41 protein-coding genes and 1 pseudogene (1 of these 42 cut by a window edge) are annotated in these 46,323 nt (G+C 69.4%); 19 read left to right on the forward strand and 23 right to left on the reverse strand.

Features of this window, described 5'->3' with window-relative positions; genetic code table 11:
- A protein-coding gene (locus NR810_RS45875) for a hypothetical protein (protein ID WP_257462008.1) crosses the window boundary here: on the reverse strand, positions 1–185 show its beginning. 331 nt of this gene lie to the left of the window's left edge; only the first 185 of its 516 coding nucleotides appear in the window; the start codon lies at positions 183–185; its stop codon lies beyond the left edge, outside the window.
- A gap of 434 nt (positions 186–619) precedes the next feature.
- Here NR810_RS45875 and NR810_RS45880 point away from each other — a divergent pair, with 434 nt between their 5' ends.
- Positions 620–1,729 (forward strand): esterase/lipase family protein, encoded by a 1,110-nt coding sequence (locus tag NR810_RS45880; RefSeq protein WP_257462010.1) that lies wholly within the window; start codon positions 620–622, stop codon positions 1,727–1,729.
- 95 nt (positions 1,730–1,824) lie between these two features.
- Complete coding sequence (locus tag NR810_RS45885) at positions 1,825–2,886, forward strand: hypothetical protein (RefSeq protein ID WP_257462012.1); 1,062 nt, start codon at positions 1,825–1,827, stop codon at positions 2,884–2,886.
- 100 nt (positions 2,887–2,986) lie between these two features.
- Here the strand turns inward: NR810_RS45885 and NR810_RS45890 are convergent, their stop codons facing one another.
- The 4 genes from NR810_RS45890 to mobA form a co-directional block, all read right to left on the reverse strand.
- Positions 2,987–3,769 carry an SDR family NAD(P)-dependent oxidoreductase gene (locus NR810_RS45890; RefSeq protein ID WP_257462014.1) on the reverse strand — a complete coding sequence of 261 codons (783 nt, stop codon included), beginning with the start codon at positions 3,767–3,769 and terminating at the stop codon, positions 2,987–2,989.
- 126 nt (positions 3,770–3,895) lie between these two features.
- Complete coding sequence (locus NR810_RS45895; RefSeq protein ID WP_257462016.1) at positions 3,896–4,435, reverse strand: hypothetical protein; 540 nt, start codon at positions 4,433–4,435, stop codon at positions 3,896–3,898.
- Positions 4,436–4,588: 153 nt separating this feature from the next.
- Entirely contained in the window at positions 4,589–6,982 is a 2,394-nt protein-coding gene (locus NR810_RS45900; RefSeq protein ID WP_257462017.1) for a hypothetical protein, read from the reverse strand.
- 90 nt (positions 6,983–7,072) lie between these two features.
- Positions 7,073–7,699 (reverse strand): molybdenum cofactor guanylyltransferase, encoded by a 627-nt coding sequence (mobA, locus tag NR810_RS45905; RefSeq protein ID WP_257462018.1) that lies wholly within the window; start codon positions 7,697–7,699, stop codon positions 7,073–7,075.
- Between the two features lie 88 nt (positions 7,700–7,787).
- Here mobA and NR810_RS45910 point away from each other — a divergent pair, with 88 nt between their 5' ends.
- The 3 genes from NR810_RS45910 to fdhD all read left to right on the forward strand — a co-directional run bounded on the left by NR810_RS45910 (position 7,788) and on the right by fdhD (position 10,493).
- A complete protein-coding gene (locus NR810_RS45910; RefSeq protein WP_257462019.1) occupies positions 7,788–9,029 on the forward strand; it encodes a molybdopterin molybdotransferase MoeA in 1,242 nt (413 codons plus the stop codon).
- Complete coding sequence (gene mobB, locus NR810_RS45915; protein ID WP_257462020.1) at positions 9,029–9,538, forward strand: molybdopterin-guanine dinucleotide biosynthesis protein B; 510 nt, start codon at positions 9,029–9,031, stop codon at positions 9,536–9,538. Before NR810_RS45910 ends, mobB begins: the two co-directional genes overlap by 1 nt.
- 70 nt (positions 9,539–9,608) lie before the next feature.
- A complete protein-coding gene (fdhD, locus tag NR810_RS45920; protein WP_306819067.1) occupies positions 9,609–10,493 on the forward strand; it encodes a formate dehydrogenase accessory sulfurtransferase FdhD in 885 nt (294 codons plus the stop codon).
- Positions 10,494–10,539: 46 nt separating this feature from the next.
- Here fdhD and NR810_RS45925 read toward each other — a convergent pair whose 3' ends face one another.
- The 6 genes from NR810_RS45925 to NR810_RS45950 form a co-directional block, all read right to left on the reverse strand.
- Positions 10,540–11,556, reverse strand: coding sequence for a DUF2235 domain-containing protein (locus tag NR810_RS45925; RefSeq protein WP_257462023.1), 1,017 nt, complete (start codon positions 11,554–11,556; stop codon positions 10,540–10,542).
- On the reverse strand, positions 11,522–12,214 hold the full coding sequence (locus NR810_RS45930) for a T6SS phospholipase effector Tle1-like catalytic domain-containing protein (RefSeq protein WP_257462025.1): 693 nt from the start codon (positions 12,212–12,214) through the stop codon (positions 11,522–11,524). Before NR810_RS45930 ends, NR810_RS45925 begins: the two co-directional genes overlap by 35 nt.
- The gene (locus NR810_RS45935) at positions 12,204–12,803 is read right to left on the reverse strand and encodes a DUF3304 domain-containing protein (RefSeq protein WP_257462026.1); all 600 of its coding nucleotides are present in this window, start codon (positions 12,801–12,803) and stop codon (positions 12,204–12,206) included. Before NR810_RS45935 ends, NR810_RS45930 begins: the two co-directional genes overlap by 11 nt.
- A gap of 193 nt (positions 12,804–12,996) precedes the next feature.
- Entirely contained in the window at positions 12,997–14,319 is a 1,323-nt protein-coding gene (locus tag NR810_RS45940) for a cytochrome P450 (protein WP_257462027.1), read from the reverse strand.
- 71 nt (positions 14,320–14,390) lie between these two features.
- On the reverse strand, positions 14,391–16,028 hold the full coding sequence (pgm, locus tag NR810_RS45945; RefSeq protein WP_257462028.1) for a phosphoglucomutase (alpha-D-glucose-1,6-bisphosphate-dependent): 1,638 nt from the start codon (positions 16,026–16,028) through the stop codon (positions 14,391–14,393).
- An 81-nt stretch (positions 16,029–16,109) separates the two neighbouring features.
- Positions 16,110–16,718 (reverse strand): hypothetical protein, encoded by a 609-nt coding sequence (locus tag NR810_RS45950; protein ID WP_257462030.1) that lies wholly within the window; start codon positions 16,716–16,718, stop codon positions 16,110–16,112.
- A 269-nt stretch (positions 16,719–16,987) separates the two neighbouring features.
- Here NR810_RS45950 and NR810_RS45955 point away from each other — a divergent pair, with 269 nt between their 5' ends.
- From NR810_RS45955 to glgC, 4 genes and pseudogenes are all read left to right on the forward strand, one after another.
- Positions 16,988–17,452: a hypothetical protein gene (locus NR810_RS45955; RefSeq protein ID WP_257462031.1), complete on the forward strand. Its 465-nt coding sequence runs from the start codon at positions 16,988–16,990 to the stop codon at positions 17,450–17,452.
- A 10-nt stretch (positions 17,453–17,462) separates the two neighbouring features.
- Positions 17,463–18,789, forward strand: a pseudogene (locus tag NR810_RS53085) (AHH domain-containing protein).
- Positions 18,790–18,810: 21 nt separating this feature from the next.
- Positions 18,811–19,377, forward strand: coding sequence for an imm11 family protein (locus NR810_RS45970; RefSeq protein WP_257462034.1), 567 nt, complete (start codon positions 18,811–18,813; stop codon positions 19,375–19,377).
- A gap of 136 nt (positions 19,378–19,513) precedes the next feature.
- On the forward strand, positions 19,514–20,764 hold the full coding sequence (gene glgC, locus NR810_RS45975; RefSeq protein ID WP_257462036.1) for a glucose-1-phosphate adenylyltransferase: 1,251 nt from the start codon (positions 19,514–19,516) through the stop codon (positions 20,762–20,764).
- Between the two features lie 227 nt (positions 20,765–20,991).
- Here glgC and NR810_RS45980 read toward each other — a convergent pair whose 3' ends face one another.
- On the reverse strand, positions 20,992–21,615 hold the full coding sequence (locus tag NR810_RS45980) for a TVP38/TMEM64 family protein (protein ID WP_257462037.1): 624 nt from the start codon (positions 21,613–21,615) through the stop codon (positions 20,992–20,994).
- An 11-nt stretch (positions 21,616–21,626) separates the two neighbouring features.
- On the reverse strand, positions 21,627–22,220 hold the full coding sequence (locus tag NR810_RS45985) for a hypothetical protein (protein ID WP_257462038.1): 594 nt from the start codon (positions 22,218–22,220) through the stop codon (positions 21,627–21,629).
- A 209-nt stretch (positions 22,221–22,429) separates the two neighbouring features.
- Between NR810_RS45985 and NR810_RS45990 the strand changes: the two genes are divergently transcribed.
- Entirely contained in the window at positions 22,430–24,394 is a 1,965-nt protein-coding gene (locus NR810_RS45990; protein ID WP_257462039.1) for a hypothetical protein, read from the forward strand.
- Positions 24,391–26,004, forward strand: coding sequence for a Kelch repeat-containing protein (locus tag NR810_RS45995; protein ID WP_257462040.1), 1,614 nt, complete (start codon positions 24,391–24,393; stop codon positions 26,002–26,004). The genes NR810_RS45990 and NR810_RS45995 overlap by 4 nt, the downstream gene beginning before the upstream one ends.
- Before the next feature lie 47 nt (positions 26,005–26,051).
- On the opposite strand, the gene NR810_RS46000 is transcribed toward NR810_RS45995, so the two are convergent.
- Both NR810_RS46000 and NR810_RS46005 read right to left on the reverse strand, forming a co-directional pair.
- On the reverse strand, positions 26,052–26,693 hold the full coding sequence (locus NR810_RS46000) for a GNAT family N-acetyltransferase (RefSeq protein ID WP_257462041.1): 642 nt from the start codon (positions 26,691–26,693) through the stop codon (positions 26,052–26,054).
- A 10-nt stretch (positions 26,694–26,703) separates the two neighbouring features.
- A complete protein-coding gene (locus NR810_RS46005; protein ID WP_257462042.1) occupies positions 26,704–27,513 on the reverse strand; it encodes an AraC family transcriptional regulator in 810 nt (269 codons plus the stop codon).
- A gap of 102 nt (positions 27,514–27,615) precedes the next feature.
- Here NR810_RS46005 and NR810_RS46010 point away from each other — a divergent pair, with 102 nt between their 5' ends.
- The 4 genes from NR810_RS46010 to NR810_RS46025 all read left to right on the forward strand — a co-directional run bounded on the left by NR810_RS46010 (position 27,616) and on the right by NR810_RS46025 (position 32,028).
- Positions 27,616–29,079: an FAD-dependent oxidoreductase gene (locus tag NR810_RS46010; RefSeq protein ID WP_257462043.1), complete on the forward strand. Its 1,464-nt coding sequence runs from the start codon at positions 27,616–27,618 to the stop codon at positions 29,077–29,079.
- Between the two features lie 91 nt (positions 29,080–29,170).
- Positions 29,171–29,995 carry a hypothetical protein gene (locus tag NR810_RS46015; protein ID WP_257462044.1) on the forward strand — a complete coding sequence of 275 codons (825 nt, stop codon included), beginning with the start codon at positions 29,171–29,173 and terminating at the stop codon, positions 29,993–29,995.
- Positions 29,996–30,103: 108 nt separating this feature from the next.
- Entirely contained in the window at positions 30,104–30,970 is an 867-nt protein-coding gene (locus NR810_RS46020; RefSeq protein WP_257462045.1) for a DUF481 domain-containing protein, read from the forward strand.
- Between the two features lie 110 nt (positions 30,971–31,080).
- A complete protein-coding gene (locus NR810_RS46025; protein ID WP_257462046.1) occupies positions 31,081–32,028 on the forward strand; it encodes a sterol desaturase family protein in 948 nt (315 codons plus the stop codon).
- A 4-nt stretch (positions 32,029–32,032) separates the two neighbouring features.
- Here the strand turns inward: NR810_RS46025 and NR810_RS46030 are convergent, their stop codons facing one another.
- From NR810_RS46030 to NR810_RS46055, 6 genes are all read right to left on the reverse strand, one after another.
- Entirely contained in the window at positions 32,033–33,169 is a 1,137-nt protein-coding gene (locus NR810_RS46030; RefSeq protein ID WP_257462047.1) for an aminotransferase class V-fold PLP-dependent enzyme, read from the reverse strand.
- The gene (locus NR810_RS46035) at positions 33,166–35,796 is read right to left on the reverse strand and encodes a sensor histidine kinase (protein ID WP_257462048.1); all 2,631 of its coding nucleotides are present in this window, start codon (positions 35,794–35,796) and stop codon (positions 33,166–33,168) included. Before NR810_RS46035 ends, NR810_RS46030 begins: the two co-directional genes overlap by 4 nt.
- A gap of 132 nt (positions 35,797–35,928) precedes the next feature.
- Positions 35,929–36,654, reverse strand: coding sequence for a C40 family peptidase (locus NR810_RS46040; protein ID WP_257462050.1), 726 nt, complete (start codon positions 36,652–36,654; stop codon positions 35,929–35,931).
- 374 nt (positions 36,655–37,028) lie between these two features.
- Positions 37,029–37,448: a hypothetical protein gene (locus NR810_RS46045; protein ID WP_257462051.1), complete on the reverse strand. Its 420-nt coding sequence runs from the start codon at positions 37,446–37,448 to the stop codon at positions 37,029–37,031.
- A gap of 11 nt (positions 37,449–37,459) precedes the next feature.
- Positions 37,460–38,608: a zinc-dependent alcohol dehydrogenase gene (locus NR810_RS46050; protein WP_257462052.1), complete on the reverse strand. Its 1,149-nt coding sequence runs from the start codon at positions 38,606–38,608 to the stop codon at positions 37,460–37,462.
- 27 nt (positions 38,609–38,635) lie between these two features.
- Complete coding sequence (locus NR810_RS46055) at positions 38,636–40,420, reverse strand: thiamine pyrophosphate-requiring protein (RefSeq protein ID WP_257462054.1); 1,785 nt, start codon at positions 40,418–40,420, stop codon at positions 38,636–38,638.
- A gap of 295 nt (positions 40,421–40,715) precedes the next feature.
- Here NR810_RS46055 and NR810_RS46060 point away from each other — a divergent pair, with 295 nt between their 5' ends.
- Both NR810_RS46060 and NR810_RS46065 read left to right on the forward strand, forming a co-directional pair.
- Positions 40,716–41,657, forward strand: coding sequence for a heme-dependent oxidative N-demethylase family protein (locus NR810_RS46060; protein WP_257462056.1), 942 nt, complete (start codon positions 40,716–40,718; stop codon positions 41,655–41,657).
- Between the two features lie 166 nt (positions 41,658–41,823).
- Positions 41,824–42,300 carry a DUF4126 family protein gene (locus NR810_RS46065; RefSeq protein WP_257462057.1) on the forward strand — a complete coding sequence of 159 codons (477 nt, stop codon included), beginning with the start codon at positions 41,824–41,826 and terminating at the stop codon, positions 42,298–42,300.
- Positions 42,301–42,314: 14 nt separating this feature from the next.
- Here NR810_RS46065 and NR810_RS46070 read toward each other — a convergent pair whose 3' ends face one another.
- Together NR810_RS46070 and NR810_RS46075 are read right to left on the reverse strand one after the other, a co-directional pair.
- Positions 42,315–42,896 carry a Uma2 family endonuclease gene (locus tag NR810_RS46070; RefSeq protein ID WP_257462059.1) on the reverse strand — a complete coding sequence of 194 codons (582 nt, stop codon included), beginning with the start codon at positions 42,894–42,896 and terminating at the stop codon, positions 42,315–42,317.
- 104 nt (positions 42,897–43,000) lie between these two features.
- Positions 43,001–44,407 carry an aminotransferase-like domain-containing protein gene (locus tag NR810_RS46075; RefSeq protein ID WP_257462060.1) on the reverse strand — a complete coding sequence of 469 codons (1,407 nt, stop codon included), beginning with the start codon at positions 44,405–44,407 and terminating at the stop codon, positions 43,001–43,003.
- 164 nt (positions 44,408–44,571) lie between these two features.
- Between NR810_RS46075 and NR810_RS46080 the strand changes: the two genes are divergently transcribed.
- Both NR810_RS46080 and NR810_RS46085 read left to right on the forward strand, forming a co-directional pair.
- Complete coding sequence (locus tag NR810_RS46080; protein WP_257462061.1) at positions 44,572–45,639, forward strand: branched-chain amino acid aminotransferase; 1,068 nt, start codon at positions 44,572–44,574, stop codon at positions 45,637–45,639.
- A 91-nt stretch (positions 45,640–45,730) separates the two neighbouring features.
- A complete protein-coding gene (locus tag NR810_RS46085; protein ID WP_257462062.1) occupies positions 45,731–46,165 on the forward strand; it encodes a PaaI family thioesterase in 435 nt (144 codons plus the stop codon).
- Positions 46,166–46,323 lie beyond the last annotated feature (158 nt).

Consider the following 46,323-nt stretch of genomic DNA (forward strand, 5'->3'; position numbering starts at 1 on the left):
TCCACCACCTCGTCCTCCTCGGGACGCTCCGGCACCTCGTGCGAGAAGGAGAACGCCATCGCGCCCTCCAGCAGCCGCGCGAGCTCCTCCCCACGCGTCACCAGCGCCAGCCGCGGAGCCTCCTCCTGCCGTGCCGCCCCATCCAGGCGCAGGAATGTCTCCCCCGCCATCGTGTCGAGTCTCATCCTGATCGCCACGTTCCCCTCCGGAACCCGCGCCCCTCACAGTACAGGGGCTCGCGCCCCGACGGCAGGATCATCTCATCCACTCCCCACTCCCGCCCCGGGTCACTGTCCACGAAGGGAGCACCCGCTGTCTCTTTTCAGGACAGTCCTCGGGTGGGCCCATAACCCCTGGGACTCACTGCGCTTTTGACGGTTTCCAGCCTTCTCACCTCCTCACGGCGTGAGATTGACTGGTGCATCAATGCTCCACTTTCGCGGACGTGACGCGACGCGTCGTCCTGGGAATTCCAACGCGTGGGGTCTGGCGCGGGCCTTGCTCGGGTGCACGTGAGTCCGGAGGCGGCCCGACGCCCCCTGACTCCCCGAAACACCCGCTGCACCTCATACCCCCCATGCCCTGACCGGGGCCTCCCGGCAGGGACACAGGAGTCTCCATGAAGAAGCTCCACCCGCTCGTGCTGGCGCTCTGCGCTGGCACCCTCGGACTGGCCCCCGCCGCGCATGCTGGCGCGGCGAAGACCACCTATCCCGTGGTGTTCGCCCACGGCATGGCCGGCTTCGACAACATCCTCGGCTACGACTACTGGGGCGACGACTACGGCATGTTCGTCGGCGACACCTGCAGCCTCTTCGAGACGCCCTGCAACGAGGACATCGACAGCGGCCAGAAGAGCTTCGTGGGCCAGGTGCAGCCCTTCCAGACGTCCGAGGCGCGTGGCCTGGACCTGGCCAACGACATCGAGGGCTACATGGCCAGCACGGGCGCCACGCGCGTGAACCTCATCGGCCACTCGCAGGGCGGCCTGGACGCGCGCAAGGCGGCCAGGGAGCTCTACAACCGCAAGGGCTACACCGTGGTGTCCGTGCTCGTCAGCGTGTCCTCGCCCCACCGCGGCTCGCCGGTGGCCAAGTACATCCTGGACCTCAAGCCCGGCGTCTCCAGCGTCATCGCCGCCCTGGCGGAGATCTACGGTGACATCGTCTACGGCTCCGGCAACGACGGCTACGCCGCCGCCAAGCAGCTCGTCTACAACGACTACAGCTCCACCGACGGGGTGACGACCGGCGCCAAGGCCTTCAACGTCAACAACCCCATCGACTCGCGCTACGCCTCCCGCTACGTGTCCCTCATCACCGCGCAGAACGGCAGCAGCGTGAACCCCGCGCTCTACCTGGTGAGCGAGTTCTTCTACGACATCGACGGCGACGGCTACTGCACGGACGACTGCGACAACGACGGCGCCGCGGGCAAGGGCGACGGCTACGCCAACGAGTCCGATGACGACGGCCTGGTGGGCATCAACTCGCAGCAGATGGGCTACCGGCTGAAGTACTCCGAGTCCACCTTCGGCTTCGACTCCGTCACCAACGACGCCAACATCCCCTACCTGGGCAACATCAACGCGCCCACCTCGGCGCAGATGACCTCCACCTCGAGTGTCATCAACCAGGACCACCTGGACGTGGTGGGCGTGGGCCCGGACACCTTCGACGAGCCGGAGTTCTACGCCGCCATCTTCGACTACATCGCCACCTACGACTGACGCACGACTCCCCCCGGAGGACCCTCGTGCGCGCGAGGGTCTTCCGGGGCCGGCCTCCTCCCCGCTTCCGCCCCCTCCCCCACATGACGTCGCCCATGAACCGACGGAAGGCTCCCCTGCTGCTGGCAGCCGTGCTGCTCCTCGCCGGCTCCGCCCTGCTCGTCTTCAAGACGCATCCCGAGGAAGGCGCGTCACCGGAAACGGACCCGGCGCGCGCCTCCGCGGCGACGGCACCCGGCGCCCAGGCCCTCGCGGCCAGGAACCGGGGCCCCCCCGCCATCGCGGGCGACGCACTGGGGAGCGCCGCGGAGCCGCCGGGCGGGGACCTGGTCTCGTACCTGCGCTCGCGCTACGGCGCCCGCATCCACGACCCGCATACGCAGATGCGGATGCTGGAGCAGCTCATGCGCCACTTCCAGCAGCTCAACCCCACGGGCTGGGAGGCGGACCTGCTGGCCGTCATCAAGCTGGCCTTCCCCGAGCTGTATGACGAGCTGGCCCTGCGGCTGCGCCAGCGGCTCGACTACGAGAAGTGGATGAAGGAGCACCGCTCCGAGTTGCAGGACAAGCCCGCCGCCGAGCGCCGCGCCGCCGTCTGGGAGGAGCGCCACCAGCTCTTCGGCAAGGAGGTGGCGGAGAAGATCTGGGCCGCCGAGCTGCGCAACCAGGCCGTGGCCGACGCGCTCACCACCATCGACGCGCTCCCCAACGCCACCGTCCAGGACCGGATGGCGAAGTACAAGGAGAGCCTCGCCAAGGCCTACGGTGAGGGGACGCAGGCGTACATGCAGGCGCACCAGCAGGAGCTGATGAACCACTTCCTGGACCTGGGCTCGGTGCAGAAGGACCTCGGGGCGATGCCGCCCGACCAGCGCGCGCGGAGCCTGCGCTCCATCCGCGAGGAGATGGGTCTGGACGAGGAAGCGCTGAAGCGCTGGGACGCGCTCGACCAACAGCGCGACGCCCGCTGGGAGGTGGGCTCGCAGTACATGTCCGAGCGCGAGCTGCTGGCCCAGCAGCACTCGGGGCCCGAGCTGGAGTCGAGGCTCCAGGAGCTGCGCGCGCGCTACTTCTCCACCGACGCGGAGACCATCGCCCAGGAGGAGGAGAGCGGCTTCTTCCGCTACACCCGCCCCCGGCAGTGGGGCCGCAACTGAGAGGAGAGACCCTCCGGGCGCGGTTTTCACCAACTGGTCCGATGGTCGGACCAGTTCGCGTGAAGCGCGCCCGGCGAGCCGGGGTCGTGCGAGGCGCGGCTCAGCGCGCGGTGTAGCCGCCGTCCACGACGAGCTCGGCGCCGGTGACGTAGCGCGAGGCGTCCGAGGCCAGATAGAGGATGGCCTCGGCGATGTCCTCGGGCTCGCCCATGCGGCCCAGGGGCGAGGCGGCCTCGAGCTTCTTCCAGGCCTCGTCCTCGCTGCCCACCTGCTGGACGAAGCCATCCCACCAGTCCGCGTTGTGCCAGATGGGCGTGCGCACGCCTCCGGGGAAGACGCAGTTGACGCGGATGCCGTCCGGCGCGCACTCCATGGCCACCGCCTTGCTCAGCATGCGCACCCCACCCTTGCTGGCCGAGTACGCGCTGGTGCCCGGGCTGCCCACGAGCCCCGACACCGAGGCGACGTTGACGATGGAGCCGCCGCGCTGGCCCAGACGCATGGTGCGCACCGCGTACTTGGTGCCCAGGAAGGTGCTGTCCAGGTTCACCGCCATCTGCTCGCGCCACTCGGCCATGCTCATCTCCGCCACCGAGCGGGAGATGGCGATTCCGGCGTTGTTCACCAGCACGTCCAGCCGGCCGTAGATGTCGAGCGTGCGCGCCATCACCATCTGCCAGGTGACCTCGTCCGTCACGTCATGCACGGAGAAGAGGGCCTGGCCACCGGAGGCGCGGATCTCCTGCGCCACCTGCTCGCCCGAGGGAGAGATGTCGGTGACGACCACCCGCGCGCCCTCGTGGGCGAACAGCAGCGCGGTGGCACGACCAATACCCGATGCCGCCCCCGTCACGAGGGCCACCTTGTCCTTCAATCGAGTCATTGAGACGGTATGACCCTCCGCCACCAGCGGGGGAAACTGGGGTGGTGCCACCTTACCCGAGTTGCCGAGCTTTCTTTCCCTCGAAATGGAGCACCGGGCGATTGCACCCGGAGCGGAACGCGTGGGCTACCGGCTCCGAGAGCGGGTCCCCCGGCTCGGGCCGCGCCTTGCGGGGTCCTGCCTCGCGCCACCCCGCTGCGAGCTCCGCCCCTTCGTCTCGAGCACCGTGCGCGCCGCCGCGCTCCGAGGTGCCCGGCGCTCGCCGAGTGCCGGAGGGGTGCTCCGGGTCGTCCGGCGCGGCGTGGCGGCCTTCGTCGCCGCCTGCTCGGCCTGCTTCCGGCGATGGCGTGACGGCCCCACCTTCTCGCCCGTCTCCAGGTCCACCGATTCGCGCGCGATGAGCTTGTTGAAGTTGCTCCGGTGGCCGTGCGCATGCGCCGAGTACACGAGCGCCAGGTTGCTCTCCTCGAACTTCGCGAAGAACTCCTCCCAGGAGATGGGCTCCAGTGTCCCCCGTCCCCCATAGCCCGGGAAGTCGATCCGCAGGATGCCCGCCTGGCCCTCGCCCCCCGTTCCCGTCACCATCGACGGCCGTCCACAGCGAGCCTCCGCCCATTCGCGGATCTCGTCATGGTCGATCGTCACATGTGAGCTCTTCGTCGGCATGGTGCACCCCCTGTGCAGGACCGCCACGCCTGTCAGCGGCCTCTACCAGCAAGGGTGCACCTCGCCACCACCGGTAACCACCTCCGGACTCCGCGAGGAGCCCCCTTTTTCCACCACGTCCGGGACGTTGCCTCGCAGCCCGAGCGGAGGGCCTCACCTCACCGGAGGCTGACCCCCTGGCAGGGGAGGCGGCACGGACGCGGGAGCGGGAGCGGGCACGGGGGGCGTCTCCTGGACGGGCGGGGCCGCCAGACCCGAGGAGACCGCGGGCATGGGCGTGGCCTTGAGGATGCGCTCGAGCACTCCGCCGATGCCGGCGAAGTAGGAGATCTGGTGGACGCCGAAGCCCCACAGCAGGGCGATGAGCCGGTCGTTCATGCCGCCCCACGTCGGATTGTCCTGCCAGAGCACCTTGAGGCCCGCGACGGAGGCCACCGCCAGCATGAGGACCAGGATGATTCCGTCCGCGAAGCGGAGCCACTTCTCCAGCATCGCCAGGCCCTCGGCCGGAGCCCGTCCCTCGAGCTGCGGCAGGCGCAGCGACACGGAGTCCACCAGCCACTCGGGAATCAGACTCGGGCCCTGAAGCGGCTGCGCCTGGGCCGGCGCCGGTGCCGGCTGGGTGCCCCCCATCCTCAAGCCCGTGGACGAGACGGTCGAGGCCACGAAGTCCTTCCGGGCCTCGCCCAGCACGCGCAGGGACTCGGAGAGATTCCGCTCCCCGAGCAGCCTCAGGCTGCTCTCCGCCCCCGTCCGGGCGCGCTCCACCCGCTCCTTCTGCTGCGTCTGCCCCTCGCCCAGGGCCTGGAGCTGCTTGCCCGCCGCGTCGTACAGCGCCCGCCCGACGGTGCGCAGGTAGAACGACAGGCCATTCTCGTAGGCCCCCACCGCCGCCTCCGCCGAGGGCGCCAGCAGCTGCCGCAGCGGCGACAGCAGGAGCTCCACCTGCACCTTGAGCTCGCTCCACTCGGTCGCGGAGAGGAAACCCGGAGCCGGCCCCGCCAGCGACGCGCTCAGCTCGTCCGCGAGGAGCGAGGCCAGGGCGGCCCGCGCCTCATCGAACGCCGTGAAGGCCGCGCGCAGATCCTTCGTCACCAGGGCGCTCGCCTGCTCCAGCGACGGCTTCACCCGCTGCTCCAGCTTCCGGGTCGTCGCGGCGAAGGGGTCCCTCGTCGCCATCGTCGCGTTCAACTCCTTGTGGAACTCCTCGAGCCGCCCGGTGAGGTGCTGGCGCATCGCCGCCTCCATCTCCGAGGGGAGGCCCGCCAGCGTGGCCTCGGCCGTCTCCAGCTGGGCCCCGGTGGTACCCGGGTTGCGCAGCAGCCGCTCCACCTCCCCGAGCTTCGCCAGCGGTGCGCTCCGCAGGCTCTCCGGCTGCATCTCCTCGACGGAGCGCCGCAGCCGCAGCCAGTTGCGGGCACAGGACACCTTGCGCTCGAGCAGCTCCACCTGCTCGGCGGTGACGTTCACCGTGAAGGCCGACAGCCCCTGGGAGGCCACGGAGACGAGCTGCTGGAGGGCCTGGGCCAGCTCACGCCCGTGGGCATCCCCCTCGGTGGACGTCTTCATCGCCTCCAGCGCCTGGGCCAGTCCCAGCACGCGGTGCTGGAGCACCATCCGCGGGCGCTCCTTCGTCAGGTACACGCGGATGACGAAGGAGATGATGACTCCGAGCGCGATGAGCACGAGCGCGACCCAGGAGCTCTCCCGCAGGTAGAGCGTGAAGGTCTTCTCCACGGGCGGAGCATCCGCCGAGGCGATGCGCAGGGTGCCTTCGTACTGGCCCGCCCCGCTCAGCTCGGAGAGCACGAGCCGCAGCGGCTTCGTCTGCCGCCGGTCGAGCAGCAGCGAGGGCCCATCGCCCTGCGTGTCCCCGGCGCCCGCGAGCTCCACCCGGGCCGAGGTCTGGAACACGACGGGAGCCGAGCCACTCTTGAGGGTCAGCTTCGCCAACGTCGGGGGGTAGAGCTTGACGGGCCGGCCCTCCTTCTCACGCAGGACGAGGTCGACCACGGCCGAGCTGCGGTACTCGCGGACATCGGCGTCACCGCGCGCCACCACCTCGTCGAGCTCGACATTGAGCGCCGGCCGCGGGCGGGTGACCACGAGCTGCGTGGTGGCATGAGGGGCTCCGCCATAGACGAGCGTGAGCGTGGCCGTGTAGGTGCCCGGGGTGACGATGTCCGTCACGAGCCGGACGGCCTGGGACTTCATCGGCGCGAGGGAGAACTCCTCGAGCTCCTTGCTGCCATCCGCCGCCATGACCTGCACGGGGTAGGCCGTCACCCCCGACTCGTCCTTGAAGTCGGTGACGAGCAGCTGGGCCCTGTCGACCTGGACGTTGCCCGTCTCGTCGATGATGAGCTTGTGATCGAGCTGGGCGGAGTCGAGCTGCAGCCGGAGCGGCTGCTCGTCTAGCCCGCGGAAGACGAGCGTCCCGCCCTTGCCGGCCCCCTGCGCCCAGGTCTCCACCGAGAACAACAGCACCACCGCGGCGAAGAAGACTCCGAGAACTCGCGGCGCGCGCACCTTCGAACCATCACCCATTTGAAGCTCCACCTGCTGGACACCCGTACCGGGCGGCACGTCGATTCACCGGCAGTGTCCCGTGCCTGACGCGTCCCGGCAAGGCATGGCCTAGGCGGGAGGGAGCCGGGCCAGGTAGCGGGCGAGGTCCTCCGGTGTATTCACGCTCACCACCGAGCGTGCGCCCGCGTCCACGACGCGCAGTGCGGCCTCGGGGAGCGGCTTCGCCCGGCAGCGGGAGAGCAGGTGGCGCAGGGAGGGCTCCTCCGCGCGCAGCACCTCGCCCCAGGGGCCCGCCAGGCCGCGCCGGTACACCGCCAGCAACGGCTCCACCCGGCCCTCCACCGTGAAGCACACCGCGTCCACCTCGGGGCCCCGCTCGCCCAGCAGCACCCGCACCGCCGCATCCGCCACGAAGGGCATGTCACACGCCACCGCCAGCACCCACTCCGTCCTCGCGCCCACCAGCGCCGCCTGCACCCCTCCCGGAGCGCCCCGCCCGCGAACCACGTCCTCCACCGTCCGCACCCCGAAGCGCGCGTAGGGTCCCGGGTCGTTCGCCACCAGCAGCACGTCCCCGAACAGCCGCCCCAGGTCCAACAGCCTCGCCAGCACCGGCCGCCCCTCCACCTCCAGCAGGCCCTTGGCCACCCCGCCCAGCCGCTCGCCCCGTCCGCCAGCGATCACCGCCAGCGTCACGTCCGCGTACTCCGCCCCGCTTCGTTCCCTATCGCTCACGCCAGGACTCCTCGACCCCGGGTCTCCCCGTGCGCTACCCGCCGAGGGAGGCTACCTTCTGCCCCGGCTCCCGACGACGCCTCCTTCTATGTCCCTCATCCCACTCCCCCTGGCCCGGAAGGCCGCCCTCGACGCGCTCCAACCCGCGCCCCCCGAGTCCGTGCCCCTCCTGGAAGCCCTCGGCCGCTTCCTCGCCCGGGAGGTCGTCGCCTCGCGCTCGCTCCCCGGCTGCCCCGTGTCCGCCATGGATGGCTATGCCGTCCGCGCCGAGGAGACCTCCGGCTCCAACCGCGACCGCCCCGCGCGCCTGCGCGTCGTCGACGCCATCTACGCCGGCCACCTGCCCTCGCGCACCGTGCGGCCCGGCGAGGCCTCGCGCATCTTCACCGGCGCGCCGCTGCCCGAAGGCGCCAACGCTGTCGTCCGGCAGGAGGCCACCGTTGTCCCCGGTGAGGGCCTCGTCGACATCTGCGTCGCCGTCCCGCCCGGCAAGGACATCCGCCCCGTGGGCGAGGACCTCCTCGCCGGCACGCCCCTGCTGCGCGCCGGACAGCGCCTCGAGTCCTCCGTGCTCGGCCTGCTCGCCTCGCTGGGTGACACGCACGTCCTCGTGCGTCCGCCGCCGCGCGTCGCCGTGCTCGCCACCGGGGATGAGCTCGTCCCTCCTGGCACTCCCGCCCTCCCCCACCAGGTGTACGAGAGCAACCTCGTGCTCGTCGGCGCCATGGCCCGCGAGGCCGGGGCCCGTGTCGTCGCGCTCGAGCGCGCCCGAGATGAGGACCGGGAGCTGCGCGCGGCCCTGGAGCGGCTGGCCGGCGGCGCCGACGTGCTCGTCACCACAGGAGGCGCCTCGGTGGGAGACAAGGACCGGGTGAAGCGCGTGCTCGCCGGGATGGGCGCCACCTTCCTCGTGGATGGCGTGGCCATCAAACCCGGCAAGCCCGTGGCCGTGGCGAGGCTCGGCACCACCGCCGTCGTCGTGCTCCCTGGCACACCGGGCGCGGCCACCGTGGCCTTCGATCAGCTCGCCCGGCCGCTGCTGCTGCGGCACCAGGGCGTCACCGAGGAGCGCCAGCGCCTGCGCGTCCGACTCGATGACAGGCGGGACAAGCAGGCCGGGCTCACCTACCTCATCAGCGCCACCCTGGAGTTCCGTGAGGATGGACAGGTGTGGACCCGGCTGCGCCAGCAGGGCGGAGGGCACATGCTCCAGAACATCGGCGCCGAGGGCTACGCCGTCCTGCCTCCGGGCCGCGCCGACTTCGGCCCAGGCGACACGGTGGACTTCGAACGCTTCGACCACCCGCGCTACCTGCCCGTGGAGCCGTGATGCATCCACCCGCGCTCGCCATCGTCGGCTGGTCCGGCTCGGGGAAGACGACGCTCCTGGCGAGGCTCGTGCCCGAGCTGCGCCAGCGCGGCCTGCGCGTGGGCGTGGTGAAGCACTCGTCCCACTCGCACCCGCTCCACCCCGAGGGCAGTGACACCGAGCGCCACGCGGCCTCCGGAGCCGCGTTCGTCGCCTTTGCCACCCCCGCGGGAGTGCAGCTCACCTTTCCCGAGCCCGCGGAGCCCGTGCTGTCCCTGCTGGCGCGCTTCGCCGACAAGGTGGATCTGGTGCTCGTGGAGGGGTGGAAGCAGGGGCCGCTGCCCAAGCTCGAGGTGTGGCGAGAGGGGCTCGGGCCGCTGCTCGCGGCGGAGCGCCAGGACGTGCTCGCCGTGGTGGGCGACGCCCCCGTGCCCGAGGGAACGAAACGCTTCTCCCCGGATGCGGTGCAAGACATCGCGACCTTCATCCAGCAGTGCCTCCGAGACGGGAGCCTGCGAACAACGAATTGAACCCGTGCCCATCACCCCTCTCCCTCTGGGAGAGGGACAGGGTGAGGGTCTTCCCCCCCGTACCCGCGCGATGACCGAGGAAAAACGCCATCCCCCGCTCCCCGCTGGAGTCACCCGGCGCCCCGTGCTGCGCCACACTCCGGACGAGCCGCTCGCGGCCGCCGAGCCGGACACGGTGGCCATCGAGGAGCCATTGGACATCCGCATCAGCGGAGACACCGTGGCCGTGACCATGCGCACTCCGGGGGCGGACCGATTCCTCGTGGTGGGCTTCCTCTTCGCCGAGGGCCTCATCCACTGCGCCGAGGACCTCGGAGGCCTCGCCCACTGCGGCAGGCCCGGAGAGGAAGGCTACGGCAACACCGTCGAGGTGACGCCGGCGCCCGGACTGGTCATCGACCTGGAGAAGGTGGGCACGACGAAACGAGGCACGCTCACCACCGCGGCGTGCGGAGTCTGCGGCCGGCGCAGCGTGGACGACCTGATGGTCGCGTGCAGCCCCGTGCCGCCAGGCCCGGAGATTCCCGCTCCGGTGCTCGCCCGCGCCACCGAGCGCCTGCGCACCGTGCAGCCCAACTTCGCGCACACCGGCGGAGTGCATGCCGCGGCGGCGCTCGATGTGGAAGGCCAGGTGCTCGCGGCGTTCGAGGACGTGGGCCGCCACAACGCCGTGGACAAGGTCGTGGGGGCGATGGTGCTCGAACACGGGCTGCGCTCGGCGCGGGCCTCACGGCCGGCGGAAACGAGGCCCACCGTGCTCGTGGTCAGCGGCCGCGTCAGCTTCGAGATCATCCAGAAGGCCGCCATGGCGCGCTGCCCCGTGGTGGCCAGTGTGTCCGCGGCAAGCTCGCTCGCCATCGACCTGGCGGAGCGGGCGGGTATCACGCTGGCGACCTTCGTCCGTGATGGGCGATTCAATGTGTACAGTCACCCCGAGCGCATCCGCGCGGAGTGAGTTTGACGGAGAAGGACGCCAGCAGCCCTGCCCAGACCGGGGGCGCTCAGGCGAGCTCGGAGACCGAGGTCTTCGCGGACTGATTCACGGCGTAACGCATCTTGCTGTCCCCTCCGCGATAGATGACACGAGGGTCGGAAGGCAGCGTCGCGTCACCGGCGAATCCGGCCAGCGAGTCATGAACATAGTCATCGAAGAATCCGATGATCTTCTCGTCGCGCAACCCCTTGCCGTGGTCGAACTCGTCCTCGAAAGCCTCGAGTAGCGCTCGATAATGCGGGCGAAGCTTCCTGACCTTGGACAGGAGCTTGAGCATGCAGGCATCCGCCATGAGCTGGTCATCGTAGAGGCTCAGATTCTTCGCCAACGACCCATCCGAGCTCGGGATGGTGTCGTGGATGGACTTGACCGCGAGATACTCGTCCTTCTTCTGCTCCGCGAGCTTGAGGAACTCCGCCATGCTGTCGGCCTGGCTCTTGAGAAGCATCGCCGGACCCATACCGGGACCCGTGAACATTCCCGCCGCTGCCCGGTGTTTCATCTCCTCGCTCTTCAGCGCCTCCATGCGGGCGGCCTGCTGCTTCTTCTCCGCGGCCCAGCGAGGTTCGGAAGCGCGCAGCCTGCGCTCATCTTGCGTGAGGCGCCCAGCCAGACGCGCCTTCAGGTCACGGGCAATCTTGTAGAACCGCCATCGATAGTAGAGCTTCATGTGGGCCAGGACCTTGCGCCCCAACCCAGCGTCGCTCGCGCAGTCCACCGCCTTCATGTAGTGATTGAACCGAGCCAGGAGCGTCCCGAAGCGCTTCGAGCCGTCCGCGTCCAGCCCGAAGTCTTTCAGTTGTTGCTCCGTGCTGAATTTCTGGACCAGGGGGACTCCCGCCATGCTCGCCGTGTCATGCATCATCCTCAGCGGGATGAGGCTCAGCATCGAGCTTCGCGCTCCTTCGCCCTGGCGGTAGCCTCCGCCCACGTCCGAGTGGACTCCGGGAAGGACGATCTCGAAGCAGTTGTCCGGATAGAAGAATCCCTCAAGGACACTGGAGTGCGCCGATGGCCCCACCATTGTTCGCGCTCATCGCCATGCCGACCGAGGCCACGGTGTCGAACAGCCCCATGAAGTACACGCTGATGGGCTGGCCTCCCGGCATGAAGTGATAGACCCAATCCTTCTTCTTGCAGCGTGCGGCGATCCGCAACGCGAAGGCGCGTGCCAACGTGGCCCCGCGCGAGAAGCCGAACAGCGCAACATGGACGCGAACCTTGCTGTCCGCCTTCTTGACGTGCGTCTCCAGCCGTTTCATCGCCCACTGCAGACGCGCCTCGCCCCGTCCGCCGAAGCCAGGACCGATGATTCCCCCTCCGGGATCGCCGATCTCCTTGAAGAGCGTGCCGATGCCGGGGATGTAGATACGGAATATCCCGTTCGACGGGTCTTCTCGTTGATGCGCCAAGTACAACCGTGCCACATTGCTGTGCTCGTTGTTTCCCTGATCCGCATCCAGGTTGTTGCCGGTACCGTCAAAGAAGAAGGTGAGCCAGAGGTCCTGCGGACCCGTGGAGCGTGTGGCCCTGGAGGGGACATTGGCGTTCTCACCCGACACGACGGGCACAGACGCGGTCCCCTGGGTGGTCACGTCCGCGAGTTCCGCCGAGCGGCGCAGCGCCTCCTGAGACTGTTTCAGGGCTGGATGCTTCCGAGCCGCAAACTTTTTAGTAGCCATCCTGGCACCTCGCCGTCTGCTCATCCGCCACGTTGTTCCCCGACGCCTTGCGCTTACCGTCATCCACGCTTCGCAGTTTGAGCTTCACCTCTGGGTACTCCTCTGTGATTTCGCCCTCGATGCGTCCATCGGGAAAGAAGTGCACCGCGAGGTATTCGGGCGAGGCTGGCACGGGGTCCGTGATCAGCACCTCCTTCTCGCACCAGCGCCGCCGATCGCGCGTCCACCTGACCTTCACTTGCAGTGGCAGCTTGCTGCTCGGTGAGAAGCCGACACAGCACACGCTTCCTCCTCCACCGGAAGTCGGGGAACTGACATAGAGGTTTCCCCCACCCTGTCCGTTCACCGAGAAGCTGTCGATGTACAGATCGGTGTAGTTGAAGCCGATGAGCGTCAACGAGACCCTCTTGTCCAGTCGAGGTGTTTCGTTGATCTGCCCGGGAGTTCCGCCCGGCTTCGCTCCAGCGTTGGGTTCATTGGGTTGCTTACAGCCGCTCAGAACCAGCAGCAGCCCTCCCACCACCAACCCCACATGCGCCGCACGCGGTACCCATCGGGCTTGCTGACAGCCCGCGAACTCACTCCTCATGAACCCTCCGTTGCGGTGCAAAGGCGCTGACGCTGATTGGACCCCATCCCCCGTCCAGGGGCTTTTCACTAGCACTCGGGCTCCGGATGGCGTGTGAACCCGTTCACAGGGATGGGTAGACCCTCACCCCAGCCCTCTCCCAGAGGGAGAGGGGGCATACACGGAGTCAACCCGGGGGACTCGATACCCTCGGTTACGCGGCCTTCTCCATCGGCACCCGGCGGCCCGTTCTCTTCGCGATGACCTTCACCCCATTCTTCGGGCTCGTCATCGCCCCCGAGTTCGCCGCCTCGATTCTCTGCCCCGGCACCAGCTCGAAGGTGAACGTCCTCAACAGGTACGAGAGCACCACCTTGGCCTCGAACAGCGCCAGCTCCTTGCCGATGCACGTGCGGTAGCCGCCCCCGAACTCCACCATCGCATACGGCTGCTTGTGCTCCTCGCGCGGCGGCGCGAACCGGTCCGGGTCGTACCGCTCCGGCTCCTTGAACACGTCCGGTAACTGGTGCGACACCCGCGGCAGGTACATCACCTTCCAGCCCTTGGGCACCGTGTAGCCCCCCAGCTCGAACTCCTCCAGCACCCCGCGCCGCGCCAGGGACACCGGCGGGTAGAGCCGGTTGGCCTCGCGGATGGCCCGCTCCAGCACTGGCAGACTCTTCATCGACTCCGCCGTGATGGCACCGTCTCCCAGCACCTCCTCCTGCTCGGCCAGCACCCGCTTCAGGTACTCCGGATGCTGATGCAGCGTCGCCAGCGTCCACGACAGCGACAGCTTCGTCGTGTCATGCCCGGCGAACATCAGCATCAACACCTGCGCCATCACGTCCTTGTCCTCCAGCCCCGCCTCCAACAGCCGGCTGATGATGTCCTCGCGCGGGTGGGCTCGCCGGTCGGCGATCCAGCTCGCGGACAGCCGCCCCAGCTGGTCGCGGTAGCGCTGCATGTACGGCAGCCCCGCCGCCTGCAACGCCAGCCCCACCGGGCGGAACATCTTCTTGTAGATGTCGCGGAAGCGCGGGTAGTCCTCCCCCACCTGCACCCCGAGCAGGAATGCGCAGGCCACCCGGAACGTCAGCTCGCTCACCTCGCCGACGAAGTCGAACGGCTGGCCCTCCTTCCAAGTCCCCGTCTGCGAGCGCGCCAGCTCCACCATGGTGTCGCAGAAGGCCGCGATGTTCTGGTGCCGGAACGAGGACATCATCGGCGCGCGCCGGCGCCGGTGCTCCTCGCCATCCTGCAGGGCCATCGCCGTGGGGCCCATGACGCGCGAGCCCTCCGCGCCGTAGGCCGCTCCCCACGACAGGTGCGGCGTCTCGCGCTCCAGCACGAAGCGGTTGGCCTCGGGCCCGAGCAGCACCGCGAACGTGTTGAACGTGTCCCGCACCGCGAAGATACGGCCGTGCTGGCGGTACCCATCCAGGAAGAAGCCGAACGAGTCGGCTCCAATGCCATGAATGTAGGGGAAGTGGCCGATGACGGGCAGTTGTCTGCCCATGAGGGGGGGAAGCGGCATGGTTGCCCCGAGGCTACGAAGGGCGAGCCCTCCAGGTCCAGCCGCCCCCCGTGAATCCCCCGCCCGGGGACTCAGCCGCGCGAGAAGGCGTCGCTGACGATCTGCCGCGCCTCGTCCACGATGGCCTCCAGGTGCTTCGCGTCCCGGAAGCTCTCCGCGTAGATTTTGTAGACGTCCTCGGTGCCCGAGGGCCGCGCGGCGAACCAGCCGTTCTCCGCCACCACCTTGAGCCCGCCGATCTCCGCGTTGTTCCCAGGAGCGCGCGTGAGACGTTGGGTGATGGGCTCGCCCGCGAGCGTGGTGGCGCGCACCGCGTCGGGCGACAGCTTCTTGAGCGCCGACTTCTGCGCCGGAGTCGCCGCCTGGTCGATGCGCGTGTACAGCGGCGCGCCGAACTGCTTCGCCAGCTCCTGGTAGTGCACCCCCGGGTCCTTCCCCGTGCGCGCCAGGATTTCGACCGCCAGCAGGTCGAGGATGATGCCGTCCTTGTCGGTGGACCAGACGGTGCCATCACGGCGCAGGAACGAGGCGCCCGCGCTCTCCTCGCCACCGAAGCCGAGCGACCCCTCCAGCAGCCCGTCCACGAACCACTTGAAGCCCACGGGCACCTCGACCACGCGCAGGCCGATCGCCTTCGCCACGCGGTCGATCATGCTGCTGCTCACCAGCGTCTTGCCCACGGCCGTACCGGGCTTCCAGCCGGGGCGGTTCTGGAACAGGTAGTGGATGGCGACGGACAGGTAATGGTTGGGGTTCATCAGACCCACGCTGCGGGTGACGATGCCGTGCCGGTCCGAGTCCGTGTCGTTGCCGAAGGCGATGTCGTAGCGGTCCTTGAGCTCGACCAGGCCGGCCATGGCGTAGGGCGACGAGCAGTCCATGCGAATCTTGCCGTCGTGGTCCACGCGCATGAAGCGGAAGGTCGGGTCCACCGTCTTGTTCACCACCTGGATGGACAGGCCGTAGCGCGCGGCGATGGGCTCCCAGTAGGCGAGGTTCGAGCCGCCCAGGGGGTCGGCGCCGATGGACAGCTTCGCCCCGCGCATGGCCTCCAGGTCCACCACGTTGCCGAGGTCCTCGACGTACGGGGTGATGAAGTCATGGGTCTTCACGTGGGAGGCGGTGCGAGCCTTCTCGTAGGGCATGCGCTGGACGCCCGCGTTGCCCGCGCCGAGCAACTCATTGGCGCGCTTCTCTATCCACGACGTGATGCCCGTGTCGGCGGGGCCGCCGTTGGGCGGGTTGTACTTGATGCCACCGTCCTCGGGCGGGTTGTGCGAGGGCGTGATGACGATGCCATCGGCCAGCCCCTGCGTGCGGCCGCGGTTGTAGATGAGGATGGCGTGCGAGATGACGGGGGTGGGCGTGGCCCCGTCGGTGAAGCGCACCTGCACACCGTTGGCGGCGAGCACCTCGAGCGCCGAGCGCTGGGCGGGCTCGGACAGCGCATGCGTGTCCATGCCGAGGAAGAGCGGGCCGTCGATGCCTTCCTTCTTGCGGTACTCGCACGTGGCCTGCGTCACCGCGAGGATGTGCGCCTCGTTGAAGCTGCGGCGTGCGGCGGAGCCCCGGTGTCCGGAGGTACCGAAGGCCACGCGCTGCTCGGGTTCGCGCACGTCCGGGCGCTCCGAGTAGTACTGCGAGCGCAGCGTGTCGGGGTGGATGAGGATGGAATCGGGAGGGGGCTTGCCAGCAAGAGGATGGGGCACGCGGCGAATCTAACGCCGCGCGCCCCCTCGTGAATGCTCCCGTTTTCGAGGATGTGTCTCCTCGTTTACGCCCCTCGGGTGCTACTGCTTGGGAGCGACATCATCGGAGGGGAACTTGTCGCCCCCGAGCTCCTGGTCCTGCTGGAAGCGGGAGTCGTCCTCCTCGTAGCCGGAGCCACCGGTGCCGCCCGTGGTGCCAGTGCCGCTCTTGCTCTTGTCCTTGGACTTCTGGCCCTGGGTGCCCGTGTCAGGGGTCGTGCCCGTGCCCGTTCCACCGGTTCCGGCGCCACCCGCGCCGCTGTCCGGGACGAGCACGTCCTCGTTGTCATCCTGGGTCATGTCATCGCCCAGACCCGTATCACCGGTGCCACCGGTGCCCTGGTTCTCGGGGTTCAGGGTGCCCGAACCTCCGAGATTGTCATCGGGGGTGATACCCGAGCCACCGAGGTCGTCCCCGGTCGTGCCCCCCATGTCGGAGTCGATGTCACCGGCGCCACCCGTGCCCCCCGGGTTGGTGCTGCCGGGCGTGGTGCCGCCCTGATTGGTGGTGTCGTCGGTGGTGGTGCCGGTGGTGCCCGTCGTCGACTCGGTGGGCTCCGTGCGCTCGGCGGCCTTGTCCGACTTGCACGCGGTGCCGAAGGCCATCGCGCCAGCGATGAGACCCGCCAGAATCAGCTTCGTCCGGTTCATGAGTGTGTCTCCCTTTCTCGAGTGATAAGGACCGTGACTGCTTTGAGGACTGCCGTTGCTGGCCGGGAACGTGTTCAGCAGGGTTCCACTCGGCAGGGAGCGCTGCTCTGGCTGGCTGCTCTTCGAGGTGGCCTCACGAGGGTGGTTGCCTGACCTCGGGTGTCGCTTCGACGTCAAACCATCCGCCCGAACCCGACGCGGCTCCCGAGCACTTTCCTCGAAAATTTCCTACACACCTGTTATTTCGTGTATTCACGCTTTTCACAGGAATGCTTCCTCCGCCCGCCGCCATCACCGTGGATGATTCGCTCTGGCCCCTGGTCGTCATCCGGTGCATGGGCTCGCCGTGCATGGAGGACTTCGAGGCGCACCTGGAGAGGCGGATGGCGTGCCTCGAGAGAGGGGCCCACCTGCTGTTCGTGGATGGGATGAACAGTGGAATGCTGCCGCTGCCACACCGCCAGAGGCAGCTCGAGTGGATGGCGCAGAACGAGGAGCTCCGGCGCGACAGGATGCTCGGAGTGGTCTACGCGCTCGACTCGGCCCTCACGAGGCTGACGCTCAGCATCGTGATGCACCAGAACCGGCCGAGCTACCCGTACATCGTCTTCAACCGCCTGGACCATGCGGCGGCGTGGGTGGCCTGCAAGTTGGAGGACCTGGGCCATCCCGAGGTGGCCAGGCGCGTCCAGCATCGCTTCGGGCTGGCTCACGCACAGGCCGAGGCCGGGTGAGTGCCTGGACATGAGAAGAACCCACCTGGTGTTGCTACGCGTCATCGTGGCATTGAGCCTCGTCCTACCCACCTCATGCGCAACCACCCGAAAGGGAGTGCCCGACGGCACACGCCCGCGAGTGGCACCGAAAAGAGTGGACGTCAGCGAGCTGCCCGGAGGCCAGCTGAAGCTGTTCTTCGGACCGGAGGCACGAGACCCGGCCCTGGAAGTGCTCGAAGTGGCGAAGGCCCGCGCGTTGCTCGCGGCCTTTCATGAGTCCCTCCCACCAGCGGCAGCGGCGAAGCCCCGATTCCAACTCCTCCTGGCATCGACCGCCGAGGGCAAGACGGAGCGCACGCCCGCCGAGTGGGAGCGACAGATGAGGGAGGAGTACCTCTCGCGGTACGGCCCGCCCCGGATTCCCCTACCGGACTCGTTGGAGGAGAGCCCCCTCGTCCTGGCATTGAAGCTCTCCCCTCGCTACATGGGCGCGGGCGCCCGCGAGGCGGCCCGGGAGTTGTTCAGCTCGCCCGCCTTCCTGGCCGGTGTGGCCCTCTCGGTGGCCCTGTATTTCTCGGCATGGCTGCTGCCCGAGCCCATCTTCTCCAAGGCCTTCGCGGCGGCATTGACGGTACGGCTGGCACTGGCGGTGGGAGTGCTGGAGCTCGGCCGGGTGGCATGGACCTGCCTCCAGCTCTACCAGGAAGCCGCTGCGGCGAGGACGGCGGCGGAGTTGGAGGCAGCCGCGGAGCGCTTTGGCAAGGCGATGGGTGGGACGGCGCTGCGCGTGCTGGTGCTGGTAGCGAGCATGGGGCTGGGCAAGGGGCTGCCCCAGGTGCCCAAGGGGGGCATCTGGAGTCTGCTGGGGCTGGAGTCACCCCGGTAACGCCATGGCTGGCGGGCTGACGATGGGGAGCTCGACGACGGTCCACATCGTGGCGGATGGCACCCTGGTCGTGACCGGTGCGGCGGTGGGGACGGCGGCCGCGGCCCTCGGAAGCGCGTGCACCGATGGCACCGAGAAAAAAGAGGGATACCAGTGGCACCACCTCGCCACCGACAAGAACGACACCTCGACCCTCCACGGTGGACCCTGGACGCCCTTGTTCAAGATTCTCTTCGCGCAGGCGGGAATGGACCTGGACGCAGTGGAGAACCTCGTCTACCTCCACGGCCACATCGGCCCCCACCCGGAGGAGTACCACAGGGAGGTCTACCGGAGGCTCAAGGCCGCTCTCGAGGACTGTCAAACCCCGATGCAATGCCGACGCCTGCTGGTGGCGGAGCTCGAGAGGATCGCGCGCGAGATTTGTACTCCCGGGTCCCTGCTGCACCGGCTGGCCACGAAGAACTAGGGTGGAGCCGAGGGTGAGAGCATGAGCAGGTTCTTTGACCTGGTGGACGACAGGAGCACCCGCCCGCGATGGCACCTGGGACTCATCCAGGACGAGCAGGGACGGCAGCTCAACCCCTGGCAATTCGAGAAGGGGAAGAGGCTCGACCTGGGCTGCGTGCCCCACTTTCCCCTCCAGCTCGCGGGCCCGCCCCTGGACTTCACCTGGGCCGGCCTCAGCATCCCCGTGGTTCACGGCCGCTTCGTCCAGGTCTTCGAGCAGTTGGGCCTCCTACAGGAAGTGCAGTTCATCCCCGCCCGGGTGGAGGGACACCCGGGGCCCTACTTCATCCTCAACGCACTGCGCATCATCCCCTGCATCGACGACGCCCGGTGCGAGGAGGTGCAGTACTGGAAGCCCGAGGACGGCCGTCCGGACAAGGTGGGCGAGTACCGGGCCGTCCATGGCCTGAAGGTGGACCCCGCCCGAGTAGGTGGAGCCCAAATCTTCCGTCCCTGGGGATGGCGTGTGGCCCTCATCGTCTCCGAGGAGCTGAAGGCGGCCCTGGAGCGCGAGGGACTCACCGGCGCGCGGTTCATCGAGGCCTGAGAGTTCAGTCCTCAACACGTTCCCCCGGCTTCCACCCCGTCCGGACGCGCCCGCGCCGGATTCCCGGGGGGATTCGTTCAAAACCGCGCCTTTCCCGGAACGCTCCCTATACTGGGTTCATGTGGGGGTTTTCCAAATGAACAGCAAGCGCATCCTCGGAATGATTCTCGCGGGGGGCCAGGGCACGCGCCTGGCTCCGCTGACGTCCAAGCGCTCCAAGCCCGCCGTGCCGTTCGGGTCGAAGTTCCGCATCATCGACTTCGCCCTGAGCAACTTCCTCAACTCGGGCGTCTACTCCATCTACGTCCTGACGCAGTTCAAGGCGCAGTCGCTCACCGAGCACATCCAGCGCGGCTGGCGCTTCGGCTCGGGCCTGCTGGCCGACTACTTCATCACGCTCGTGCCGGCGCAGATGTACCGCTACGAGGAGCTGGGGCCCGTCTGGTACCGCGGCACCGCCGACGCCATCTACCAGAACCTCCACCTGGTGGAGAACCACCGCGCCGACAACGTGGCCATCTTCTCGGGTGACCACATCTACAAGATGAACGTCGCGCACATGCTGGAGCAGCACGAGTCCCAGCGCGCCGACATCACCATCGCGGCCTACCCCACGCCGCTGGCGGAGGCCTCGCGCTTCGGCGTGATGCAGGTGGACGAGCGCGGCCGCATCGTCGAGTTCCAGGAGAAGCCCAAGGACCCCAAGTCGATGCCGGGCAAGCCGGGCATGGCCCTGTGCAGCATGGGCAACTACATCTTCAAGCGCCGCGTGCTCAGCGAGCTGCTGGAGGTGGACGCGCGCACCGAGGGCTCGCAGCACGACTTCGGCAAGGACGTGCTGCCGCGCGCGCTGCGCGATGGCTACCACATCCAGGCGTATGACTTTCAGACCAACCCCATCCCCGGCCAGACGCGGGCCAACACCTACTGGCGGGATGTGGGGACGCTGGACGCGTACCACGAGGCCTCGATGGACCTGGTGTCCGTCAACCCGGAGTTCGACGTCTTCAACCCGGAGTGGCCGCTGCGCAGCGCGGTCGAGTACAGCCCGCCAGCCAAGTTCGTCCACGAGGCGGGCGAGCGCATGGGACGGGCCCTCAACTCCATGGTGGCCGGAGGCTGCATCATCTCGGGCGGCACGGTGCGCGAGAGCATCCTCTTCCGCCGCGTCCGGGTGAACTCGTACTCGCTGGTGGAGCGCTCCGTCATCCTGGACGAGGTGGACATCGGCCGGCACGCCCAGGTGCGCAACGCCATCATCGACAAGGACGTGCGCGTGCCGCCCAACGCGAAGATTGGCTTCGACCTGGCGGCCGACAAGGCGCGCGGCTTCACCGTCACCGACAACGGCATCGTCGTGGTGCCCAAGGGCTACAAGTTCGATTGAGGGTGGAGCGGGGCCCCCCGCACGGAGCGAGCCATGCACGAGCGGTCACGTGGGACGAGGAGGTTCCTGGCCGTGGTGGCGCTCCTGGGGGGGTGCACGCTCGCCCGCGAGGTGGCTCGAGCAGCGGCTGCGCGAGCTCGGCCTCGCGCCCGCTTTCGCCGCGTGGCACTCGCCCCGGGCAACCGGATCGAGGGCGTCGCGGAGGGGGACAGGGCCCGTGACGCGGCTCAGCCTCCCCGTGTCCCGCGCACCAGCGCGAGCGCGAGCGCGGGGAGGAGCACCATGCCGGTGAAGAGCAGGAGGAACGAGCCCGTCTCCATGGCCAAGGCGCCCAGGGCCGCATAGGAGGCGGAGCAGCCCAGGTTGGACAGGGCGCAGACGGAGAGGAAGCGGCGCGGAGGCATGCGGCCGAGGCCCGCGAAGACGACGGAGGCCTCCGCCAGCACCGGCACCCCGCGGAACAGCAGGAGGAACCAGTGGCCGTGGCGCTCGGAGGCCCGAGCCACCCGGGCCAGCTCGGCCTCGCCCGCCACGCGCCGCAGGGTGGTGCCGCCGGCCCGCGCGCCGAGGACGTAGCCCACCTGGCAGCTCACCATCATCCCCACCCAGGAGGTGGCCAGGCCACGCCAGAAGCCCAGCATGGCGCCCGCGGCGGTACTGACGAGGCTGGAGGGCACCGGCAGCACGATGTCGCTCGCGAGCAGCCCGCCCAGCAGGAGCGCGCACCGCCACGGGGACGGGGCGTCCGCCAGGAGCCGCCGGGTGGCCGCCTCCAGCCCGTCACCGAAGAGGGCGAAGGGCACCAGGATGGCGGCCAGCAACAGGCCACAGAACACCCCCCAGCCCCGCACTGCGTCCTGCCTCAAAAGCCAACGCCCAGCGAGAAGCTCGCGCTCGGCTGGAAGGAGGACTGGGGTTTGACGAGCTGGGGCGCATGGCGGAACCAGGCGGCGCTCATCCCCACCTCGCCCACCAGCTCGGTTCCTCCCACCAGGGGCACCAGGAGGCGCAGCGAGGCCCCCACCTCGGGCCCCGCCGTCTCCACGCCGGTGGGCCCCACTCCCGAGAAGGAGAAGCCGGCGCCGTCCTGCCCCACCTGAAGCTCCGCGATACCGGCGCCGATGCGGGGCTGCAACCAGCCCAGCTCCGTCTTCCAGGACGTCAGCTTCAGCCACGAACGGAAGTGGGCGATCTCCGGCTCCGGGTCATGGTGCAGGAAACCCGAGCCCGTTCCACACCCCTCGATGGAGAGCATTTCCAGGGGAGACAACTCGAGACACAGCGAAGGGCGTTGGCTCGAGGTGGACGCACCGATGCGCAGGTTGCCGTAGTTGCGCGGCGGAGCGCCTCGAACAGTGGCATCGACGCCGAGGGTATCCTCGGCCCTGGCCATTCCTCCCATCAGGACGAGCAGGGCCGGGACCGCGGGTCGCATGTATCTGGAAATGGCAATCATCTACACTCCGTCCTGGGGGTTCCGGCCTCATTCCAATGGGAATGGGTGGCCGGCCTCCCGTCAAATACAATCTATTGTCTGAAATGAAACGGCATAGGGCGGAGCGAGGGGTCCCACCGCGCGTCACGAGTGATAGAGATTCCTTCATCTTCACATCGCATCCGTTCACGTCATGCGTTGAGATGCCGATGTTTCAAGGGGGGAAGTCGATGAGCTATTTCGATCCGCCGCGCATCCACTTCGGAGGCGCCTTCTTCGCCGGGCCCAGCACCATCAACAACTACACCCCGAGCTACACGCCTTCCGTTCCCCTCACGAACCCCAACGGCGTCTACATCTCGGAGCCGCCGACCAATGGTCCCTCGGGTTGGAATCCGACGGGGCTCGCCCAGCTCTACTTCCAGGGCTGTCGCATCAACTCCGTGGTCGCCTCCGATTGGAGCTCCATCACCGACCCCACGAAGGATTCGCTCGTGGGCGTGAGCGTCATCACCTTCAGTCCCGACAATCCCTTCTTGGGAGAAGGCGTAACGGCCAGCTTCCCCAAGCTCGTGGATCTCGATCCGGACATGCAGGCCCGTTCGGAGGTCTACGGACTCATCATCGCCGTGAACCTGCCGGGCGGCGGTGGCTTCATCGCCTGGTTCGATCCGCCCCAGCTGCGCAACCTGAACAGCGTCATCCCGACCGCGCGCAGCTCGTGGGGCGCCGCTGGCGCGTGGGCCACCGCGGCCCGTACGGTAACCGGAACCACGGCCCTCGGCCCGGGTCAGGTGCGGTGGCTCGACGGGAACGGCTCCCCCGTCTACGAGTCCTTCCGTGCGGCATGCGCCCACGGCATCGCGCTGAAGCTGACGGTGGACCTGCACCGCAACCAACCCGTCTTCCAGCTCTTCCAGGGCGATGTCTTCTGCTACGGCCGCGTGCAGGGCACCTTCGGGCCCCTGGCGCAAGGCGAGCCCTCGCGCTGGGCCCCCGCCCGCAAGCTGATGTCACAGACGAGCTCCCCGTACAAGCCGGTAGGGTTCCGGGTGAGCAGGGCCTCCGACGGCTCCGGCATGCTGAGCTGCGATCTCGGAGGCTGTGTACCCCTCTCCACGCGAGTGGATCCCAACGCCCCGAAGGACCCCCAGGGCAACCCCTATCCGCTCTCGGATGGCAGCCCCGCCTCTCCCGACGCGGTCCTCACGTTCGGAGCGCTCAAGCCCATCACCCGGCTCGGCTCGCGCACCAAGGATGACCTGGTCGCCACCGCCGGGTTCGCTGGCGGCCAGACGGAGTTCGTCCCCTTCCAGAAGGGAGCCATCACTCCGGGGGAGGGGCTGATCGATGCCAGCGACGAGGCGCGCGCGGTCAAGGATTGCAAGCTCTGGCCGGGCTCGCAGGTGTACTCGATTCCGCTCACCCCGGCCGAGCTGGATGCCATCAGCCAGGCGCCCGTGGTGGTGATGCTCAACGGGCAGCCCGTGCTGCGCGAGGCGGACGACGGCATCTCCGGCGACATCGACACCGTGTCGATGCGCATCGAGCAGGGCACGGGCGCGGAGACGACGGTGCGCACCCTCCAATGGGGGAAGCCCACCACGATCGACGTGAGCTTCACCGCCTACAAGTTCTGGTGGTCCCAGGTCCAACAGGACGGACAGACCGTCTGGATGCCCAGCATCGTGCCCGCGGGCAATGACCTCGTGCTCAGACAGCAGCAGGGTCCCGAGCCGGGAACGCTCGTGCTCGAGGTGAGCACCAGCACCTCCCAGTCCATCTCCATCCCCACGATGCGCGCCGAGCTGGACAGCCTCGTCTATTACATCATGCCCAGCCTCCCGCTGGGCGACGCGGGCCCCAACCCGGATGAAGACAACCCGCTGCTCAGCGTCCTGCTGTGGCGCGCGTTCCAGGCTCCCGCCAACCCGACCTGGAAGGACGACGTGGGTCCCCTCCTCGGCGAATACGCCCGCATGTACCCGGGCATGAAGGGACGCTTCGACATCGGAGACGAGGCCACCGTGCGCTCCAACCTTCCCGGGATGCTCGTACACCTGGGGGCGGATCGGCTGCACCCCATGTACATGCCCGTCACCCGGGACCTGTCCCCGTCGCGAGTCTCGATGCTCCTCCAGTGGCTGAGGTCCCAGCAGTCCCCTTCGAACACCGTGGGGAGGAACGTGACATGAACACCTGGAAGCCCAAGGGAATGCGCATGCTGTGGGTGCTCGCGCTGCTGGCCGTCGGCTGTCCGCGGCCCCAGGTGACACCCTCGGAAGTGCCAGCGACGACGACGCCCACCACCGGTCCCGAGGACGCCGGAACCGCCGACGCCGGAACCCCCCAGGCCGCGCCACCGGCCCCGGTGCCCTACTCGTTGGCCTTCACCGGTCACCTGCTCGAGGGCTTCACCGGTGTGCACTCGGCGGCGTACGCCGTCCACGAGGGCAAGCTCGTCGTCATCGGCGGCCGTGCCAACGGGATGCACAACTTCCCGCTCAACTCTCAACAGGTGAAGACGCGGCCGGCCTTTCCACCCTCGCAAGCCAACGCGAGCGTCTGGGTGATCGACCTGGCGGCCGGCAAGGTGTTGGGCAGCAAGTCCACGGATGCCCTGCCCGCGAAGATCCGCACCCAGTGGCGCGCCACCAATCCGCAGAGCCTGGTGTTGAACGGCCATTTCATCATCGCCGGCGGTTACGGACAGAACCCCGCTGGCACGTCGATGGTGACGCAGGCCTACGCCACCTCGGTCGGTCTCGACGCGCTCATCCAGGCGGTGCTGGATCCCCAGGCGAAGCTCGACACGGCCTGGGCCAGCCAGAACGTCGGCATCGCCGACAACCTGGCCCTCCAGGTCACGGGAGGGGAGCTGGTCTCACTGGGCGGCCTTCAGCTCCTGGTGTTCGGCCATACCTTCAATGGCGAGTACACCTCCAGCGGCTCGCTGGCCACGCAGACGTACACCGAGTCCGTCCGCATGTTCCGCTTCACCCCGGGCAGCCAGAATGGCAAGGCGACGCTCGCGGTGCAGTTCCTGGGGCAGACCCCCAACGTGCCCTCGGGACAACAGGACCCCGAGGGCCCCTACCACCGCAGAGACCTCACGGTGGGGCCGACGCGCACGGGGACCGGGGACCTGCGCATCACCGCCTACAGCGGCGTGTTCAAGGGTGGCCGGATGGAGGGCTATCTCAACCCCGTCTACATCAGCCCCGACACCACTGATGGTGGCATCACCCTGGACGTGGACACTTCCGCCGAGCAGCTCCTCAACCACTATGCCTGCCCCGCCATCCCCATCTTCGATGCGGCGTCGCGGACCATGTACACCACGCTGGTAGGAGGCATCTCGTACTACTCCTGGGACGGGACGGGACTGAAGCATGACCCGGGCAACCTGCCCGGGGGCGTCGATGGGCTGCCCTTCATCAACAGCGTGTCGACGCTACGGGTGAGCTACGCGGACGGGCAGCGGCGGACCCAGCAGTACCTGCATCCGGAGCTCACCTTCCCACCCGCCGATGCCCAGCCCCGATGCGGGAGCACGCCAGCCACCCTGGGCGGCACCGGAGGAATCTTCATCCCGGACGACGCGTTGGGTGCGGCCGTGCGCAACGGAGTGCTCGACTACGGCGGCCTTCCGGCATCCGGCCGCATTGGCTGGGTCTTCGGAGGCATCGCCGCCACCGCCAGCTACGGCGCCCAGGGCCCGAGCTGTGCCTCGAACATGCTCTACGAGGTCACCCTGACCCGGCAGCCCGGTCAGCTCGTCGAGTTGCACCCTCCGGCGCGGTAGCCACGAGCGGACATCCTCCATCCGCATCGAAGTGAACGGCCCGGGTCTCAGGCGAGCCGCCGCCCGAGGAAGTCGAATGCCTCGAGCGGAAGCTGGCTCGCCGGAGACTTCGGGTACTCGGCGGCCAGCAGGGTGAAGCACAGCAGGTCCCCCCGATCGTGGTGCGGCGCGAGCTGCCTGTCTCGCAGCCGCCCCTCGAACGTGAACCCCAGCCGGCGCGCCACCGCCGCGCTCCGCTCGTTCTCCGGCTTGCACATCAGGTCCATGCGCAATACCCGGTCGAGCTCGAAGGCGGTCTTCACCGCCGCCGAGGCCATCTCCGTGGCGAAGCCCTGGCCCACCACATCGCGCCGCAGCCAATAGCCAATCTCGAGCGCCCCCAAGCCCGCGCGCCGGAGCAGACTGACCTCCCCCAGGAACTTCCCGGTCTCCGGCTCGAAGACTCCATAACCCCGGTCCTGATCCAGATCGAAACCCGCGCGGAACTTCCGGAGCTGCGCGGCATGGGCATCCAGCGACATGGGCTCCTGGGGGGTGGGCGCGAAGAAGCCATCCAGGTGTGACCCACTGGAGTCCACCGCCTCCTTGCGGCGCGCGGCATCGTCCGGTCCCATGCAGCGCAGCAGGAGCCGGGGCGTTCGAAGGGTGTAGGGAGGATTCGTGACGGCCGTCGTGGCGGGAGTGCTCATGCGGCCGTTTCTACACGAAGCGGCGGATCCTCGCCTCCGGGCCACGCCCCTCCAGGCACCGGGCCGGAGTCGTACCGAGGAAACGCTTGAACATGGCGATGAACGCACTCACGCTCTCGTAGCCCAGGGAGAAGGCCACGTCCCCGACCGCCTCTCCTTCCGACAGCAGCTCCAGGGCTCGCGCCACCTTCGCCTGCTGCCGCCACCGCACGAAGGTCATCCCCGTCTCCTGTTTGAAGTGGCGCGTCAGGGACCGCTCGCTGATGCCAGCCCAGGCGGCCAGCGCGCCCACGCCCCTCGCATCGGCCGGGTCCGCGAGCAGCGCCCGGGCGATGGCGGCGAGCCGCCGCTCCCTCGGCATGGGCAGGCGCAGCGCCTGTTCCTCCTCCGCCACCTGGAGCTCGTCGATCGCCACCGCCGCCAGGCGGGCCTCGGCCGGACCGAGCGGCGCACCGGGCTCCCACTCCGTGGCGCGCTCGACGATGGCCTCCAGCACCCGGGACATCCTCACCACACGGGCTTCCCCGGGCAGCCGTTCACAGACCGGGGCCGCGACATAGACGCTCCAGCCGCGCGTCGGACCGTGCCAGTGCGCCGAGTGCCACGTGCCGGGAGGAATCCAACCGGCCATCCCCGGCGGCATGAGCCAGTTGCCACGCTCGGTATGCACCACCATCAGCCCGCTGCCGATGGAGAACAGCTGTCCCCGCGCATGGCGGTGCCGGGCCGTCTCCGGCTCCCCGCCCGAGTGGATGGGAATGGCGATGAGCACCGGCTCGTCCGGGCGCTCGATGGCGGCGATGGGGAGCTTTCGCGGCATGTTGGCGGATTCTCGTTATTTTCTGGCTGGATGACGTTACCACGCCAGGCGCACGCGCCCCTAGGGTGATGGTCGAACAATCATTGCCCTGGAGTTTCCATCATGAAGGATGTGATTGATGTCGTGGTCGTTGGCGGAGGGCCGACCGGGTTGATGCTCGCGTGCGAGCTGGCCCTGGCGGGCATCTCCGTGAGGGTGCTCGAGCGCCGCGAAGAGCCGGTCCGGCAGGCGCGCGCGTTGACGCTCCATCCGCGCTCCCTCGAGGTCCTGGCGCTGCGCGGATGGGAGGGGCGCTTCCTGGAGCGTGGCAGACCGCTGCCCACCGGCCACTTCAGCATGCTGGACACGCGGCTCGACTTCTCGACGCTCGACACGACCTTCAAGTACACCCTGTTCATCTCGCAGATCGTCACCGAGCAACTGCTCGAGGAGCGGGCCCACGAGCTCGGCGTGGACGTGCGGCGTGGCCATGAGGTGCGGGAGCTCCAGCAGGATGCCGACGGTGTGGGCCTCGCGGGCGTCGCCGGGAGCGAATCCTTCCGCTGCCGCGCGCGCTATGTGGTGGGCGCGGATGGTGCGCGCAGCATCGTCCGGCAGCTCGCGGGTATCGAATTCGAGGGAACGGACACCTCGATCACCGCCATGCTGGGCGACGTGGTGCTCGCGGAGCCTCCCTCGACGCCCGCCTTCAGCGTCACCAACCTCCGGGGCGGCCTCATGATCGTCCCGCTCGCCCCCGGCATCCACCGGGTGCTCGTCACCGACCCCGAGCGCATGCGGGCCTCGCTCAAGGAGAGCGTCACGCTCGACGAGCTGAAGCGGAGCGCCACGGCCATCGCTGGCACCGACTTCGGGATGAAGGAGCCGCAATGGCTGTCACGGTTCGGCAACGAGACACGGCTCGCCAAATCCTACATGTCCGGCCGGGTCCTGCTCGCCGGGGATGCGGCTCACATCCACTTCCCCGCTGGCGGGCAGGGCCTCAATGTCGGCCTGCAGGACGCCATGAACCTCGGCTGGAAGCTCGCCGGTGTGCTGCGCGACCAGGCGCCGCCGTCGCTGCTCGAGAGCTATCACCGCGAGCGCCACCCGGTGGGCCACGCGCTCCTGCGCAACACGGAGGCCCAGACGGCGCTCATGTCCTTCACCCCGTCCGGCCTCGCCCTGCGCGAGCTGATGTCGGAGCTCCTGAAGAACCCCGTCCTGAATCACTCCCTGGCGGAGCGCATCGGCGCCATGGACGTACGCTATCCGGAGCTGGAGCTGCCGGCCTCGCGGTGCGAGGGCGAACCCGTGAAGGCACTGACCGGCAAGCGGCTCCCCGACCTGGAGCTGAAGTTGCCCGATGGAGCCACGAGGAAACTCTATTCCTACATGCATGACGGCAGGTGGCTGTTGTTGCGGCTGCGAGAAGGAAGCGGCCCCTCCCTCCAGCTCGACCCGAGGTGGATGCGCTGGACGAACGTCGTTCAGGCGCGAGTGGGAGACGACCGCGAGGAGCTCCGCGGGCTGAGCGCCCTCCTGCTCCGGCCGGATGGGCACGTGGGCCAGGCCTGGGCCCGGTGAGGGCTCGGAGACACGTCTGGGAAGGGACACTCCTCCGCGCCCGGCGGACATGTGTCCCCCACGGCGAGTGCCGTTAGTTTGACGCTCGTCCATGGCCTCCACCGATGACACGCACGCCTCCACCGCGGAGCGCTCGCGCAAGGGGCCGCACCGGTGGCCTCAGCTCCTCGGAGCCGCGGTGGCACTCGTCCTGTCGCTCCACCACTTCTTCACTCGGGGCAAGGCGAAACCGGAGGGCCGGACTCCGGAGCCCCCGCTGCCGGCCACTGAGGAAAAGCCGGGAGCCGGGAAAGCCACACCCACACCAGAGCGATCGAGCAAGGGGCCGCACCAGTGGATCCAGACCCTTGGCGCCGCGGTGGCACTCGTCCTGTCGCTCCACAACTTCGTCACGCTGAACCAGCGGCCGCCCGTTCGCCTGTCCCTTCCCCACCTGGTGCGCATCGCCCAGGGGCCGGAGGAGGTGTGGCTCTATCTGCAACCCACCTTCTCCACCACCAGCAAGACGGAGCAGCTCGAGGTCATCTCCGGGATGGAGCTGAAGGTGGAGCGCGTGGGTCAGCCCGCGAATCAGGGGACGGTGTTCGTCTGGGACGAGACGGGCGAATGGGTCTATGACTCGGAGCAGCACGACCTGACGTGGAAGTTCCTGGCGGACCCCACTCCCCTCATCGTCAGCCAAAGCCAGCCGCAGTCACCGATAGGCCTGTTCGTCGCGAAGGGCTGGGAATTCGAGACAGGAAATTACGAGGTGACGCTCACCGCGCACCGCACCACGACGAAGACGCCGTTGGAGGCGCGTTTCTGCCTGCGATTCTCCGAGCCAGACATCCTGGCGCTGAACCAGGGCGGTCAGTGGGCGTGGCACGGGTTTCCCATGAAAGCCGGTCACTGCGAGGGATTCGGGAAACACTGAAGCAATCCGGGTGCGTTGGCCGGCGCACTGCGAGCCAATCCCTCCGGGGGGCTGCTGGGCAATGGAATCCATGCCCACTTCTGCGATCAACCGAATCCAGAGGTGACAATGCTTTCCTTCGTCCTCTCGCTGGCCCTGGCGGCCCAAGATCCGTCCCCAGTCTCGAATGACTCCCTGATGGCGGCCCAGGAGCCGCCGACCTCGGACTCCACCGGCACGGAGGAACAGGCGGAGCTCTCCAGCGAGGAGGCTCCGGCCGGGCGGTGGGAGGGCACGGCGGGCGCTGGCTTCTCGTGGTTCACCGGCAACTCGGAATCCTTCACCCTGACCGGACTGGTGGAGGCCAGGCGCAGTTGGAGCCCATGGGCGGTGGGCCTGCGGCTCGAGGGGGCCTATGGCCGGGCGCGTCCGGCGGGTGACACCTCGGTCCCCTCCTCGGTGGTGGCCGAGCGGCTCGGCCTCCAGCTCCGCGGCGACCGGGACCTGACGCCACGCCTCTCCGTGTACCTGCTGACCGGGGGCGACATCGACCGCGTCAGGAGCGTGCAGTTGAGGACCAGCGGCGAGGCCGGCGCGGGCTATGTCTGGCTCGAGCGGTTGGAGGAAGACTACACCCGGCTGCGCTTGGAGACGGACGTGGGCATGCGCTACATCCGCGAGGCGCGTTACCAATACTATCCCGAGCTGCAGGACGGAGATCCGGACCTGAACGACGTGAACTTCCTCGGGCCGCGCCTGGCGGGCGCCTTCCGGTGGGGCTTCTCCAAGAACGTATGGCTGCTCGAGGAGTTGGAAGCCATGCCCAACCTCCTCGGCGACAACCGCTTGCTGGTGCGCAACACCGCGCGGCTGTCCTCCGGGTTGACGGAGTCGCTGGCCCTCAGCACCACCTTCGTTCTCGAGTACGACAGCGCACCGGCCGCTCCCATCAAGACCGACACGGCGCTGGTGCTCCGCCTGGATGCCCGTTTCTGAGTTTTCGAGGACCGCCCCGCGACCGTGACGGGCGGCCCTGATTGTGCTATAAGGGCCCCGCTCTTCATCACCGCGTGCGTGAGCACCACCACCGCCGCGCGAGGCTCCTCATGAACGACTTGGGCCCACTGGGCATCATCCTGGCCAGCGCATCCCTCGGGGCGATCGTCCTGGAAATCCTTGCCTACAGGTTCATCCTCAAGCGTCCCTACGTCTGGCGTTCCGCCCTCGCCACCTTCGTGGTGAGTGTGGGACGGCAGATCACCAAGGTCGTGCCGATCGCCATCACGCTTCCGGGCGCCCAGTGGCTCTACGAGCATCGGCTCTTCGACGCCTCAGCTCATGGCGTCTGGTCGTGGGTGGCCCTGTTCTTCGGTATCGAGTTCTTCTACTACTGGTATCACCGGCTCGGGCATCGCCTGCGGTGGTTCTGGCTCTCGCACGCGGTGCATCACTCGACGAATGAGATCAACTTCGTCGCCGCGGGCCGGCTCGCCTGGACGTCGCAGATCACGGGCGCCTACGTCATCTTCACCCCACTGGCCCTCCTGGGTTTCAAGCCGGAGACCATCCTCGCCGGGTACGCGCTGAACCTCACCTATCAGTTCTGGATCCACGCGGACTGGGCGCCGAAGCTGGGCTGGCTCGAGGGCATCCTCAACACTCCGTCGGCGCATCGCGTCCACCACGCGGCCAACCTCGAGTACCTGGACGCCAACTACGGTGGCGTGCTCGTCATCTTCGATCGGCTCTTCGGCACGTACATCCCCGAGCGCGACGACCTGCCCTGCCGGTACGGCCTGGTGCACCCGCTGACGACGAACAACCCCCTCAAGATCGTCTTCCACCAGTTCGGCCCGTTCCTGCGCGATGTGGCGAGCGCCCGCAGCTTTCGCGAGGTGTGGGGCTACTTCTTCGCGCCGCCCGGCTGGCGGCCGGACGGCAACAGCGAGACCACCGAGGACATGCGGCGCAAGGCCGCGGCCGAGAAGCGGACCGTGGCCCCCGTGCTCCCGGCCCACGAGACCGGGCGGGAAGCCGCCGCCGTCCAGGCGTGACCGCTCACACGAGCGGAGCGAGCGCCTCGAGCAGCCGGTCCACGTCCTCCGCCGTGTTGTAGAGGTGCGGAGACACGCGGATGCTGTCCCCGCGCACGCTCACGTACACCTTGCGCGCCGCGAGCTTCGTCGCCACGTCCGGTGCGTAGCCGCCAGGCCGCTTGAGGCCGATGAGGTGTCCCGCCCGCAGAGACTCGGGCGGCACCTCCAGCCCGAGCGCCCGGGCTCCCTTCGCCACCCGCTCCGTCAGCCCACGCAGCGTCTCCTGCGTGTCGTGCACGCCCCACGCGAGCAGCTGCCGCAACGCCGCCAGGGCCATGGGCACCAGCACGAAGTTGCTGCGCTCGCCCACGTCGAAGCGCCTCGCGCCCGGCTGGAAGTCGTCCCGGTAGTCCACCAGCCGGGAGAAGTCCTCACTCCCCCCGCGCATCAGCCAGTTGTGCTCGATGGGCCGGCCCTCGCGGTACTTCGGCGCCACGTAGAGGTAGCCCTGGCTGTAGGGCCCCATCAGCCACTTGTAGCCCGCCGCCACCAGGAAGTCCGGCCGCACCTCCGCCACGTCCAGCGGCAGCGCCCCGAGCGACTGTGTCGCATCCACCGCCAGCGCCGCCCCCACCTCGCGCGCCCGCTCCCCCACTCGCGCCAGGTCCACCAGCCCCCCGTCCGTCCAGTGGCAGTGCGGCACCGCCACCAGCGCCGTGCGCTCGTCCAGCTCCTCCAGCAGCGCGCGCGTCCAGTCCCCATCCTCGGGCCTGCGCACGCCCACCACCTGGGCCCCCGCGCGCTCCGCCAGCTCGCGCCATGGGTACACGTTGGAGGGGAACTCCTCGGCCAGCACCAGCAACCGCTGGCCCACCCGCACCGGCACGTTCGCCGCCGCCACCGCCAGCCCGTAGCTCGCCGAGGGCACCAGCGCCACGCCGTCCGCGTCCGCCCCCAGCAGCTCCGCGAAGAGATTCCGCAGCGTCTCCGAGTCCGTGAAGAAGTCCTCGGGCCGCACGTTCCACGGCCGCGCCTTGCGCAGCACCGCCTGCTGCCCCGCATCGCTCACCGAGCGCAGTTGCGGAGACATGTACGCGCAGTTGATCCACGTGACGTCATCGGGCAGGTCGAAGAGGTGGCGCTGGGAGGAGAGAGTCATGGATGCGCGAGCATAGCGCGCGAGTCCTCGGCGCCCAGCGGCAACTCCACCGTGAAGGTGGAACCCCGGCCCACCTCGCTCTCCACGAGGATGGCGCCCCCGAGCGCCTGGACGATCTGCCGCGTGATGTGGAGCCCCAGGCCCAGCCCGCCGTAATGACGCTCGGACACGGCGCGCTCGAACTTGCCGAAGATGCGGCCGCGGTGCTCCGGCGCGATGCCGATGCCCTCGTCGCGCACCACCAGCCTCGCCCCGCCCTCCGCCCACCCGACGCGCACGAGGACGGGCCGGCCCGCTCCGTACTTGAGGGCATTGGTGAGCAGGTTCGTCACCACCTGCTCCAGCCGCAGCCGGTCCCACTGGCCCACCACCGGCGCTCCGCCCTCGAGCACCACCCGGCAACCCGCGCGCGTGGCCTCGGCGGAGAACTGCTCGAGGACGTCCCGGGTGACGGCCACCAGATCCACCTGCTCCAGGTGCAGCGGGAGCCGGCCCTGCGCCAGCCTCGACACGTCCAGCAGGTCATTCACCAGCCCCGCCAGCTTGCGCACCTGGGCCTCGCAACCCTGGACGGCCCGGAGGACGCGCTCGGGCGCCACGGGCTGTCCCGCCTGGGACTCCACCACCCGCCGCAGGCCCTGCAGCTGCAACCGCAGGGGCGTCAGCGGCGTCTTCAGCTCGTGCGAGGCCACCGCGAGGAACTCGTCGCGCAGCCGCACGGCCCGCTGCGACTCCTGGAAGAGCTGCGAGCGCTCCAACGTGGCCGCCACGCGGTGCGCCAGCTCCTGGCCCACGGCGATGTCCTCCGGGCCATGGCGCCGCCGCGGGACGCAGGAGCCCAGGGTGATGAGGCCCAGCGCCCGCTCGCGCGAGCGCAGCGGCACCACCAGCACCGAGCACCTCGCCCAGCCGTCCACGCCCCCCTCGGGCACCACGCCCTGGGACAGGTGCCGCCACGTCTCCGCACCGAAGTCCGGGAAGAGCATCGGCTCGCCCGAGTCCATCACCTCCCACAACGGGCCCCCGGAGTCCCGCGGCGAGGGCAGCGGCCAGTCCCTCCGCAACCGCGCCTCCTGCTCGGAGTCCTGGTGGGCCACGGCCGCGCGGCGCAACGGGCCCTCGGGCGTGAGCAGGTCGATGACGCACCAGGAGGCCACCGAGAGGCTCGCCAGACAGGCCACGTGCTGGAGGATGGCGTCGGTGACCTCCAGCGTCTGGGCGAGGATGTAGCCCGTCATGGCGAGGAAGCGCAGGGCCCCTTCCGCGCGCTTGAGGTCCGACAGCTCCATCACGAAGGTGATGATGCGGTCCTGCTCCGCCACCCGCGCCGAGCCCGTCAACACCGGGACACGGCTTCCATCCGCGCGCAGCATCTCCGCCTCGAAGGTCGCGGACACCCCGTGCGTCCACAGCTCTTGCAACACACGATCCTCGAGCTCCCGGCCCTCGGGTGGCACCAGGTCCCGCCAGTGCAGCCGGCCCCGCCGCACCTCCTCCCGGTCATGGCCCACGAGCGACAGGAAGGCTTCATTGGCCTCCAGGATGAGGCCCGCCTTCCCCGAGAAGGCCAGCCCCATCATGTCGGACTCCATGATGCGGCGGAACACGGCCTCGCCCTCGTGCACGGCCCGCTCCAGGCGCAGGCGCTCGGAGATGTCCTCCAGGATGGCCACGGCGGCCGTCACCTGTCCCTCGGCGTCGCGCACCGGCCCGGCGCTCACCTCCAGGGAGATCCGCGAGCCATCCCCGCGCAGCACGTCCATCACCTCGCCCCGCACCACCTCGCCGCGGGTGAGGGCGCGCACCAGGGGCCACTCGTCCGGGCGATAGGGCCGCCCGTCCGGGTGGAACCCGGTGGAGGCCGTGTACTCCTCGGGCCACCACTCGGAGGGCAGGGGACCCCGGTGCATCCGCCCCACCTGCTCATTGACCATCAGCATCCGGCCACTCGGTGCCTCGGCGAGGAGGATGCCCTGGGGCAACTGCTGGAGGACGGCCTGGAGACGCTGGTGCTCCCGCTCCAGTTGGCGCCGGTGGGCCTCGGACTCGGCCAGGGCCCGCTCGGCCCGCTCGGCCCGCTCGCGCAGCTCGCGCAGCTCGCGCGCATGGAGGCGGGCACGCTCGAGCGCCGAGGCGCATTGTCTCGAGACGAAGCAGGCGAGCTCCTGCTCCTCCCGCGCGAAGTCCTGCTCACACTCGAAGCCGAGCGTCAGCACTCCCAGCACCTGCTCCGGCACATCGAGCGGCAGGCAGGCCCACGCCCGCCGGCTCAGCGGCACGGGGTCGATGACGGGGTAGCGGCGCTGGAGGGCCTCCCGCGACCCGACCCAGACCGGCTCGTTCCTCCGCCCCGCCTCGGCGATGGGCAGTGGCGCGTCCAGCGGCACGGTGCGCCAGGGCCCGAGGTCCGTCCAGGGCGGCCCCTCCATCTGGACGAGCCGCGGCCCTCCAGGCTCCTCGAGCAGATGGAGGGAGCACTCGGCCGCGCCCAGCGCGGGGCCGGCGAGCAGGACGATGACGCTGGCCACCTCGGAGGGCGTGAGGGCGCGCGACAACTCACTCGTCACCCGATGAAGCCGCAGCAACCGCTCCATGGATGGGCCCATCTGCTCCCGCGTCTGGCTCAACCGGATCCCCTGACAGGAGTTCAGTCCACCCGTTCAACACCGCCCCGCCCTTCCTTCCTCCAGCCCCGTGGGGCGGGGCATCCAGAGGAGCGGCGGTGGCGGACGGGGCCAGAGCCAGCCCGGCACGCGGGCCTACAGGCGGGAGGCCGAGGCGTAGCCGCTGAAGAGCTCGCTGGTGAGCCGCGCGCGCTCGCCGTCCTCGGCCCGGCGGATGTAGTCGTTGAGGACGCGCCCGCCCTGTTGGCGCAGCGTGGGGAAGCGCAGGTTCATCCGCGCGCGCTTCACGCCACTGCCCCCGCGGTGCACGAAGACGACGGTGCCGTCGCGCTCCACGGTCTCGATGACGCCCACGTGCGTCATCCCGTCGTTGCGCAGGCCATCGCGGTTGCGATCATACGTCTCGCGGAAGAAGACGATGTCGCCCGGCTTCGGGGCCCGCTGGTGCAGGGCCCCCGAGCGCTGCGCGCGCCGGTAGATGGCGCTCACCGCGTTCTCCCCGGGCAGCGTGCCGTGGGACAGCAGCTCGATGCCCGCGGCCCGGTATGCCAGCCGTACCAGGCCGGAGCAGTCGTCGGGGACACGGGGCGAGTAGGTGCCGAGCGAGTGTCCCACCAGGGTGGCCGCACGCCGGGCCACACGCCGTCCCCGGGTGAGCCGGACGGCCGGGCGCTTCTTCTTGGAGGGGGTGGCCTTCGCGATGGCCTGGGTACCACGCGAGCGTTGGACCTTACCGGTGGGCTGCGCGGCGGCCTTCTTCGCCTTCGCCGCGGGCTTCACCGGCGCACGCGGCGCAGCGACGGCCGGGGCCGTCCCGAGCACCCCGAGCACCAATGGGAGCAGGAGCTTGCGAAGCATCATGCGAGGAGACGAGCGTAACGCCCCGCGCATTCACGGGCGAAGTTCCGGGCTCCGCTTCCTCACGGCCGCCTGTCCCCCGGGCTGCTTCTCCCGGCTCCTCTCGGGGAAGGACGCGGAATCGCTCGTCCTGGGCCAGGCCCCACATCGGCCCTCCCAGGAACAAGAAGACCCCCGGGTTTCGCAGAGGAACCCCCATCGTCTTTCCCCCTCGCGCGTGAGGACATGACCCGATGGAGGCCATGTCGTGCGCGGTGTGTTTTCGGGGGAGAACGGGTCCGAGGGCAAATGCGCCCGTGTGGGAAATGTCCTCCATGTGGCAACTCCCCGGGCCAGATGGGTGACATTGGACTCCTGGCGGCGGGGGTGGGTGGGTACTACGTACGCAGGCGGCCCAGCAGCCAGCCTCCGCCCACCATGCCCAGCACCGCGCTCAGGGACTGGGCCGGGTTTCGGCGCAGCCTCGACTCCACCACGTCCACCCGGTCCGCTATCAACAGCAGCATCACGTGCCGCACCAGGTGCTCGGGGATGCCGTAGGCCACGCGCCGCAACACCCCGCTCAGGCCCCTCGGCGGCACGGCCGTGCTGAACGTCGGCGTCAGCTCCTTCAGCTCCGCCCGCTTCAGCACCGGGACGTCCGGCGGCGGCTGGCGCTCCGGTGCCTCCCAGTGCGCGCCCCCGCGCACCCGCGGCTTCAGCAACATGGGCACCCCGGGCCGCTTCCCCGGGTCACCGTCCACGCCCCAGCCGGGAATCTCTCGATGCACCTTCTCGGATGTCACTCGCTCGGCCATCTCCGGTCTCCTCACGCATGCCCGTGCGGCAGCAGCACGCACTTGATGCAACCGTCCAGCTTCTTCTCGAAGAGCTCGTACGCACGCGGCAGCTCCGCCAGCGGGAAACGGTGAGTGATGATGCCCCTGGCGTCGATGCGCCCCGCGCGGATGTGCTCCAGCAGGTGCGGCATGTAGCGCTTCACGTTGCACTGGTTCATCCGGAACGTGAGGCCCTTGTTCATCGCCGTGCCGATCGGCACCAGGTTCCACGGCGGTCCGTACACACCGACGATGGAGACCGTGCCTCCCTTGCGCACCGCCTGGATGCACCAGTTGAGCGCCGTGGGCGAGCCCGCCTCCATCTTCAGCTTCACCCCCAGCACGCTGTGCAGCTTGGAGCCCTCGGCCTCCATGCCCACCGCGTCGATGCACACGTCCGGCCCGCGCCCCTCGGTCAGCTCCTTCAGGGTGGGGATGATGTCCACGTCCTTGAAGTTGAACGTCTCCACCCGGGCGTACTTGCGCGCGAACGCCAGCCGGTAGTCGATGTGGTCCACCGCGATGACGCGGCCCGCCCCCAGCAGCCACGCCGACTTCATCGCGAAGAGGCCCACCGGACCGCAGCCGAACACCACCACCGTGTCCCCGGGCTGGATGTTCCCCATCTCCGCCCCCTGGTAGCCCGTGGGCAGGATGTCCGTGAGGAAGAGGACCTCCTCGTCCTCCATGTCGTCGGGAATCTTCATCGGGCCCACGTCCGCGAAGGGCACGCGCACGTACTGCGCCTGTCCGCCCTCGTAACCGCCCGTGGTGTGCGAATACCCATACACGCCCGAGGCCAGGTCACTGCTGGGGTTGGTGCTCTCGCAGTTGGCGAACAGCCCGCGCTTGCAATAGAAGCAGCTGCCACACGAGATGTTGAAGGGCACCGCCACCCGGTCTCCCGGCTTGAGCGTGCGCACCGAGGGGCCCACCTCCTCCACCACGCCGACGAACTCGTGGCCGAAGGTGCAGCCCACCCGCGTGTCCGTCACCAGCCCGTGCAGCAGGTGCAGGTCCGAACCGCAGATGGCCGAGCGCGTCACCCGCACGATGGCGTCGTTGGGGTGCTCGATGATCGGATCCGGCTTCGTCCCCACCTTCACGCGGTAGGGTCCCTCGTACACCATGGCTTGCATTGCCACTCCCCCTTTTGATGTCGACTGCTAGCTCTTGTGCGGCTTGAGCTGCTCCACCATGCCCTTGATGGACTGGGCGATGATGCCGCCCGCCTTCTCGTCGCCCTTGAAGATGGACGCGGCGAAGTGCTTCGCCTGCTCCAGGGTGATGTGCGGAGGCAGCGGCGGCACGTCCGGGTCGACGTAGGCCTCGAGCACCACCGGCCGGTCCGAGGCGAACGCCTGCTCCCACGCGCGAGCGAGCTGGTCCGGCCTGTCCACGCGGATGCCGCGCAGGCCGATGGACTCGGCGTAGCGCGCATAGGGGAAGTCCGGCAGGTCCTGCGAGGCCGCGTACTTCGGGTCCCCCGCGAGCACGCGCTGCTCCCACGTCACCTGGTTGAGGTCACGGTTGTTGAGCACCAGGACGACGAGCCGCGGGTCCTTCCACTCCTTCCAGTACTTCGCGACGGTGACGAGCTCGGCGTTGCCATTCATCTGCATGGCGCCGTCGCCCACCAGGGCGATGACGGGCCGGTCCGGGTAGGCGAACTTGGCGCCAATGGCATACGGCACCCCGCAGCCCATGGTGGCCAGGTTGCCCGACAGCGACGCCATCATCCCCTTGCGAATCTTGATGTCGCGCGCGAACCAGTTGGCCGCCGAGCCCGAGTCCGCCGCGAGGATGGCCCCCTCCGGAATCCTCGGGGACAGCTCGTGGAAGACGCGCTGGGGGTTGATGGGGTTGGCGTCGTTCATCGCCTGGCCCTCCACCACCTTCCACCACTGGCGGATGCCCTTCTCAAGCGAGTCACGCCAGCTCCGGTCCTCCTTGCGCTTGAGCAGGGGGATGAGCGCGCGCAGCGTCTCCTGGGAGTCGCCCGTGAGGGGCACCTCCATGGGGTAGCGGATGGCGAGCATGCGGCCGTCGAGGTCGATCTGCACGCCGCGCGCCTGGCCCTCGGGAGGGAGGAACTCCGAGTAGGGGAAGCTGGTGCCCACCATGAGGAGGGTGTCGCACTCCATCATCATGTCCCAGCTGGGCTTCGTGCCCAGCAGGCCGATGGAGCCGGTGACGAAGGGCAGCGAGTCGGGCAGCACCGCCTTGCCCAGCAGCGCCTTGGCGACGCCCGCGCCCAGCAGGTCCGCCACCTCGATGATTTCATCCGCCGCGCGCAGGGCGCCGGCGCCCACGAGCATGGCCACCTTCTTGCCGGCGTTGAGCACCTCCGCGGCGCGGCGCAAGTCCCGCTCCTGGGGCACCACGCGCGGCTCGCAGTAGCCCACGCTGGAGTGGATGCTGCCGTGCGCGCGGGGAGGAGGCTGGTAGGGCTGCTCCTGGACGTCGTTGGGGATGATGATGCACGTCACCGTGCGCTCGGCGCGGGCGATGCGCAGGGCCCGGTCCACCGCGTGACGGATGGCCGAGGGGTGGGACACCATGACGGTGTACTCGGACGCCACGTCCTTGAAGAGCACCGGCAGGTCCACCTCCTGCTGGTAGTGGCCCCCGAGCCCCATGCTCTTCTGCTGGCCCACGATGGCCACCACGGGCTGGTGGTCCAGCTTCGCGTCATAGAGGCCGTTGAGCAGGTGGATGGCGCCGGGGCCGGAGGTGGCCAGACACACGCCCGGCTCGCCGGTGAACTTCGCATGGGCACAGGCCATGAAGGCCGCCATCTCCTCGTGCCGCGCCTGGATGAACTGGAACTCGGAGTTGCGCCCGAGCGCGCCGAGGATGCCGTTGATGCCATCCCCCGGGTATCCATAGAGACGCCGGACGCCCCACTGGGAGAGGCGATGGAGCATGTAGTCACTGACGGTTCCGCTCATGTCACGTGTCCTCGAAGCAGGCCGGGCCTCGGCACCGTGGAAAGCTAGGTACCGGGGCGGAGGGGGTGACCCCAGGGACACTGGCGCCCGGCAGCCCGCGCTGGACCAGGGTCCGCCACCAGAGGGCTCCTCCGCCCGGCTGCCCCTCCGCCACGCGAGCGCCATCCGTCGGACACTGAGCGGGGAGACGGGTCTACCTCCGCGGGAGGGCCCCGGGTGAACGTTGCCGGCGATGACGGCTGTTCGTGAGAGATACCCGGGGCGTAGACTCCTGGGACCGCGAGGAGCCGACGCCGTGCTGCCCTACTTCCCGTTCACACAAGACAGCTACGCGATGACGCTCGGGGTGCGCGCGTTGAGCGCCGACGAGCCCCTCATCGAGGTGGACGAGCCGCACTACCGCGACGAGCTCGCGCTCAAGGAGGCACTGCTGGCCGAGGACCTCCGGGCCCGCTTCCAGGCCGGGCCCGGCACGGAGGCGCTCCAGTGGGAGACGGTGACGGTGCTGCTGCCGATGATGGCGCGACAGCACCCCCGGCACTTCGCGTTGACGGTGGACGGTGGGCGCTGGCACTGGCGCAACCACCTGCTCGGCACGGAGACGGTCTTCACCCCGGGCGGGGACGGCCTGCCCCACGCCCCGCTCGACTGGCTCGGCCGGCAGGTGCAGGAGGACCTGCTGGTGTTGGATGGAAGGCGCGAGGGACTGCCGCTGGTGGCCGGGCAGCTCTGCTTCCCCTCGATGTGGAGCCTCGACGAGAAGATGGGGCGGTCGATGATGGAGGTGCACGCGCCGGTGCCGAACCTCAACGCGCGACTGGGCGCCTCCACGCAGCGATTGATGGAGGGGCTCAAGCCTGGACGCTCCGTGACGCGTTGCAACTGGGCCTTCACCGTCACGGACCGGCTGGACCTGGAGCCTCGGACCCTGCCCGAGTGGCAGCACCTGCTCGACGGCATCACCGCGCGCGACGCGGGGGAGCGGTGCTTCCTGCGCTTAGAGCGGCAGACGCTCACGCTGCTGCCGGAGACGGGAGGAATCCTCTTCACCATCCACACCTACCGCGCGCCCGTGGCCAGCGAGGTGGTGGACCCCGAGCGCCGCCGTCGCCTGGCCAACGTGCTGCGCACGGTGCCGCCGGACACGCGGGCCTACAAGCGGCTCACCCCGTTCCTCGAGCCGCTCCTGGAGTACCTGGACGGAGAGGCCGCGTCCCGGGTGGCGTCCACCGGATAACGCCGGGGCCTCGGTGCGAGACCCCTCGACCGTTCTACCTGGCCGCTCCTTCGCGGAGCAGGCATCCAGGCCAGCGGCCATTGCCCATCGCTCGTCCACCATCCCTGGCCGCCTCCTGGGCGCATCCCCATCCTGTCCGGCAGTTAGCCTGGTGGAGGGTGTGCACATGGAGCGAAGCGGAGTGTTGGCAGCAGCGGGGCTGGGAGCGGTGGCGGGGATGCGGACCTTCAGTGCTCCCGCCATCCTGAGCATCCTGTTCACCCGGGAGGGTGGAGCCGTCCAGGACCGCCTCGGAAAGGCGCTGTCATCGAAGGCCGGCGGGCGGACGCTCTCGGTGCTGGCCCTCGGCGAGCTCGTGGGCGACAAGCTGCCCAACATCCCCGTGCGCACCGCGCCTCCCGCGCTCGCGGGCCGCATCCTCTCCGGCGCCCTCGTGGGCGCGGCCCTGGCCCGGCGGGACAAACAGCCCCTGCTCGGCCCGGTTCTGCTCGGCGCGGCCGCCGCGGTGGCCTCCTCCTACGCGTTCTCCGCGCTCCGCCGCTTCGCCACGCACCGGCTCCACATTCCCAATGTCGTCGCGGGCCTCCTGGAGGACGCACTCGTCGCGATGGCCGGAACCCGGCTCCTGGCCGCGCTGAAGTAGCCGCGCTGAACCCCTCACCGGCTCGGCTGGGCCCGATCCAACCAGAGCGCCCCCAGCCCGAGCGGCACCGCGTCGAAGGGCTCGGCGCGGAGCACGTCCTCTCCCCCGTGGGTCGCGGTGAGGAGCCAACCGGACGGCTCACGCCGGAAGACCTCCAAGGTGCGCGCGAGCGGGTCGATGAGCCACGCGTGCACCACGCCTTCGCGATGGTAGATGGGCAGCTTGCGCGTCCGGTCCACGGTGGCGGTGGAGGGCGAGAGCACCTCACACACCCAGTCCGGAGCGAGCGTCATGAAGGGCTCCTCGGGAGACGGCGGCCGACGCAGGCGTTCGCGACGCCATCCCGCGAGGTCCGGCACGAGGATGTCCCGGCCCAGGTGAAGCTCCGGCTCATACAGAATCCACCACCCACCGGGCCCTCCACGCCCCAAGGCGAAGGGACCGCCCAGCTCGACGCTCAAACCGTACGAGGCATGGGCATGCCCCACGGCGGGCCTCGGTGAGGCCACCAGCTCGTCCTCCAGGATCTCCCCCACCCACCCGACCGGCAGCGCCTCGATGTCCTCGTAGGTCGCCGGCTTCTTCCCCTTCGCCATGGCCCGCCTCCTGGTTCTTCCAACCCAGGAAGGGAGGAGCCCCTTCCTGACTCCTCCAGTCTACCGGGCCATCCGACATCCCAGGTAGGGGAGAGCGGAAGAAGTCACACGATGGCGGCCAGCGGCTCCAGTCCGGTCTCGAGCACCTCGCGCAGCCGCCGCAGGCCGCGCTCCAACTGCGCGCGCGTGCGCGGCGTACCGATGCACACCCGCACCGCCGCCGGCACCGGCCCCTGCCCCGCGGTGAACAGGTCCGCCGATGTCACCGACACCCCGTTGCGCCGCGCCTGCGCCACGAACTCCTCGCTCCTGCGCCCCTCCGGCAGCCCCAGCCACAGGTGGTACAGCGGCATCCGCGAGCCGCGCAGCACCTCGCTCCCCAGCAGCGTGCGCGTCAGCTCCATCCGCTCCCGCACCTCCTCCCGCTGCCGCACCACCAGCTCGTCCGCCGTCCCGTCCTCCACCCAGCGCGCCAGCACCTCCGCCATCAGCGGCGTCGTCATCAGCGAGGCCAGCCCCACCTCCTCGGCCAGCCGCTCGCCCCGCGCCCTCGCCGGCGCCACCAGGTAGCCGATGCGCAGCCCCGGCGTCAGCAGCTTCGACACCCCGGCGATGAAGTAGCTCGCCTCCGGCAGGTACGCGGCCAGCGGCGGCGGACGCTGCTCCGGCAGCAGCCCGTACGCGTCGTCCTCCAGCACCAGCACCCCGTGCTTGCGCGCCACCTCGGCGATGCGCTTGCGCCGCTCCTCCGGCAGCAGCGCCCCCGTGGGGTTGTGACACGTGGGCTGCGTGTAGAGCAGCCGCACCGAGCCGCCCCGGCACGCCGCCTCGAAGGACTCGGGCACCAGCCCCTGCGCGTCCATGGCCACGCCCTGCAGCCGCAACTGGAAGCGCCGCGCCAGCACCTTCACCCCGGGGTACGTGAGGGCCTCGGTGGCCAGCGTGTCTCCCGGCCTGGTGAGCGCCGCCAGCGCCACCTCCATGGCGTGCTGTCCGCCCGCGCACACCACCACCTGCTCCGGCTTCACCTGCAACCCGAAGCGCGAGGCCCACGCCGCTCCCGCGACGCGGTGCGCCGTGGTGCCCGCGGCCGGCTGGTACGCCAGCAGCTCCGCCAGCCGCGACGTCCGGCCCAGTTCCTCCAGCGAGCGGCGAAGCGCCTGGCTCGCCGGGTCCCCCTCGGGCGTCGCCGGAGCGTTGATGCCCAGCTCCACCGGAGAGGCGTCATCCTCCATGTCCACCGGCTTGGGCATGTACGCGGGCACCTCGCGGTCCCTCACGAAGGTGCCCCGGCCCACCTCTCCACTCACCAGCCCGCGCTTCTCGGCCTCGGCGTAGGCGCGCGTCACCGTTCCCACGGTGACACCTACCCGCTCGGCCAGCTCCCGATGCGTGGGCAGCCGGGTGCCGGGGGTCAGACGCCCCGCGTCAATGTCCTCGGCGAGCGCATCCGCGATGGCCCTGTACAGGGGCCCGCTGCGTCCCCGGAGCTCCGGCGTCCAACTTGTCATAGTGACAATCGATACACTTGACGGAATACCGCTGCCAACGTAACTGATTGTCTCGATTCTACCCGGAATTGTCACGAATGTTCCGGAGAGAAGCGCGAGCCACTGGGGCATACCCGGGCCCCGGACGGGAATCACCCCGCCCCCTCTTCACGAGGAGCCGAAGCATGTTGCCCATCGAGGTCCAGCGCTCCGCCACCCTGAAGACCAAGCCCTCCTCGGAGGGACTGGGCTTCGGCAAGTACTTCACCGACCACATGTTCCGGATGGACTACTCGCCGGAGCGTGGCTGGCACCAGGCGCGGATCCTCCCGCACGGTCCCATGGGGTTGGACCCCGGCGCGGCGGTGTTCCACTACGCGCAGGCGGTGTTCGACGGCTCCAAGGTGTTCCGGGGCAAGGACGGGCAGCTGCGCGCCTTCCGCGTGCTGGACCACAGCAAGCGCCTGGCGGCGAGCGCCGAGCGGCTGGCGATGCCGCCCGTGCCGCCCGAGGTGGCGCGCGAGGCCATCGAGGCGCTGGTGAAGGTGGACGCGGACTGGGTGCCGAGCGCCCCGGGCACGTCGCTGTACGTGCGGCCGGTGGTGATGGCCTCGGAGGCCTTCCTCGGGGTGCGCCCGGCGGACAAGTACATCTTCTTCATCATCCTCAGCCCGGTGGGCAACTACTTCTCCGGCGGTGCGGAGCCGGTGCGCATCTGGGTGGAGCAGCAGCACACGCGCGCGGCGCCGGGAGGCCTGGGTGGCGCGAAGGCGGCGGCCAACTACGCGGCGGGGCTGCAGGCCTCGGTGGAGGCCAAGAAGCGCGGGTACGCGCAGGTGCTGTGGCTGGACGCGCTCGAGCACCGCTACATCGAGGAGGTGGGCACGATGAACCTCTTCGTGCGCATTGGCGACGAGGTCATCACCCCGCCGCTGGACGGCACCTTCCTGCCCGGCATCACCCGCGAGAGCGTGCTGACGCTGCTGCGCGACTGGGGCACGAAGGTGAGCGAGCGCAAGCTGTCCATCGACGAGCTGCGCGAGGCGCACCAGAAGGGCGAGCTGCGCGAGGTGTTCGGCACGGGCACCGCGGCGGTGATTTCGCCGGTGGGCGCGCTGGGCTTCCAGGACGGCCAGCTCCTCATCGGTAACGGCAAGGTGGGCGAGCTCTCGCAGCGCATCTACGACACCGTCACGGGCATCCAGTACGGCACGCAGCCCGACCGCCACGGCTGGATGACGCTCATCAAGTAATGCGAGGTACCCCCGGGCCCGGGGCGGCGAGAGTCGCTTCCGGGTCCCGCCCGAGGTACACGGTAGAGACTCACACGCGCGAGGTCTCCCGATGGAACCGAGGAATCCCGACTACGTGCGGGACATGACGGAGCTCTTCCGCAAGGCGGCGTTCGTCATGGACGTGGGCTACGAGCTGGTCGCCATCGCCCCCGGGCGGGTGGAGACGCGGCTGACGGTCCAGCCCCGGCACCTGCAGCAGGACGAAGTCATCCACATGGGTGTGCAGGCGACGATGGCGGACCACACCGCGGGCACGGCGGCGGGCTCGCTGATCGCCGCGGACCAGATGGTGCTCACCACGGGCTTCACCATGAACCTGCTCCAGGCGGCCGTGGGCGAGGAGCTGCGGTGCCGCGCCCAGGTGCTGCGCGCCGGGCGGACGCTCTCCGTCGTCGAGTCGGAGGTCCACGCCGTGGCCCAGGGCCAGGAGAAGCTCGTCTCGAAGGCCACGGTGACGCTGGCGGTGCTGGCCCGGAAGCGCTGAGCCGGGGGAGGCCGCCGGGCGCGCTCGCGAGCAACTGGTCCGACCACAGGGTTGATCAGAATAGCTCTGGAGGCTCGTCGCAGGCCGGGGAAGCAGGCAGCAGGAAGTAGACGCACAAAAGCCTGCGGCGGGTGAGCAGGCGGCTGACGTTGTGGGCC

The organism is Archangium lipolyticum (genome assembly GCF_024623785.1).
GTDB lineage: Bacteria > Myxococcota > Myxococcia > Myxococcales > Myxococcaceae > Archangium > Archangium lipolyticum.

Coding starts and splice junctions, on each gene's coding strand:
- NR810_RS45880 (WP_257462010.1), top strand. CDS start 620: ATGAAGAAGCTCCACCCGCTCGTGCTGGCGCTCTGCGCTGGCACCCTC.
- NR810_RS45885 (WP_257462012.1), top strand. CDS start 1,825: ATGAACCGACGGAAGGCTCCCCTGCTGCTGGCAGCCGTGCTGCTCCTC.
- NR810_RS45890 (WP_257462014.1), bottom strand. CDS start 3,769: ATGACTCGATTGAAGGACAAGGTGGCCCTCGTGACGGGGGCGGCATCG.
- NR810_RS45895 (WP_257462016.1), bottom strand. CDS start 4,435: ATGCCGACGAAGAGCTCACATGTGACGATCGACCATGACGAGATCCGC.
- NR810_RS45900 (WP_257462017.1), bottom strand. CDS start 6,982: ATGGGTGATGGTTCGAAGGTGCGCGCGCCGCGAGTTCTCGGAGTCTTC.
- NR810_RS45910 (WP_257462019.1), top strand. CDS start 7,788: ATGTCCCTCATCCCACTCCCCCTGGCCCGGAAGGCCGCCCTCGACGCG.
- mobB (WP_257462020.1), top strand. CDS start 9,029: ATGCATCCACCCGCGCTCGCCATCGTCGGCTGGTCCGGCTCGGGGAAG.
- fdhD (WP_306819067.1), top strand. CDS start 9,609: ATGACCGAGGAAAAACGCCATCCCCCGCTCCCCGCTGGAGTCACCCGG.
- NR810_RS45925 (WP_257462023.1), bottom strand. CDS start 11,556: ATGGTGGGGCCATCGGCGCACTCCAGTGTCCTTGAGGGATTCTTCTAT.
- NR810_RS45930 (WP_257462025.1), bottom strand. CDS start 12,214: ATGGCTACTAAAAAGTTTGCGGCTCGGAAGCATCCAGCCCTGAAACAG.
- NR810_RS45935 (WP_257462026.1), bottom strand. CDS start 12,803: ATGAGGAGTGAGTTCGCGGGCTGTCAGCAAGCCCGATGGGTACCGCGT.
- NR810_RS45940 (WP_257462027.1), bottom strand. CDS start 14,319: ATGCCGCTTCCCCCCCTCATGGGCAGACAACTGCCCGTCATCGGCCAC.
- NR810_RS45950 (WP_257462030.1), bottom strand. CDS start 16,718: ATGAACCGGACGAAGCTGATTCTGGCGGGTCTCATCGCTGGCGCGATG.
- NR810_RS45955 (WP_257462031.1), top strand. CDS start 16,988: ATGCTTCCTCCGCCCGCCGCCATCACCGTGGATGATTCGCTCTGGCCC.
- NR810_RS45970 (WP_257462034.1), top strand. CDS start 18,811: ATGAGCAGGTTCTTTGACCTGGTGGACGACAGGAGCACCCGCCCGCGA.
- glgC (WP_257462036.1), top strand. CDS start 19,514: ATGAACAGCAAGCGCATCCTCGGAATGATTCTCGCGGGGGGCCAGGGC.
- NR810_RS45985 (WP_257462038.1), bottom strand. CDS start 22,220: ATGATTGCCATTTCCAGATACATGCGACCCGCGGTCCCGGCCCTGCTC.
- NR810_RS45990 (WP_257462039.1), top strand. CDS start 22,430: ATGAGCTATTTCGATCCGCCGCGCATCCACTTCGGAGGCGCCTTCTTC.
- NR810_RS45995 (WP_257462040.1), top strand. CDS start 24,391: ATGAACACCTGGAAGCCCAAGGGAATGCGCATGCTGTGGGTGCTCGCG.
- NR810_RS46000 (WP_257462041.1), bottom strand. CDS start 26,693: ATGAGCACTCCCGCCACGACGGCCGTCACGAATCCTCCCTACACCCTT.
- NR810_RS46005 (WP_257462042.1), bottom strand. CDS start 27,513: ATGCCGCGAAAGCTCCCCATCGCCGCCATCGAGCGCCCGGACGAGCCG.
- NR810_RS46010 (WP_257462043.1), top strand. CDS start 27,616: ATGAAGGATGTGATTGATGTCGTGGTCGTTGGCGGAGGGCCGACCGGG.
- NR810_RS46015 (WP_257462044.1), top strand. CDS start 29,171: ATGGCCTCCACCGATGACACGCACGCCTCCACCGCGGAGCGCTCGCGC.
- NR810_RS46020 (WP_257462045.1), top strand. CDS start 30,104: ATGCTTTCCTTCGTCCTCTCGCTGGCCCTGGCGGCCCAAGATCCGTCC.
- NR810_RS46025 (WP_257462046.1), top strand. CDS start 31,081: ATGAACGACTTGGGCCCACTGGGCATCATCCTGGCCAGCGCATCCCTC.
- NR810_RS46030 (WP_257462047.1), bottom strand. CDS start 33,169: ATGACTCTCTCCTCCCAGCGCCACCTCTTCGACCTGCCCGATGACGTC.
- NR810_RS46040 (WP_257462050.1), bottom strand. CDS start 36,654: ATGATGCTTCGCAAGCTCCTGCTCCCATTGGTGCTCGGGGTGCTCGGG.
- NR810_RS46045 (WP_257462051.1), bottom strand. CDS start 37,448: ATGGCCGAGCGAGTGACATCCGAGAAGGTGCATCGAGAGATTCCCGGC.
- NR810_RS46050 (WP_257462052.1), bottom strand. CDS start 38,608: ATGCAAGCCATGGTGTACGAGGGACCCTACCGCGTGAAGGTGGGGACG.
- NR810_RS46055 (WP_257462054.1), bottom strand. CDS start 40,420: ATGAGCGGAACCGTCAGTGACTACATGCTCCATCGCCTCTCCCAGTGG.
- NR810_RS46065 (WP_257462057.1), top strand. CDS start 41,824: ATGGAGCGAAGCGGAGTGTTGGCAGCAGCGGGGCTGGGAGCGGTGGCG.
- NR810_RS46070 (WP_257462059.1), bottom strand. CDS start 42,896: ATGGCGAAGGGGAAGAAGCCGGCGACCTACGAGGACATCGAGGCGCTG.
- NR810_RS46075 (WP_257462060.1), bottom strand. CDS start 44,407: ATGACAAGTTGGACGCCGGAGCTCCGGGGACGCAGCGGGCCCCTGTAC.
- NR810_RS46080 (WP_257462061.1), top strand. CDS start 44,572: ATGTTGCCCATCGAGGTCCAGCGCTCCGCCACCCTGAAGACCAAGCCC.
- NR810_RS46085 (WP_257462062.1), top strand. CDS start 45,731: ATGGAACCGAGGAATCCCGACTACGTGCGGGACATGACGGAGCTCTTC.